Below are 57671 nucleotides of genomic sequence, written 5' to 3'. Positions count from 1 at the left end.
AGTTTCCACGTACTGGTTTCATTACCAGCAGAAAAGTGGATGGATGGTTGTCAGTATGCAGAAAAAGTGATTTCTCCACCCTGGTGTAGTTATGGTTTATCAGACTTTCCAGTTCGAATATTTCACCGTAGCCTTCGCCCAGTGTAATGAATTTTTGCATGTAATCAACTCCCATGCATCATTTTAAACCAACCCTTGATAGAAAGAAAGTGAATAGAACAGTGAGAGTCATTAGCGGAAAGTATAAATCGAAGATAATTGAAACACTGGATTCCAGGGATACCCGCCCCACGACTGATAAAGTCAGGGAGAATATTTTCAATATCCTCGGTGATATCGAAGGGGATGTGCTTGATCTCTTCGCGGGCAGTGGCGCCCTTGGACTTGAAGCGCTCAGCCGCGGAGCCAAAAAGGCGATGTTCATAGATGGGGCAGGAGATGCCATTCGTATTGTGAAAGAGAATATCAAGGGTATCGAAGAGCCTGTGGAAGTGTTTAGAAATGATTACAGGAGAGCGGTTAAGGCGATGTCCAAGCGAGGAAAATCTTTTGACCTGATTTTTTTAGATCCCCCTTATCATAAAAATATAGCCCCCCGGGCACTTGAGATGATTGATGAATACGGTATACTGAAAATGGACGGACTGATTGTAGTGGAAAGCCATAAGGATGAAAATTACAATACATCCCCGTTTAAGAGCGTGAAAGAAGCGGTTTATGGTACCATTAAGATAAATGTACTTGTAAAGGAAGGGTAAACATGGACAGAGTTGCAGTGTGTCCGGGAAGCTTTGATCCCATTACATATGGACATCTGGATATTATTGAAAGAACCAGCAAGGTATTTGACAAAGTTTACGTATCTGTACTGAAAAATTCATCGAAACCCGGGCTGTTCACACCTGATGAGAGAGTAGAGCTGATAGAAACGGTGACTCAGGAGTTTCCAAATGTTGAAATCAGACAGTTCGACGGCCTTCTTGTTGATTTTTGTAAGGACGTGGGTGCCGGTGCGATTGTCAGAGGATTGCGGGCCGTCAGTGATTTTGAATATGAAATGCAGCTGACTTCGATGAACCGGAAACTCGACAGTACTATTGATACAATCTATATGATGACCAACAACAATTATTCATTTATCTCATCCTCCATTGTCAAGGAAGTGGCAAAATACGATGGCAAAGTTGAGGATGTCGTGCCGCCGGAAATTGAAGTTGCCCTGAAAAAGAAGTTCAATCACGAATAATGACGGGTGTATTGAAATCATTCCGGTCTGACTGGCTGAACACATTGTAAATATCAGTGGCCGCAACTTCCCGGTGGATGAGGTTGCGGTTTTTGCTGTTTACGTTAGTAATTATTTCAAGATCTTCGGGCAGTGTTTTTAAATAGCTGCGGCCGGTCTTATTCATCGCAAGTACATGGACGGCTTCCGGCATTCTATATCTGGCCATTTCACCTTTGGTGATGTTTAGAAGTATGGATATCATGAGCCTGTTGAGCCTTGTACGCGTATACCGTTTCGTTTTGAGGTCATTGATGAACGACTCGTAGTTATTGTGCTTTCTGATTTTGGACTTGATACGGTGTTCAAGCCCCTCTGTCATCATATAGATGTTTTTCAGTTCGCTGATGCCGGCACGTGTGATGATGACTTTTAACGAATTGAAAATATCGGCATTTGATACTGCCCCTTCAGAAGAGATGGCATTCACAAGCGATTCCGGCATATAATGTGCTGCTTCGTCCTTTCTATTGTTCTCAAGCGCCTTTCTCAGTGAGGTTGCGCTTGAGAATCTGGATGAGGAGAGTGTTTCCTCACTATACTCATTGCCGACCCTCTGTATCGTCATCGGTGTGATGGTTGAAGACAGTTCATCAATTGCGCGTATATATGATAGTCCAAGTGTATTGTTAGAACCCTTGAAAACATCTCCGCCGATGGCTGCATTGACCGCTCTCGGGTAACTGTAGCCGTCTTTCATAAACGCTGTCATCTTTTCTTTGATATCAGATCGCTTCAAGTTTCCATAGACTTTCTTTAAGTCATCTATGTCACCGGATTCACTGCCAAAAACGACATGTGTGGAGTTAAGAAGAGCAGCAGTATGAATTGCCCCTTTGGCAAAATCATCAGCAAAACTCACGGCATTATAGAGTGGCAGTTCAACCACAAGGTCAACGTGTTTGATGGCTTCAGCGGCACGTGTATATTTATCCGTGACCGCTATTTCGCCCCGCTGCGTGAAATTTCCGCTCATAATGGCAATCATGACATCGGCGCCACTCACTTCTCTGGATGCTTCTATATGATGTATATGGCCGTTATGGAACGGGTTGTATTCGGTGATTAAAGATGTGATAATCATGTATAAGACCCCTTTCATTTATACTTAACATTGTAGCAAAAACGACGGGAAGAAAATATATGGGTGTTAAGAAATCAACTTGACAGAAGACCTTGTAAATTGTACAATGTTTTTTGTGCTCATAAGAGGTGAGACTATATGAAATGGTCATTGACACAGCTTAAAAAGTTCAAGGAAAAAGGCATGTCTGTGAATGAAAAAATCCAGTTCAAGGAAATCACAGACCGGACAGATGTTCTCAGTTTTAATGAGACGTCCGTTAAGGGTGACATGGATGTCGGTCACAGACGCATCGGCATAGAACTTACTATCGATACGGTAGTAAATATGCTCGACAGCCGGACCTCGGAAGATATCGAAGTGCCACTTCATATTGAATCCTATGAATCATTTGATGAAGATGTGGAGGAGACGGATGAATTGGATGAAAATGTACATCCGGTAATCCACACATTGGATTTGGAGCCGGTTGTGCGTGAACTGATCGTCGTCAACATCCCGAACTTCATTTCTGAGAGTGATGAAGTGCCTGCAGGCGGCAGGGATTGGACAGTCACAGATGAAGAGGCGCTGGCTCAGGAAAAAGCGCAGAAAGTGGATCCGAGACTATCAAAGCTACAGTCACTGCTACCGGAAAGTGACAATGGAAATAAGGAGGATTAAGATATGGCAGTACCAAAAAGAAGAACTTCAATTACACGCAAAAGAAAACGACGTACGCATAAGAAACTTTCAGTACCTGGCATGGTTGAATGCCCAAACTGTGGAGAGATGAAACTTTCTCATCGTGTATGCAAAGAGTGCGGCAGTTATAAAGGTGAAGATGTTGTCGCCAATTAACTGGCAGACTGAAAAGAGCAGTTGATGAATACTCATCAACTGCTCTTTTTTCCGGTTATTCTGTGCCGGCTTCTGTATCCAGTTCTTTCTGCTGTTTAAGTACATATCCCTGTGGATACCAGACAAGTGAGTCATCGGCCATATCACGCTCGATATCATATGGCAGTGTTTCAAAACCGTGTTTTTCAAAGAACGGTCGCGCATTCTGGCGGCTGATTGCTTTTACAGGGAAGTCAAACTGTTTGACATAGTCGATAAGCTGAGTGCCGAACCCCCTGTCCTGATATTTTTCCAGGACTTCAAGTTTCCAGATCACCAGATATTCATGTGGCGGGTCGAAAATAGGCTTCCTGTTCTTCTCATCGTCCTGCTTGAACAGGCACATACGTGCCGCAAGATTATCTCCTACATAGATGCCGTAAAATGGTGAATCGATATTTGCGTCAATCATGTTAGCTTCAAGTTCCTTTGTCATCTGAAGCTCCTGCGCACCATATTCCCTGAACTTTTTAAAGTCTTCAACTGTTTTATAATTGATTGCTAAGTTTTTTACCTCTGCCATTATCACTCTCTCCTTTATCATCATTATAGTATATCCATTTGAAACCATTCAATTGTTTTCTGTGTTTATAGTATTTATAATTATTATAACATCTTTAATTAAGGAGATAAGTCATGGAAATTGAATGTATAAACTTCCAGAAGGATAAATTTTTAGAACGATTCTCAAAGAAAGATGAAACGCTGTTGGGATTCTATCAAAATATGACCTATGATAAAGAAAGCATTGATTCTGTTTTAGACAGGCCGGTTCACGATCATACAGAAAAGCTTGCTGATATTATTGAAGAGGAGATGGCAGTCTTCGGTCTCAGTGAACCGCAGCGATTGAATATAGATAAGTTAAGAAGCGGTCACCGGGTGGTCATTGGTGGTCAGCAGGCCGGTCTTTTTATGAGCCCGGCATATATTATGCATAAAATCATCACTCTGCTTGTGCTGACGGATGAAATCAGGGAAAATTTCGATTATGAGGCTGTGCCGGTTTTCTGGGTGGCAGGTGAAGATCACGATTTTGAAGAAGTCAATCATACGCATATATACGACCGCGACCACAGAAGAAGACAGAAAATATCATATAAGCCCAACCTGACCGTCCCGATGAGTCTCGGATTCTATAAGTATGACAAGGCAGAAATGAAAAATGTCCTGGACAGGATTATTGAAGCATGCGGGGATTCCAGCTTTTTAAAGGAAAAGAAGCGGTTAGTGGCGGAAATGATTGAGACCAATGACTATTGGACGGAGTTATTCCATGCACTGGTACACGATGCCTTCAAGGAAGATGGTTTAATTATCTTCAACGCCCACTCCCGCAGCATCAGGGAACTTGAGATTCCGATGTTCGAACAGATGGTTCAGAATCATTCTGATATCGATCGTGCATTCAGGCACGGACAGAAGGTTTTCAACAGGTCGGCTGAACTCCGCCCGGTCATAGAAACTGATAGTAATGCCCACCTTTTTACCGGCTCGGATTATAAGCGGACACTGCTCGAATTTAAAGCAGGTGAATTTCACTCGGATGACGGCCCTGTGGATAAATCCGCCCTTTTACAAAGGCTCTATGACAGTCCTGAAACGTTCAGCAACAATGTGGTAACACGGCCGCTGATGCAGGAGATGCTGTTTAACACTCTGATTTTTGCGGGCGGCGGCGCTGAAGTGAAGTACTGGGGAGAGCTTCACGAAGTGTTTGACGCGATGGATCTTAAGATGCCGATCGTTTTAAAACGCATGGAGATAATTCATGCAGATCAGAGAACCGTCAAACTGATGACAGGATATAATCTGCGTCTTTCCCCGGATATGATGCATCAGGCCGAAGTGCAAAAAGAATCATTAGTCAGGGAGAATACAGATGAATCATTCAAAGATGAAGTAGATGAAATTGCCGGCAAATTACAGAAAGATTATAAAATTATGCTGAGTGCTGAAGGCAGAGACCAATATGAAGATCTGATAAAAGCCAATATGCATATACATGAAAGACAGCTTGATTATCTGAAGAAAAGGTATCAGCTGGAAGTCAAACGCAGTTTGAGACACCAGTTAAATGACCTGGACGAGGCCGTTGAAAAATTGATGCCGGACGGGGCATTGCAGGAAAGGGTTTATCATCCCTGGGTATTTCAAGTTCCCTCCACTATGCCTCCACTTCGTTACACCACAGATCTGACTATTATAAAAACCTTTTAAAACCGCCATTTAAAGACAGTTTTCCGAATTCGGAAAACTGTCTTTTTTATTGTCTGAAAATAAAATCCAGGGAATAGCCGATAAATTGTGGTATGAAGTGGGGAGATGTGGTAAATTACATATATAGGCGGAGGTGATGGCATGTTCATGGGTGAATACAAGCATCAGCTTGATTCTAAGGGACGCATGATTGTACCAAGCAAATTTCGTGAGGAACTGAGTGAAGCATTTGTCATCACCCGTGGTCTCGATAAGTGTCTGTTCGGCTACACATTCGATGAATGGGCACGAATTGAAGAAAAAATGAAATCTCTGCCTTTGACTAAAAAAGATGCAAGAAAATTTATGCGGTTATTCTTTTCAGGTGCTGCCCAGGTGGAAGTGGACAAACAGGGCAGAATCAATATCCCTTCAAATCTGAGAGAATATGCCGGTCTAAAAAAAGAATGTACGGTTATTGGTGTTTCCGGAAGAATAGAAATATGGGATACGGATGAATGGGAGAACTTCTACACTGAGTCCGAGGATAACTTCGAAGATATTGCAGAAGACCTGATTGATTTTAATCTATAGGATGTGAGGATATGTTCAGACACGATACTGTTCTGCTCAAAGAAACTGTGGATGGACTGGATGTACATCCGGAAGGTGTTTATATAGACGCGACCCTCGGGGGCGGCGGTCATGCCGAATACCTGCTGAGTCAGTTGAGTACTGGAAGACTCATTGCATTTGATCAGGATGAAGCCGCGATAAAAAATGCAGAAGAAAGATTCAGGGGGAACGACAACCTCACGCTCATCCATTCAAACTTTGAAAATCTACAGGACGAACTTGAAAACATAAACATTAACAAGATTGACGGGATAATGTATGACCTTGGGGTTTCAAGTCCGCAGCTGGACATGACGGAAAGGGGATTCAGCCATTCCAGAGAAGCCCGTCTTGATATGAGGATGGATCAGTCGGCAGCACTTGATGCTTATGAAATAGTCAATACATATTCATACGAGCAGCTGGTGAACATATTTTTCCGCTATGGTGAGGAAAAATTTTCAAAAAAAATTGCGAGAGAAATCGAAAGATTAAGAAAAGAAACCCCGATTGAAACAACAACTGAACTGACTGAAATCATCAAATCCCAAATCCCTCATAAATTCAGAAGAACCGGCGGGCATCCGGCAAAGCGTGTTTTTCAGGCATTGAGAATTGCTGTAAATGATGAACTTGGTGTGTTTGAACGGTCGCTCGACCAGGCGATTGAACTGTTGCGCAAAAATGGCAGAGTATCTGTCATCACTTTTCATTCTCTGGAAGACAGAATTTGCAAACAGATGTATATGGAATACGAAAAGGGACCGGACCTTCCAAGAAACATGCCGGTCATACCGGAAGGCTATCAGCCGATTTTAAAAAGAGTGAATAAAAAACCGATTACGGCCGATACTGAGTCACTTGAAACAAACCCGAGAGCAAAAAGTGCAAGGTTACGCATTGCCGTCAAACAGAAATAGGGAGTTGTTATAATGGCAGTAGAGAGATATAATAAGAACGTTCTGCCTGACACAGGGGCTGCACCGGAAAAGAAGGTGGAAACCGGTGCGGAAACAAAGACAAAATCTCATGTTGTAGGGTTGAAAAGATCTGAAACATTAGTATATTTATTTTTATTCATATTAATTGCGACAGTGTCAATCTACGTGCTATCTTTAAAAATGGAAGCATACGACCTTCAAACGCAAATCACACAAGTGGAAAGTGATATTGCAACTAAGGAAGGTGAAATCAGTGAACTGAACACTGAAGTCACCGACCTGGCGTCTTACGACAGAATTTATGAGAAGGCCAATGAACTCGGACTCGATCAGAACAACGGAAACATAAAGGTTGCTGAGAAATATGGCGAAAATTAGATTCAAATTTGGCAGTAAAACAAAACGGCTATCTGTAGGTGCGCTCCTTATTTATTTAGGTATAGGAGTGCTTTTTCTTTGCATATTTTGGCAATTCAGCTATTTAATGATCGGAAAATCTCTGGATGACGAAGATTTGATAGCCCATGGAGAGGAAAGGTTTTCCCGTTCTTCAGTCAATGAAGCAGAGCGTGGAGATATATTGGACAGAGAAGGCAACGTGATTGCCAGTGACATGGAATCCTATCGTGTAGCACTGATTACAGACAGCGATTATCCGAACCATGTCAGTGATCCTGAAGCTGCAGCAGAAGGTCTTTCTCAAGTGATTGATATGGAATCTTCAGAAATAGAATCCCGTATTAATGACGGCATTGAAAATGGTCAGTTCCAAGTGGAATTCGGGCGTGCTGGGCGAGACATATCATTCAATCAGAAAAATGAACTCGAGGCCTCTGATATTCCCGGACTCGTATTCGAATCTGAAACGAAACGCTTTTATCCCAACGGAAATTTCGCTTCCCATATTGTCGGTCATGCGGAACGATCTCAGGAATCAGGCGAACTGGAAGGACAGATGGGGCTTGAGCGGGCGTATAACGATATACTCAGCGGAACGGACGGATCGGTGGACTATACACAGGACTTGTGGGGGTATATGGTCCCGAACTCTGACAATGTCGAGCCGGCCCGGAATGGTGCCAATATGCAGCTCACTATAGACTCGAACATCCAGCTCTATCTTGAAGAATCGCTGGACACGATGGAGGAACATTTCAAACCGGAAGAACTGTTTGCCGTTGTGGCGGATGCAGAAACCGGCGAAATTCTGGCAGGCGGGCAGCGGCCGGCCTTTAATCCGAGAACCCGGGAAGGATTTGGCAACAGCTGGATGAATAAGCTGTACCAGGATTCATTCGAACCCGGATCCACATTTAAAGTGTTTGGTCTGGCTGCTGCAATTGCCGAAGGCGAATATAATCCGGATGAGACGTATGAATCCGGATCCTACGATGTGAACGGACATACCATTAACGATTGGGAACCTGAAGGCTGGGGAGAAATTACTTATAATGAAGGGATGCAGTATTCATCAAATGCACTGATGATGCTTCTCCAGGATAAGGTCGGCGAAGATAAAATGCTCGATTATTATCAGAAATTCGGTTTTGGCGAGCCGACTGGGTCGCCCTTCCAAAATGAACCTTCCGGTGTCATCGCCTGGGATAACGAGCTGCAGCGGAAAACGACATCTTTCGGTCAGACATCAACAGTCACACCAATTCAAATGGTCCAGGGAATGACAGCTATATTGAACGGCGGTCAGATGAAGCAGCCATATGTCGTTGATGAAGTGAAAGACCCGGAGACTGGCGAAACAGTCGAGGATAATGAAGAGACGGTTGTCAGACAGGTCATTCCGGAAGCAGCCGCTGATCGGACCCAGGAGGAGATCAACACTCTGGTCGGAGGCTCTCGTGACCATAACTCCCAGTATCTGCTGGATGAATATGAAGTGGCTGGAAAATCTGGAACTGCCCAGGTGCCGGACCCTGAAAATGGCGGTTATTTGGACGGCGCTTATGAATATATGACATCTTTCCTTGGCTATGCGCCGGAGGATGATCCGGAGGTCATCGTCTATTACGGCATAAAACGTGCCAGTGAAAATAAGGCGGAAACATGGGATAATGGTGTCGCACGCGGATTCAATCCTCTGATGGAACGGACGCTTAAATATCTTGAGGTTGAAGGGGGAGAGGACAATCAGGACGGAGAAGCTGTTGAAGTCGGCGATTATACAGGCTCTGAACTGAGTGAGGCTGACCCTATGACCCAGGATACCATTGATACGGTCGTCGTTGGTGACGGTGAAGAAATTACAGATCATTATCCGAAAAATGATACACTGCTGCCATATGACACATTCTTTGTAAAAACGGATGGAGACCAGCTGATGCCGGATCTTACCGGGTTGTCAAAGCGTGAGGCGCTGCTTTTTGGTGAATTCATGGACATTGAAGTATCAGTGAGTGGTGAAGGCTATATTCATGAACAGTCAGTCAGTCCGGGGACTGAAATCAGTGAAGATACTTCGGTGGAATTCACACTTCAATCCAACGACCCGAGTGATTAGAGGAGGACAAAATGTTTAATTTACTGCCAATGTTTATAATCGGCCTTGCCGCCTTTCTGCTTACTGCAGTATTGGTGCCGATGGCCATCCCCGTTTTAAAGCGTATGAAATTTGGACAATCGATTAGAAAAGAAGGCCCCCAGAGCCATCAGGTGAAAACGGGTACACCGACGATGGGCGGCCTGACTTACCTGATTCCCGTGATATTGTTTGCATTGGCTTCGCTGTTTTTTGTGGATGATTCATATAAGATGCTTGTTCTTGTAATCGTGACGGTCGGTTTTGGCTTAATCGGCTTTATCGATGACTATATTATCGTTGTAAAAAAAGATAATACAGGCCTGACCTCCAAGCAGAAATTTCTGGCACAGATTGCAGTATCGGTAATCGTATACTTCATCATGACCAATGCAATTCCTGATATTGTAACCGGCCTTATCGTCCCGGGAACGGATTTTGAAATCCCCCTTGGATTTCTATTCATCGTCTGGATTGTTTTCTGGCAGGTCGGCTTTTCAAATGCAGTCAATCTGACCGACGGGCTGGACGGTCTTGCTACAGGTTTAGCGATCATCGCCTTCGGCAGCTTCCTGGGTATCGCATTAATACGCGGCGAGCTGGAAACGGCTGTATTTCTTGTGATCATCATCGGCGCGCTTCTGGGCTTCCTTGTATACAATAAATATCCGGCTAAGCTTTTTATGGGGGATACAGGTTCACTCGCACTCGGCGGCACCCTCGCCACTGTATCCATCATGTTGAATGAGAGCCTGCTGCTGCTCATCATCGGCATCGTTTTTGTGATAGAAACGGCATCGGTGATGCTGCAGGTTGCATCATACAAACTGACAGGCAGAAGGATATTCAAAATGACACCGATTCATCACCATTTTGAACTTGTTGGTTGGGGTGAATGGAAAATTGTTGCCGTATTCTGGATGACAGGCGCTCTCTTCGGTGTCATCGGTGTTATGTTAGGAGCGATGTAGCATGAAACATTATGAAGGTTTCAAAAATAAAAGAGTGGTCGTTCTTGGTTATGGCAGAAGCGGCAGAAGTGCCGTTTCTGCACTCGTTGAACTCGATGCGGATGTTGTTTTGTCCACGAATGAGATCATTGCTGATGAGACGCTCAGACAGAAACTGAAAGGGCTGGGTGTTGAAATTGTTGACGGCCATCATCCGACGAGCCTGTTGAATGATGCAGAGCTCATTGTGAAAAACCCGGGAATCCCGTATACAATTGATTTTTTGCAGGAAGCATTAGAGAGACAGATTCCAATTATGACTGAAATAGAAATTGCCTTCCATATTTCAGAAGCGCCAATCATTGGTATCACGGGAACGAACGGTAAAACGACTGTCACTCACCTGATTGGTGAAATGCTGGAAGCCTCCGGATTGAAACCGATCCTCTGCGGCAACATCGGCTTTCCGGCGACAAGTGCTGTCAGAGAGGCTGGAGCGGATAACATCCTCGTAATGGAACTTTCTTCATTCCAGCTGATGTCAGTATATGATTTCAAGCCCGATACAGCAGTTATTACAAATATTTATGAGGCACATCTGGACTTTCATGGCACATGGGAGAATTATGTCCGGGCAAAGCTGAACCTGCTGACAAATATGGCAGCGGATGACAAGTTGATATTCAACGGAGGGCAGCGGGAAAAGCTCGGCAATTTGCAGCTGCCATATGATATTGAATATTTTTCTGCGGACACTGAGGCAGCAGCCCACATCCAGAACGGCATGATTACTTATCAAAATAGATCGATGATCCATTTGGATGAAGTGAAAATGGCAGGGATGCATAATCATGAAAATATGCTGGCCGCTCTGCTGGCCGCCAAACATCATGGAGCAACTGACGAGGGGGTCATACAAACGCTAAAAGCATTCGGCGGTATCCCGCATCGTATGGAATATCTGGGCGATTTCAAAGGTGCAGGTTTCTATAATGATTCAAAAGCGACCAATAACCTTGCCACATCTTTCGCTTTGAAAAGTTTCAACACACCAATTATCTGGATTGCGGGCGGACTGGACCGCGGACAGTCTGTGGATGAATTGATACCTGAGACAGAACCGGTCAGAACAATCATCACTTTTGGTGAGACCGCTGAAAAATTTTCCGCTCTGGCCGAAAGGACCCAAAAAACATATGATGTCGTTGAGAATCCTTATGATGCCATATTAAGAGCTGCGGAGATTTGTCAGTCAAAGGATATTGTATTGTTTTCACCGGCATGTGCAAGCTGGGATCAGTACAAGGATTATGAAGCGCGGGGAGATCATTTCAAAGAAGGATTTAGCAGTCTCGGGGAATAGTAAAATGGGGGTGAGCTGATGAAGGACCGTCCGGATATTGATGAGATGAAAAAGAAATTGAAAGGGAAGCGCAGAGAGTCAGAAGAAGACCCGATTGCGTCGCGTCTTGAAGGCGAGCCCGATGAAGAAAGTGAGGCATCAGAGGACGCAGGTGAGCCGGTACATACCCCGGAAAGTGATACAGAAGAGGCGGATGCGCCGGTGATTGAAAACCATGCGGATGAACCGGGTGACGAGGACATAGAGACATTCAGCCGGTGGGACAGCGAGATCAATATTTCTGAATCATCCGAAGAGGGCAAGGGACGGGAAAAGAGTCAGCCGGCAAAAAAAATGCAAAAGACTGACTTTAAGCGGTTTTTCAAAAAACCGAAGCGTTCGTTTGTTTATACGGGTCTGTTCATCCTGATCATCTTATTTTCCGGGATGCTCCTATGGTATGTATTTTCGGACGCCAGCAATGTAAAGCAAGTGGATATTTCAGGGAACTCACTGATCAGTGATGAAGAACTGGCAGAACGCCTCCAAATCAGTGCCGGAGATAAAATGTTCAGTGCCAATCTCGGCAGGGCTGAAGATAATATTGAACTCCTGCCGGCAATAGAAAATGTCACCGTAGAACGTAACTGGTGGCACGGTATTGAGGTCAATGTTCAGGAGTTCCGCCCGTTGGCATATGTTTCAAATGAAGGCAGTCATTATCCTGTACTGGAAAACAGACGGGTGTTAAGAGGCTATCCGCAGGAGCCTGAAAATGCGCCAATCATTCATTACTTTGAAGGTGAAGAGTTCGATACCCTGGTCAATAATCTCAATGATATCGAACCTGCAATCCTCGAAGGGATATCGGAAATTTATTACCGTCCGTCGGATGCTTCTTCCACCCGCATTCATATGTTTATGAATGACGGCCAGGAAGTGGTGGCAGATTACCGGACTGTCGCTGATAAGATGAACCATTATATCGGCATGCGCGATGAAATCGGTGATGAAGCGACAAGCGGCGTGATTGATCTTGAGATCGGCAGCAGTTTTCTCCCCTATGGTTCTGAAGAGGCCAGAGAGATTAAACAGGGGATTTATGAAGAGCCTGTTCAGGCCGGTTATATCGAGGATGTGAACGGATCACTCGTTGAGGTGAAAGATGCTCTCCAGAATTTCGGGGATCGTTCTGAAGCGTCTGAGGAGTGATTTTTCAGTCGTATTTTTGCTTTACTATTCCAAGTTAATAGTTCACAATATAGAAGGTATAATGTAAACTGTATTTAGAGAAAAAACTGAAAAGCTTGCTAGGAGGCAGACGAGTTGAAGGAACATTATTATGTTGCCCTTGATATCGGTTCTACCAGTGTCAAAGCGGTGGTCGGTGAGAAGTTCCATGATGGCGTGAACGTCATAGGCACGGGCCAGACCTTTACTGACGGGATATCCAAAGGGATGGTCAAAGATTTTGAACTGGCAAGAAATGCTATAAAAGATACGATTAAAAAGGCAAAGATTGCTTCGGGTGTAGATATTGATGAAGTTTTTCTGAAAATGCCGATAACAGATACCCAATTCATCACCGGTGAAGAGGAATTGCGCTTTGGGGGTGTTTCCACAGAGATTAATGGAACGCACATTGAAGATCTTTTGGAATCCCTGAGAGAAAAGGCCATGCACGGGGATAGAGAAGTGATTACCGTGTACCCCAACCACTTTAAAGTAGATGATCTTCATGAGGTGATGGATCCGAAGGAGATGATAGCGACACAGTCACTTTCTGTATCCGCCGGTGTCATCCTTATCAACCGCAGTCTGCTGATCAATGCGGTCAAATGTGTTGAGGACGCAGGTATGACCGTGATGGATGTATATTCGGACGCTGTCAACTATCAGCATCTGCTCTCCGAGTCGGAAGTGGAACTTGGAGGCACAGTGATCGATATCGGCGCCGAACTGACCCAGTTCGGATTTTATGAAAGAGGTACACTGAAAGGTGCCGGCAGCCTGCCGGTCGGAGGCAACCATATCACCAATGATCTGTCCGAAGCCTTCAATACATCATTTGAAGCTGCGGAAAAGATGAAACAGCAGTACGGCCATGCTTTTTACGATATGGCTTCCGCTGAAGACATCGTGATGGTCCCCCAGCGGGACGGGGGTGACGACATCGAAGTGACACCAAAAGATCTGTCGGACATCATCGAACTGAGGATGGAAGAACTCCTCATGGGCGTGTTTGAAAAGCTTCAGACCCAGGGCGTCACGAAAGTGAACGGCGGGTTTATCATTACAGGCGGGAGTGCCAATCTGCTCGGGGTGAAAGAATTGATGCAGGATCTTGTCACTGAGAAGGTCAGGGTTCATATCCCCAGACAGATGGGAGCCAGGAAACCTGAATTTTCAAGTGCAATTGCCACCATCTCCAGTGGAATTATGTTTGATGAACTTCTTGAATATGTTATAATTGATAATTATGAGACTGAGCATGAAGAGGCTGAAACGGGGACTGGGAATGAGGAATCCCAAAGCTTCTTCAAAGGGCTTTTCAACAAGCGCAGGGAAACGAACACACGCCAGCTCGAAGAAGCATCTGCTGATGAATCCCAGAGTGGTGAAAAGGTTCAGGAACCACATGCCGATGAAGAGTATTCCGACTACGCCTATGATACAGACCAGTCGGAAGAACCGGTGACAAGAAGCGAAGACAGTGGTGAACGGTCTGGTAAATCAAAAGACTATCGCGCCTATATGAAAAAGCTCTTTAAAAACTTGTTTGAGTAAGAAGAATGACTGGGAGGAAATATAAAAATGTTAGAATTTGAACAAGGTTTCAACCATAATGCATCATTAAAAGTCATTGGCGTCGGCGGCGGCGGTAACAATGCAGTCAACCGCATGATTGATGATGGTATGCAGAATGTCGAATTCATTGCTATCAATACCGATGGCCAGGCTTTGAATCTATCCAAAGCGGAATCCAAAATACAGGTCGGCGAAAAACTGACGCGCGGACTGGGGGCCGGGGCTAATCCGGACATCGGAAAGAAAGCCGCTGAGGAATCCCGGGAGCAGATCGAAGATGCGATACAGGGTGCCGATATGGTGTTCGTCACTGCGGGTATGGGTGGCGGAACAGGCACAGGTGCTGCACCGATCGTTGCTAAAATCGCAAAGGAAATGGGGGCACTCACGGTGGGTGTTGTAACCCGTCCGTTTTCTTTTGAAGGCAGGAAGCGCCAGACACAATCATCCGCAGGTGTAGATGCGATGAAAGCAGCCGTAGATACATTAATCGTCATTCCGAACGACCGTCTGCTTGATATCGTTGACAAGTCTACTCCAATGATGGAAGCGTTCAAAGAAGCGGATAATGTACTGCGCCAGGGGGTTCAGGGTATATCCGATCTGATTGCTGTCAGCGGGGAAGTAAACCTGGACTTTGCAGACGTTAAAACCATAATGACTAACCAGGGCTCTGCGTTGATGGGCATCGGTGTCTCCAGCGGTGAAAACAGAGCTGTTGAAGCAGCTAAAAAGTCAATTTCAAGCCCGTTGCTTGAGACATCAATCGTTGGTGCACAGGGCGTGCTCATGAACATTACGGGCGGGGAATCACTGTCGCTGTTTGAAGCACAGGAAGCGGCCGATATTGTCCAGGATGCAGCGGATGAGGATGTAAATATGATTTTCGGTACGGTGATCAATCCCGAACTGGAAGATGAAATTGTAATCACAGTTATTGCCACTGGTTTCAATGAAAAAACTATCAACCGTACACCGGAAAGAGAAGAAAGAAGAGAGTCGGTGTCCCCCACTTCTCCGTTAAGACATGAAGATCCGCCTTCACAAAGAGAAGCTGACACGGATACTTCAATCTCTTCCGATTCAGATGAAGATTACGAAGTGCCTACATTCTTGAGAAACCGTTCAAGGCGCAGACGATAAAATAGTTTTTAAGTCAGAAAGGCGCGCCTTTCTGACTTATTTTTTGAGGTGCAGTTATGGATTTGGAGAATCATCATCATTATGTCGGGATCAACCGTGATGGCCTCACGCTTGGGTATACAAAAAGGAATAACGGTTTGAGCCGGTACCCTGAAAACAGTTTTAATATGGCACTCTATATAGACGACCAAGCCGAAAATGTGCATCAGCATCAAAAATTGCTGGCCAATGAAATCGGTTTTGATCCAGAATCCTGGATACTTCCGATTCAGAAGCATGGCAGAGGCATCGCTGAAGTGTTCAAAGCGGATGCGGGTACCAATGTCCGTGAGCTGTCCGATTCCCTATACAATGTGGACGGTATTTTTACATACGATACCGGGCTTCTGCTCACAATGAATTTTGCGGACTGTGTCCCCGTTTATGTATGGAGCATGAAGGATGATTTTATCGGACTCGCCCATGCCGGATGGCGGGGGACTTCCCATAATATTACCGGCAGCATCATTAACACATACCACGGCGATCCAGCTGACCTTGCAGTCATGATCGGCGTCAGCATCAGCGGTTCCAGATATACTGTGGATCACACTGTGATCGATATCCTTAAAGAATCGGGGCTGCCAAAGGGAGCATTTCGGACACATGATTCAGGATATGATCTTGACTTAAAAACTGTGAATAAGCATCAGGCTCTATCCAGCGGAGTACTGCCCGGATTCGTTTATACATCAGCATATGGCACTGAAGATCTGGAGAAATTCTTTTCATTTCGTATTGAAAAAGGCCGGACAGGAAGAGCGCTTGCTTTCATAGGGAGGAATTAAAGGATTGATTAAGGAAAACTACGAATGCATCAAATCACAAATTACAGACAGGACTAAAATTATTGCAGTCACCAAATATCATACAGTGGAGGAAACACTTGAGGCGTATGAAGCAGGAATCCGGGATTTTGGTGAAAATCGCACGGAAGGATTTCTGGAAAAACGAAAAGCGCTGCCGGATGATGCAAACCTGCATTACATCGGGACGCTGCAATCCCGCAAAGTCAAGCATATCATTGATGACCTGTACTATCTGCACTCACTTGACCGGGAGAGCATTGCCAAAAAAATTGAACAATACAGCGATCATATTGTAAAATGCTTTATACAGGTCAATGTTTCCGGAGAAGAATCCAAACATGGTCTGACACCCGATCAGGTCCCGGATTTTCTGGAGCGTTTAAGCACATACAGCAAAGTTGAAATCATCGGGCTGATGACAATGGCTCCGGCCACTGATGACGCAACATTGATTGCTGAGGTGTTCGACCGGATGGCCCAACTGAGAGAGACACTTCAACAATCAAACAGTGATAATCTAAACATCAGTGAACTCAGTATGGGCATGAGCAACGATTATCAGATTGCTGCAGAAAAAGGTGCTACATACGTGCGTATTGGCAGTAAAATTATGGAAAGCAGGTGAATGCCATGGCCATCAAAAAATTCTTTAAAGACATGTTTGTTGTCGAATATGAGGAAGAACTGCCGGAACAGGGGAAAGAAGATACCGGCAAACAGCAGCCTGAACACAAGGAGAAACCCGCCGGAAACTCCAAAGTGACAAGCCTGGAACAATCTGGGAGACGCCGTCCCGAAAAGGGAGTCTCCAAGGCACAGACAGACACCGGCGGAGAGTCTGAAAATGGAGAGTCTGAAAATACGATGGCAAAAGGTATCCGGGGGCCAAAGAGGAGACAATCTGCTGCCACATCCAAAGAAAAGGAAAAGAAGCAAACAGCGATCAAGGGAGATAAGGAGACGACGCTAATGGCTGCAACACAGGCAAGTGATACAAAAGTATGTCTTTTTGAACCTCGGGTATTTTCTGAGACACAGGATATCGCGGATGAACTTAAATACGAACGTGCTGCATTGGTCAATCTGTCCAAAGTGGATCAGGGACCGAAGAAACGCATCGTCGATTTTTTGAGCGGGACAGCGTATGCACTCGACGGCGACATCCAGAAAGTCGGTGCGGATATTTTCCTTTGCACGCCCAACAGTGTTGCAGTTGAAGGGGAAATCAGTGAGGAGAAAGATCAGACAGATGAATTTTAAGGAGAGTTATTTTGGATAATCAAACAATTATAGATATCGTCATTTTTATACAAAGTTTCATTAGCACCGTTTTCCCAATCTTTTTCTGGGGGCTTATCATCTATATCTTAAGCTCCTGGCTGCCCGCCCTCAGGGAATCTGTTGTCGGACAGGTGCTGGGTAAGATATATGAACCGCTGCTTGAACCGGTAAGAAAACTGATTCCGCCGCTCGGCGGCGTCCTGGATTTATCTCCAATCATTTTACTTTTGGTCATAAGATTATTTATGAGCGGGCTCAATGCGATATTCGGGGCGATCATTACTGGGTTGGTATAGATTCATTAAGGACTGACAGATGTCTGTCTGTGTGCTTAAGACATGCGGGCAGACATCTGTCGTTTTTATATCTGATCATTTTTTAATGTGGTAATATATTTATGATAGAGGCAGGGGGCCAAGAGAAATATGAAGGAGATCTATCAGCATTTCAGAAAAGAAGAACATGATAAAATCACCATGTTCAACAGTAAATTCGAAATCGCAGTACGGGATTATTATCCTGTACTGCTGGATTTTCTTGATCCAAGAGAACGCCGGATTGTTGAGAGCATCGCCGGATCACACCCTGAAGTGCGTGTCGAATTTTACGGCGGCGGCGGGGAACGTGAAAGAATGCGTGCGATGATCGTGCCTGAAATGCTTGAAGTGACCAGGGATGATTTTGAAATCCTGGTATATGAGATTAAATATCCCTCCAGGTTTGTCACCTTAAACCATAGAAATATTCTCGGGGCAGTGATGAATATCGGTCTGGATCGCTCGCTTATCGGCGACGTTATCGCGGCAGAGAAAATACAGGTTGCGATTGCGAGTCCATATGCACCGTTTTTCAAGGAATCTTTAACAAAGATAAAAAACGCCCCGGTGACTCTGACGGAAATTCCGCATGCGGAGTTTTTAGCAGGGGCAGACGATGGCAAAAGGATCTCTGTCCTGTCCTCTTCCTTCAGACTGGACACAGTCATTTCGGAAGTGATCAATGAGGGCCGGGCCAAATCCAGATCGCGCATCGAAAAGGGTAAAGTAAAAGTAAATCATTCGATTGTTACCCTACCATCCCTTATAATGGATACCGGCGATATTGTATCGGTCAGACATTTTGGGCGATTCAAGATTGAATCCTTAGTTGCCAGGACCCGAAAAGGGAAATACAAGCTCGAGATTAAGGTATACAGAGACGGGTAAACAAGTACAGAGGTGAAGGTTATGGATAGAGACGAAGCGGTGAACAGAGAATTTTCAAAAGTATACCGCGGATTGGATGAAAAAGAAGTCAGGACACATTTACAAAAACTTCAGGAAGAGATTGAAAAGCAGGAGGAGGAAATCTCAAAACTTGAAGGGATGCTCAATGAACGTGAAGAAAACCTGAATAGTTTCAGAAGTGTTGAGACGAGTATAAATGAGGCGATTCTCACTGCCCAGAAGGCGGGGGATGAGACAAAGGCTGCAGCCCAGAACCGTGCAGATGAAATTGTGCGTTCCGCTGAGGCAGAGCGGGAACGCATTGTAAATGAAGGGCTTTCCAGTGCACGTCACATTGCCAACCAGACTGAAGATATGAAACGGCAGTCAAAAATATTCCGTGCAAGGTTTAAAATGCTTGTTGAAGCACAGCTCGACTTATTGAGCTCGGAAGACTGGGATTATCTGCTTGATTCTGATGTGGATCAGACAGAGCGGGCGGACGACTTGGATGAAGAAGCAGCTGAAGCAAAAAGACGGAGAGCCGAAAACAGGGAATCCGAAGAATGAAATATTGACGAACAGCCGGATATTTAGCATAATAATAGTATTGTTAGACATGCAGACGTCATTTGTGATAACAGCGACGGGGAATGGTGAAAGCCTCGAAATGGATGGCGTTACTGATATCACTAATGATGGAAATTAATATCTGGATGAAGTGGGCTCGGAACAGGAGTCAATCAGGGTGGTACCGCGGAAATTTCGCCCCTATTGACGGTTTGTCAGGGTCTTTTTTTATTAATATTTCAAGATAATCAAAAGGAGCTATGGAAATGGATTATAAAGATACGCTTTTAATGCCGAGAACCAAGTTCAAAATGCGCGGCGGTCTGATCAATAAGGAACCGAAAATGCAGGAAGAGTGGAGCGCCAATAAAATTTATGAAAAAAAATTAAAGCAGAATGAAGGAAACACGCCGTACATTCTTCATGACGGCCCGCCGTATGCCAACGGCTCCTTGCATATGGGGCATGCTTTGAACAAAATCATCAAGGATATCATCATCAGAAACAAACAGATGAGAGGTTTCTACGCCCCTTATGTCCCCGGCTGGGATACCCATGGGCTGCCGATTGAACAGGCGCTGACAAATAAAGGCGTCGATCGCAAAAGTATGTCAGTGGAAGAATTCAGGAACAAATGCATGGAGTTTGCCAATTCACAGATCGATGGTCAGCGTGAAGGCTTTAAACGCATGGGTATCGATGGTGATTGGGATGATCCGTATCTGACTTACAAACCTGAATTTGAAGCGGCCCAAGTACGTGTATTAAAAGATATGGCAGCCAAAGGATTGATATATAAAGGGAAGAAACCGATATACTGGTCCCCGGTCAGTGAATCTTCGCTCGCTGAAGCGGAGCTTGAATATAAGGACAAACGTTCTCCATCCATCTATGTCAGTTTCCCGGTCGATGACGGCAAAGGCATCCTCGATGAAGATGTGGAAATGGTCATTTGGACAACAACGCCGTGGACCATACCGGCGAACCTGGCCATTGCCGTTCATCCTGAACTGGACTATCTCCAATTCAATTATGAAGGCAGAGAATACCTTGTTGCCGAAGGTCTGCTGGATGATTTCCTTGAGGCGGCGGAATGGGATAAGGATAAAGTGACGCGGACAAAAGAACTCAAGGGTGATTCCCTTGAATATATCACCGCGAAACATCCGCTCTATGACCGAACGAGCCTCGTGGTTCTCGGCAGTCATGTGACGCTTGACGGCGGTACAGGGTGTGTGCACACGGCACCGGGCCACGGGGCGGACGACTACACCGTTGCCCAGCAGTATGAACTTGATGTGCTCAGTCCTGTGGATGACAAAGGTGTATTCACTGATGAGGCAGGTAAATACGAGGGTTTATTCTATGACAAGGCGAACAAAGTCATTACGGATGATCTGAAAGAGAATGATGCACTGATCAAACTGGAGTTTATCACACACTCCTATCCCCATGACTGGAGGAGTAAAACACCGGTGATTTTCCGAGCGACCCCGCAGTGGTTCGCTTCCATCAAAAACGTACGTGAAGATATCCTAAAAGCAGTGGAAGGCACCAAATTCCAGGTTGAATGGAATAAAAAACGAATGTACAACATGATTAAGAACCGCGGGGACTGGGTGATTTCCCGTCAGCGTGTATGGGGGGTGCCGCTGCCGTTTTTCTATGCCGAGAACGGCGATAGCATCGTGGACATTGATGTCATCGAACATGTGGCGTCATTGTTTGAGAAACACGGCTCGAACATCTGGTTTGAATGGGAAGCCAAAGAATTGCTTCCCCAAGGATACACACATGCGTCTTCACCGAATGGAGTGTTTACAAAAGAAATGGATATTATGGATGTCTGGTTCGACTCCGGATCCACTCACAGAGGCGTGCTTGAGACACGCGATGATCAAGTATATCCTGCCGACCTTTACTTTGAAGGTTCAGACCAATACCGCGGGTGGTTCAATTCCTCCATCATTACAAGTGTGGCAACGAAAGGCCACGCGCCATACAAAGAACTGCTGTCCCATGGTTTTGTCAATGACGGTGAAGGCAGGAAAATGTCAAAATCGGTGGGCAACGTCATACTTCCTGAAAAAGTGATGAAACAAAAAGGGGCAGATATCATCCGCTTGTGGGTAATGTCGTCCGACTTTGAAGATGATGTTCGGATTTCAGATGAAATTCTCAGCCAGGTGTCCGAAGTTTACCGTAAAATCAGAAACACATTCAGGTTCCTGCTGGGGAATCTTTCAGACTTCGATCCGAATGCACATACCGTACCATACGATGAACTGAAAGAAGTTGACCAGTTCATGAACCAGCGTTTCAATGAAATAGTCAACATGATGCTGGAGTGCTATGACCGATATGATTATGTATCCATGTACCAGTCCCTGCAGAACTATATCAACGTGGAGCTGTCCAACTTCTATCTGGATTACGGCAAAGACATTCTTTACATCGAAAAGGAAGATGCACATATCAGGCGCAGCATGCAGACAGTGCTTTATAAGATCGTTACTGAACTGAACCGTCTGCTGGCACCGGTGCTCGTGCATACCTCTGAAGAGATTCATCAGCATACCCCCCATGCTGGTAAAGAGAGCGTGCATCTGGAATATCACCCGCAGGAAGCTGAGGTGGATGATTCTCTTGTTGAAAAATGGCAGTACTTCATGTCCGTGCGTGATGATGTGTTCAAAGCACTTGAGAAAGCGAGAAATGACAAAGTGATCGGCAAATCACTGGAAGCAAAAGTTTATGTGACAAAACCCGATGGACTCGATTATGAAGATATCGACGGTGCACTCAAACAGCTGTTTATCGTTTCACAGGTGGAAGTCGTCGAGTCACTGCCTGAGGCTGACGCCTACGACTTTGTTTCGGTTAAGGTGGAACATGCTGAAGGCACACGGTGTGCCCGCTGCTGGAATTATTCTACGGCGGAATCCATCCATGGCGGCGACGATGACATCTGTCCGAGATGTCGTGAAGTTGTCGACGCACAGTAAGGTGCATCTATGAGCGCATACAGACTCATACCGATGTCCCTTGTCACTTTGCTTATCATCGGGCTTGACCAAATGACCAAGTTCATTGTGGTCAGAAGCATGGAGGAAGGGGAATCGATTCCTGTTCTGGGGGAATTTCTGAAAATCACTTCCCACAGGAACAGCGGTGCTGCCTGGGGGATGTTTCAGAATCAGATGCTTTTCTTCTATATTGTTACCATAATTGTGCTCGTTATTCTGGTTTATGTGTACATCAAGGAAGCAAAGAATAATCTGCTGCTGCAGGTTGCGATTGCCGCGCTGCTTGCAGGTTCACTCGGCAATTTCATCGACAGGATATTTTTCCGGGAAGTTGTGGATTTTGTTGACGTACTGATCATCAGTTATGATTTCCCGATATTTAACGTTGCGGACAGCGCTCTGACAATCGGTGTGATATTGATGATCGTTGAAGTCTTTATTTTAGGAAAAGGTGAAAATGATGCAGGAAATGAAAGTGACAAATGATCAGGATGGCAGCAGGCTGGACCGTTTTTTGGCAGAAAATGTCCCAGATACCTCACGCAGTGACATGCAGGGGCGAATAAGGGAAGGTCTCGTACTGGTCAATGATGAGGTTGTCAAACCGAATCATAAGGTCAGAAGTGACGATATCATCACTGTTGAAGAGCGGCCGGTGGCTGAAGCCGGTATTGCACCGGAAAATTTGAGTCTTAACATTATTCATGAAGACGATTATGTGGCCGTTGTTGAAAAGCCGAAAGGAATGGTTGTTCATCCTGCTGCCGGTCATCCCTCGGGCACATTGGTCAACGGGCTGATGTACCAGCTGGATAGCCTGTCAGGTGTCAACGGGGAATTCAGATCCGGCATTGTGCACCGGATAGACAAGGATACGAGCGGCCTGTTAGTGATTGCTAAAGATGATGTGAGCCACGAGTCCCTTGTCGAACAGCTGGTGGATAAAGCAGTGACCCGTAAATATACGGCACTGGTCCACGGCGTGATTCCGCACGACAAAGGCACGGTTGAAGCGCCGATCGGCAGAAATCCGAAAGAGCGCCAGTCCATGGCGGTCGTTGATGGAGGCAGAGCGTCAGTCACGCATTTTAATGTGCTGGAGAGGTTCAGGCATTTCACTCTGGTTGAATGTATTCTGGAAACCGGCCGGACACATCAGATCCGGGTGCACATGAAATATATCGGGTATCCGTTAGCCGGTGATCCTAAATACGGTCCAAGAAAAACACTGGAAACCGGCGGTCAGATGCTGCATGCTGGAACATTGGGATTCATTCACCCTCAAACGGGTGAATATAAGGAATTCAGCACGCCGCTGCCTGAAATTTTTGAAACAGTGATGGAGAATATTCAGAATTAAATTAGCGTTTAAGCTTGACTTTGATTTTTATTAAGTCTAAACTGTTGTAGAAAAGTAAATAGCATTTATGTCTTTAAGTCGAGTCCAGAGAGGCCCGGAAGACATGATATGGACGGATGCACACAGGCTGTTGCGACAATCTGAAGTGCATGTTTATAAGGATACGTGTATACTCATGTCTTTGGGCATGAGTATTTTTTTATGCAAAAATCTTTGAGAGGTGCCTGACGATGAAAAAAAGAACGATTTTGGATAATGCGCAGATTTCAAGGTCATTAACCCGCATGTCCCACGAAATTCTTGAACACAATAAAGGATCAGCCGGCATTGTGCTGCTCGGTGTAAAAACCCGGGGCGAGTTTCTGGCGGACAGGCTCCAGGGGAAGATTGAAGAGATCGATTCTATAAAAGTGCCGGCGGGGAACATTGATATCACAGGATTCCGTGATGACAAACTATCTGCCCAAAAACCGACGGAAGCAATTGACATGGATACTTCACTTGTCGGCAGTCATGTCATCATAGTCGATGATGTCCTCTACACCGGCCGCACCATCCGGGCGGCTATGGATGCCATACTGAACCAGGTGCGGCCAGCCAAAATTTCACTCGCAGTACTGATTGACAGAGGGCATCGGGAATTGCCGATCAGAGCGGATTTTGTCGGCAAGAACATTCCCACTGCGAAAGAAGAAAAGGTCAATGTATACGTCGAGGAATACGATGGTTTTACCGAAGTGGTTTTAAGTGAATGACAAGCGTTAAAAGGCGCGGTTTCTAAACATGGGAGGCTGAGGAGACCAATGGATAATCTATTATCGATGGAACATTTATCTGAAGCAGATATTATGCGCATCATCAAAAGGGCATTGGATTTTAAAGAAAATGGTGTACAGCCATTTGAAGAAAAAAAGTATATCGCCAATCTGTTCTTTGAGAATTCCACAAGGACGAAGACCAGTTTTGAAATGGCAGAGGCAAAACTCGGCATTTCATCCATACCTTTTGATGTGAACTTCAGTTCAGTATCAAAAGGGGAAACGCTGTATGATACATGCAAGACGATGGAAGCACTCGGCTGTGATGGGCTTGTCATCAGACATTCTGAAAACAAGTACTACGAACAGCTTGTCGGACTGGGCATTCCGGTGATCAATGGCGGGGACGGCAGCGGTTCCCATCCGACCCAGTCCCTGCTGGATCTGATGACGATATACGAACAGTTCGGCACGTTCAAAGGTCTTGACGTTGTTATTGCCGGCGACATTATCCATTCGAGAGTCGCCCACAGCAACCAGCAGGCACTTGAAAAACTGGGAGCGAACGTTGTCTTTTCCGCACCGCCTGAATGGCAGGAAGCGCACCAGGGCGATGCTTACAGAGTGCTTGATGAGGCTTTGGCAGAAGCGGATGTCATCATGCTGCTCAGGGTCCAGCATGAGCGCCATGATATCAGGGCACGTTTTACTAAAGACGACTACAACAGGCTGTACGGTATGAACATGAAGAGATATGACCGGATGAAAAAGAATGCAATCATTATGCATCCGGCTCCGGTAAATCGGGGAATGGAAATATCAGAGGAACTGGTTGAGGGTGAGCAGTCAGTAATATTCAGACAAATGAAGAACGGAGTATTCGTACGTATGAGTGTATTGACAGAAATACTGGGGAGTGCAGGATGATGAGAATACTTTTAAAAAATGGCAGGATGCTCAAAAACGACACACTGACATATACAGATATACTTATTAAAGACGGTTTGATTGAATGTATAGCGGAAAATATAAAGACGGATGCGGATAAAACAGTGGAATTGTCCGGCAGATTGATGGCACCAGGGTTTGTCGATGTCCATGTCCATCTGAGAGAACCCGGCGCTGAACATAAGGAAACGATCGAAACCGGCACAAAAGCAGCAGCGAGAGGGGGATTTACTGCAATATGTCCGATGCCAAACACCCGCCCGGTACCCGATCATGCAGATACAATGCTCAATATCATGCAGCGGATAAAGGATACGGCACATGTTAAAGTCCTGCCTTATGCATCCATTACGACACGTCAGCTGGGAAAATCGCTGGTGGACTTTGCAGCCTTGAAAACGGCCGGCGCATTTGCTTTCACCGATGACGGTGTGGGTGTCCAGAGTGCAGATATGATGCTTCAGGCGATGTATGGAGCCGCTCATGTGAATATGCCCATCGTTGCACATACCGAGGAAAATACATTGATACACGATGGGGCCATTCACGAAGGACAGACAAGTGAAAACCTGGGGATAGCGGGTATCCCATCGGTGACTGAATCGGTTCAGATTGCCCGTGATGTCCTGCTGGCTGAAGCGGCGGGCTGTCATTATCATGTATGCCATGTCAGCACCAGGGAAAGTGTCCGTGTCATCAGAGATGCCAAACGCGCCGGGATAAAGGTCACTGCGGAAGTGACCCCGCATCACCTGGTGCTGGATGAAAATGATATTAAAGAAAAAGATCCGAATTTCAAGATGAACCCGCCGCTCAGAGGGGCCAAAGACCGTGAAGCGTTAACAGAGGGACTGCTCGACGGCACGATTGATATCATAGCGACTGACCATGCGCCCCACGCAGAAGCAGAGAAGAATGTGGATATGGAAACTGCGCCCTTCGGCATTACAGGCAGTGAGAACGCCTTCCAGCTCCTCTATACAAAAATGGTTAAGACGGGGATATTTACGCTCAGTCAGCTGGTGGACTGGCTCACGGTGAAGCCGTCAGAGGTTTTCGGCCTTGATATGGGGGTGCTCAAAGAAGGGGTGCCGGCTGATATAACGGTAATCGATCTGGAAAAAAGGTATACCCTGGATAAGAACGACTTTTATTCCAAAGCTAGAAATACGCCTTTCCACAATCAGCAGCTGGAATGTGACATTCACATGACTATTGTTGACGGCAGAATTGCTTATAAGGAGGAAGAATAATGCTTACAGAGAAAAGGTACCTTGTGCTCGAAGACGGGACGGTTTATGAAGGTTACAGATTCGGCAGTGACAGGACTGGAGAGGGCGAACTGGTATTTAACACTTCCATGACCGGTTATCAAGAAGTGATCACCGATCCTTCATATACTGATCAGATCATTACTTTTAGTTACCCGTTAGTCGGCAATGCCGGTATCAACACTGAGGATAATGAAACTTTGCTGCCCACAGTGCGGGGGATCGTACTTAGGGAAGCAGAGAACGAGCCATCGAACTTCAGGTCGACAGAAACGCTTGATTCTTTTCTGAACAGGCATGGTATCCCGGGTATCAGCGGTGTGGATACGAGGAGCATTACGCGCAGAATCAGAGATAAGGGGGTGATGAAAGCGTCTCTCGCCGACGCGGAGAATCATGATGAAATCATCGAACTGCTTCAGAATTCCCCCTTCAGAACAGATCAGGTAAAACGGGTGTCGACCAAATCGCCCTATATTTCAACCGGGCCCGGGCATCGTGTGGTGCTGATCGATTACGGTAAGAAGGAAAATATCGTCAGATCCCTCAACAACAAAGGCTGCGACGTGACTGTAGTGCCTTTCGATACTTCTGCAGCGGATATTTTAAGGATGCAGCCGGCGGGTGTCATGCTTTCCAACGGTCCGGGAGACCCTGAAGACGTTGAGGGCGCCGTTGAAACCATCAGGGCATTGATTGGCAGAGTGCCTGTGTTCGGGGTGTGCATGGGACACCAGCTGATCGGACTGGCATATGGCGCATCATCATACAAGATGAAGTTCGGGCACAGAGGCAGCAATGTACCCGTCAAAAACCTGGCGACCGGCCGGATTGAAATCACTTCACAGAATCATGGATATTCAATCGATCCGGTTTCTCTTGAGGGCACAGGATTTGAAGTGACACATACCGCCCTGAACGACGGTACGGTGGAAGGCATGCGTCATAAGGAACACCCTGTGTTCTCTGTGCAGTATCATCCCGAAGCCTCAGCAGGACCGCATGATTCAGAGTATCTATTCAGTCAGTTCATCCAGATGATGGATCTGGTTAAGGAGGATAAAAATGCCTAAACGCAAAGATATAGAAACAATACTGGTCATTGGAAGCGGGCCGATCATCATCGGACAGGCGGCAGAATTTGATTATGCAGGAACGCAGGCGTGCCTTGCCCTGAGAGAGGAAGGATACCGGGTTATTCTGGTGAATTCCAATCCTGCGACAATCATGACAGATAAGGAAATTGCCGATGTGGTCTACATAGAACCGCTCACACCGGATTTTATCGGCAGAATCATCCGTAAGGAACAGCCGGATGCGCTCCTCCCCACACTTGGCGGGCAGGTTGGGTTGAACATGGCAGTTGAACTTGACCGTCTGGGCGTCCTCGAGGAAAATAATGTGGAGCTTCTCGGTACCAAGCTGGAGTCAATCACACAGGCGGAAGACCGCGATCTTTTCAGACAGCTGATGAATCAGATGGGCGTACCTGTACCGGAGTCTGAAATCATCAATACGGTGGAACAGGCTTATGACTTCAGGCGCAAAGTGGGTTATCCGTTTATCGTCAGACCGGCATTTACGATGGGCGGCACCGGCGGCGGCATATGCTATAATGATGGTGATCTGGATGAGATCGTTGCCAATGGGCTGAAATATTCACCGATGAGCCAGTGCCTGGTGGAAAAGTCTATTGCCGGATTTAAAGAGATCGAATACGAAGTGATGAGAGATAAAAATGATAATGCGATTGTCGTCTGTAATATGGAAAATATCGATCCGGTCGGCATCCATACAGGAGATTCCACCGTTGTCGCACCCACCCAGACACTTGCGGATAAAGAAAATCAGATGCTCCGCGACGTCTCACTTTCCGTTATCAGGGAACTTGGTATCGAGGGCGGATGTAATGTTCAGCTGGCACTTGATCCTGAATCCTTTGATTACTATATCATCGAAGTGAATCCAAGGGTGTCCCGTTCATCCGCACTTGCATCAAAAGCAACCGGTTATCCGATTGCCAAACTGGCTGCCAAAATTGCCGTGGGTCTGACCCTGGATGAAATGGCAAACCCTGTCACCGGCACAAGTTATGCGGCATTTGAACCGGCCCTGGACTACGTTGTTTCAAAAATTCCAAGGTTTCCATTTGATAAGTTTGCCAAAGGGGAACGCAAGCTCGGCACACAGATGAAGGCCACGGGTGAAGTGATGGCGATCGGGCGTACGTATGAAGAATCGCTGCTCAAAGCGATACGTTCCCTGGAGTATGGCGTTCATCATCTCGGTCTGCCGAACGGCGATGCATTTGAACTCGACTACATCATTGAAATGATCAAAAAACAGAGTGATGAAAGACTGTTCTATATCGGCGAAGCGCTTCGGAAGGATGTACCGATGTCGGATATACACGAATGGACAAAGATCGACATGTTCTTTTTGAGGAAGTTCCAGCATATTATCACCATAGAATCCGAATTGAAAGCGAATATTGGTTCAGTGGATCATCTGAAATGGGCAAAAACCTATGGTTTCAGCGACAGGATTATTGCCCACCGCTGGAACATGGATAAGTCTGAAGTGAGAGCATTGCGCGGTGAAAAGGGCATCACACCTGTGTACAAGATGGTCGATACATGTGCTGCCGAATTTGAATCTACCACTCCGTATTTCTATGGCACTTACGAAAGTGAAAATGAATCGGCAGCCAGCGACAGGAAAAAGATCATTGTGCTCGGCAGCGGCCCCATAAGGATCGGCCAGGGTGTTGAGTTTGACTATGCAACAGTCCATGCGGTGTGGGCCATCCAGGAAGCAGGTTATGAAGCGATCATAGTCAACAACAATCCTGAGACGGTTTCCACCGATTTCTCCATCTCAGACAAACTTTATTTTGAACCCTTGACCCATGAAGATGTCATGAATATTATCGAACATGAACAACCGGATGGCGTCGTTGTCCAATTCGGCGGACAGACAGCCATCAATCTGGCAGATCAGCTCCAAGCGGATGGTGTCAGAATCATCGGCACAACGCTCGATGATCTCGACAGGGCAGAGGACAGGAAACGTTTCGAACAGCTGCTGAGAGATATTGATGTGCCCCAGCCCTTAGGAAAGACAGCGACGAATGAAGCGGAAGCACTCGCCAATGCTGAGTATATCGGTTATCCGGTGCTTGTCAGACCGAGTTATGTGCTCGGCGGACGTGCGATGGAAATCGTCTACAATGAAGCTGAACTCAAAAACTATATGAGAGACGCAGTCAAAGCATCTCCGGAACACCCTGTGCTAATTGACCGTTACCTGACAGGCAAAGAGATTGAAGTTGATGCAATCAGTGACGGCGAAAATGTCATCATCCCAGGCATCATGGAGCATATAGAAAGAGCCGGGGTGCATTCGGGGGATTCGATTGCCGTCTATCCGCCGGTGACATTGGAGGATACAGAAATTGATATGTTAACGGACTATACTCAGCGTCTGGCGCTGGGGCTGAATACCGTCGGTCTTATCAATATCCAGTTTGTCATTTCAAACGGTGAGGTCTACGTGCTGGAAGTAAACCCGAGAGCGAGCCGTACTGTTCCATTCATGAGTAAAATTACTGAGATACCAATGGCAAATCTGGCAATGAAAGCCATATTGGGGATTAAACTGGCTGATATGGCGTATCGCCCGGGGCTTGCACTATTCAAAGCGGGCTATCATGTGAAAGCGCCTGTATTCAGCTTCAGCAAGTTAAAAAATGTAGATATCACTCTTGGTCCGGAAATGAAATCCACAGGGGAAGTCATGGGCAAAGATATGAGCCTGAACAAAGCGCTGTTCAAAGGCCTCGTCGCGAGCGGATTGGAAGTCAAAGACCACGGCACGGCCCTTATCACAGTCGCTGATAAAGATAAGGAAGAGGCTGTGGCACTGGCATCAAGACTGTCACAATGCGGCTACAGACTGATGGCCACAAAGGGGACGGGAGAAGTCCTCAGAGAGAATAATATTCCAATCATCACCGTAGATAAGGTGGGCGAAGGCCCCAACAGTCTGATTAAAGAGATTCAAAGCGGTAATGTTCAGATTGTCATTAATACGATGACGAAGGGCAAACAAGTTGAAAGGGACGGCTTTCGTATTCGAAGAGAAACCGTGGAAAACGGAGTTCCATGCCTGACATCACTTGATACAGCACGTACACTTGTTGAAGTCATTGAAAGCATGACGTTTAATATGGAAAAGATGTAGGTGAAAATATGAAAAATCTGATGAAGGTTGCCTCCCAGGAAGAGATCGCGGATCACATTTATGAAATGGTGCTCGAAGGAGAGCTCCCAGAGCGCATGGATACCCCCGGGCAATTTGTGCATGTCAGAGTGGATGACAGCACCGAACATGTATTGAGGCGGCCGATATCCATTGCTGATATCGATAAAGCTTCATCCCAATTTACGATTGTCTACCGTGTGGAAGGCGAGGGTACAAGAAAGATCGCGAAACTTAAGACCGGGGATACACTTGATATCTTGTCACCGCTCGGCAACGGATATCCCCTTGAACAGAATGATGAGGTGCTGATTGTCGGCGGCGGCATTGGTGTGCCGCCGCTTTATGAACTCTCCAAGAGACTGAACCAGATGGGCGTGACAACGACTCATGTGCTTGGTTTCAATTCCAAAAAAGATGTGTTTTACGAAGAGCGGTTCAAATCCCTGGGCAGGACATATATCGCCACGTCTGACGGTTCCTACGGTACGGAAGGATTTGTCACTGATATCATCAGAAAGCTGAATGATCCATTCGATTGTTTTTATGCCTGCGGACCGAAAGTGATGTTAAAAGTCCTCAGTGAGACGATGGAGGAAGGCGGTTATATTTCATTGGAGGAAAGATTTGGCTGTGGATTCGGGGTCTGCTATGCGTGCGTATGTGAAAAAACTGACGGGAATTACGTCAAACTTTGTACAGAAGGACCCGTCTTCAAAAAAGGGGAGATTTTACTGTGAACAGTGAAAAGCTGAATGTCAATCTGCCGGGACTTCAATTGAAAAATCCGGTCATGCCTGCTTCCGGATGTTTCAGTTTTGGCCAGGAATTCTCAAAATTTTATGATCTGTCAAAGCTGGGGGCGGTCATGATCAAAGCTGCGACTCATGAGGAAAGGACCGGCAATCCAACGCCCCGGGTGGCGGAGACAGCGAGTGGTATGCTCAATGCCATCGGACTTCAGAATCCGGGAGTGGATCATATTATTGAACATGAGCTCAAGTATCTCGAAAGTTATGATGTGCCGGTAATCGCAAATGTTGCCGGCACAACCATAGACGACTATGTCATTGTGGCAGATAAAATTTCACAGGCGCCGAATGTCCATGCACTTGAGTTGAACATCTCATGTCCGAATGTAAAAGCGGGCGGTATACAGTTCGGCACAAACCCGCAAACAGCCAGGCAGCTGACTGCAGCTGTCAAAGCGGTGTCAGACGTGCCGGTGTATGTAAAATTGTCACCAAACGTCACCGATATCGTCGCAATGGCCAAAAGTATCGCAGAGGTTGCAGACGGTATCACGATGATCAATACATTGGTCGGCATGAAATTGGATACAAACGGCAAGCCGATCATCGCTAATCATACCGGCGGATTGAGCGGTCCTGCGATCAAGCCGGTCAGTCTGAATATGATCTATCAGGTCAGACAGCACCTGTCGGATATCCCGATCATCGGTATGGGTGGAATTTCAAAAGCGGCAGATATCATAGATTATATATCTGCCGGTGCGGATGCGGTTGCAGTCGGGACGATGAATTTCACAGATCCGTATATATGCCCGTCCCTGATTGAGGCGCTAGATAATGAAGTATCGGAGATGGACCATATACATGACATAAAAGGCAGAGCATATAAATCACTTCAAGGAGAGTGGGTTTAATGACAACACCGATCATCGCACTTGATTACAGCAGTATGACAGAGACAGATCGTTTTTTAAGACAGTTTGATGAAGCATTATTCGTCAAAATTGGGATGGAGCTTTATTTACAGAATGGTCCCGAAATCATTAAAGAAATACGTGCCATGGGTCATGATATTTTCTTGGACTTGAAACTGCATGACATACCAAACACTGTGGGCAAGGCCATGGAGGGAATTGGCAGAATGGATGTCAAAATGACGAATGTCCATGCACAGGGGGGCAGTCATATGATGAGGCGGGCGATGGAATCATTCAAAGACGGGAATCCTGAAGGGATTTTAGTCGCTGTGACACAGTTGACATCGACGGACAGAGGAATGGTTACAAAGGAACAGAGATCAGTGTTAACGCTTGATGAGAGTGTTGTTCATTATGCGGAACTGGCCAAAAGTTCCGGACTGGATGGTGTGGTTTCGTCGCCTCTGGAAGCGGAACCCATCCATGAAAATTGCGGGAATGGTTTCTTAACCGTCACACCGGGAATAAGACTCGAAGAAGACTCCAACGACGATCAGGCCAGAGTTGTCACGCCGGATACTGCACAAAAGCTCGGTTCAGATCTTATTGTAGTCGGGCGTTCTATCACTGAAGCAGCAGATGCCCCAGAGAAATATAAAGCGATCAAAACGATGTGGGAAAGCGGGGATAAAATATCATGAAACAAAGAACAGCAGAAATCTTACTGGACATTAATGCAGTGGAACTTCGTCCTGACGACCCTTTTACATGGTCGAGCGGTATCATTTCTCCGATTTATTGCGATAACCGGAAAATGCTCGGTGATATTTCAGCCCGGGAAGAAATCGCAGAACAATTTGTCGAATTGATTGAAACACACGCACCAGGTGCCCAAGTCATCGCGGGCACCTCAACCGCGGGTATTCCGCACGCAGCCTTCGTCAGTGAACGCCTTGGACTGCCGATGTGTTATGTCAGAGGCGGCAGGAAAAACCACGGCAAAGGCAATCAGATCGAAGGTGCTGAGGTCCGTGGTAAAAAAGTAGCAGTCATTGAAGATCTGATCTCTACCGGAGCGTCAAGTCTGGACACAGCACAGGCATTAAAAGAAAAGGGTGGAAAAGTGCTGGGTATCTTCGCTATATTCACTTATGGCCTGGGGAAATCCATTGATGCGTTTGAGGAAGCGGGGATTGACTGGCACACATTAAGCGATCTGGATACGCTGATCGACGTCAGCATGGGACAAGGGTCAATCACAGAAGAGCAGAAACAGGTTGTACTCGATTTCAGAGAGAGACTATAGATATTTCAGACAAACCTCGGCGATCTTAAGAGGTTTGTTTTTATATAGGGAGATGCTTGTCTTTCATCGCCGGCATCTCCTGACACTTAAAAACCTGCTCTTTCGAGCAGGTTCGATCCCACTATACGCTAAAAATCATGTCGTTGATGAGCTTGGCTTCCTGTTCGATCTGATCGCTGTCAAGGGAGACATATAATTTGATTTTCGGTTCAGTTCCGGAAGGTCGCAAAGCAATCCAGCCGTCCCTGAAATGAACTTTGATCACATCTGCCTCCGGCAGTTGTATAGTCTCTGTGCGCCCGTCCCTGAATGTTCTTGTCTGTGTCTTAAAATCTTCCGTGCAGATGACTTCCCGCTTCTCTATTTCCAAAGGCGTGTTATTCCTGAACTGCGACATGATTTCTTTGATACGTTCCCCTCCGGAAGTACCTTCGAATGTATGGCTGTACAGTTTTTCCATTCGCCGGCCGTATCTGCTGTATATTTCCTCAAGTGCATCAACCAGTGTCCTGCCTTCATTTTTCAGCTGTGAAGCCATTGATGTGACATAAGGTACGATCTGGAGAGCGTCCTTGTCCCTGACGAACGGTTCGAGCAGATATCCGTAGCTTTCCTCATAGCCGAGGATAAATCTTCTGTCCGTATCGGCTTCCAGCAATTCTATCTGTTCACCGATGTATTTGAATCCTGTCAGCACTTCGATGAGTTCCCCGCCGTAATCCTCCGCAATTTTCCTGCCAAGGTCGCTGGTGACAATTGATTTGATGATTACGGGCGTCTTATCCTGGGGGGTGTTTTTAAGTCTTTCTTTTAATAAAAGTATGCCAATTTGATTGCCGTTTAAATGAACATATTCCCCGTTATGTCTGACAGCAATGCCGACCCTGTCCGCATCCGGATCCGTGGCGATGAGCAGATCTGCACCGATATTTTCGCCGAGCGCTTTTGAAAGGTCAAATGCTTCCGGGTTTTCCGGGTTGGGGGAGATGGTTGTCGGGAAATCCCCATCCGGGGTCGACTGGTCTTCAACCAGTGTGTATCTGCCGAATCCAAGCGCATCGAATAATTCCGGTACAACTGGCACACTTGTGCCGTGGAGACTTGAAAATACGACAGACAAATCCGACCGTGGAATGTCTCCGATGAATTTAGTAATGCAATCTTTATATCTCTGCTCCACCTCTTTTGAAACAAAACCGATACTTTCATCTGCCACAGCGGCATCAAAGGGTCTGCTTTCAATCAAAAAAATATCTTCGATGGCATTGATATTTTCACTGAGAAGGGCGGCAGGCTCATCTGTGAGCTGCGCACCGTCCGGTCCATAAACCTTGATGCCGTTGTATTCAGGCGGATTATGGCTGGCTGTGATCATGATCCCCAGCGACGCATCGTATTCTCTGACGAAAAAAGACAGTTCCGGCGTAGAGGTATACTGCTTTGTCAGCTTTACCGAAACACCGTGCTGTGACATGACTGATGCCATCGCCTTTGAAAATTCTGGTGAAAGATGTCTGGTATCATAGCCGATAACAACGGACGGTTCAGACAAAACGGCAAGCGTATTCACGATTCCCAGTGCTGTTTTCTCCACGGTAAAACGATTCAGTCTGTTTGGGCCGAGTCCTACTCTGCCTCTGATACCGGCTGTGCCAAATGACAGGATATCTGCAAAACCGTCGGATTTTTCCGATTCACTGAGTGCGTAATATGATTGCGGATCTACAAAACTGTTCTCGATATTAGATTCCCACAATGCTCTGTTCATGAAATGACCCCCTCCTTATCTGTCGATTTGTATAAAACGGCAGCTTCATAGCCTTTGATATAAAACCTGTTCGTGTACAATACTTTATCGGTAGTTCTTTGATTTGAAATATGCAGCCGGCGGGTGTCTGTCTCAGATCCATTGTTCATGCTTTCATCTTCTCGGCCTTTGTCCTCTCAGGGGTGACGAAGACAGTATGCTGGTCCGTGTATGTCACAAAACCTGGCTTCGCACCGCTGACTTTATGAACATGCTTGATTTCAGTGTAGTCTACAGGCACGGATTCCGAATCCTGCGCTTTGGAAAAGTATGCTGCAAGCATAGCCGCTTCCAGGATATCACTTTCTCCTATCTGGCTCCTGGGATGACTGATGACCACATGTGAGCCCGGGATCTCTTTAGTGTGGAACCACAAATGATTGTTCTGAGATTTTCTGGATGTCAGATAATCATTCTGTTTGTTGTTTTTACCGACCAGTACATCAAGGCCGTTCGATGTTTTGAATGCATGCAGCTGGATTTTATGCTTTTTCTTTTTCTTATGCTGCCTTTTTTTGGTTTTTATGATACCTTCCTCATGCAGCTCTTCCCTGATTTCTTCAACCTCCTCTTCTGTAGTGATCTGTTCCATCTGGTGGAGCAGGCTGGAAAAATATTCAAGATCTGTTTTTGCCTGTTTGAGCTGTTCCTCTGCAGCACTTTCACGCTTTTTAAGCTTGTTGTAACGGCTGTAATATTTCTGGGCATTGTCACTGGGTGAGAGTTCAGGATCCAATGGTATGCTGACTTCTTTACTGGTATAATAATCAAAGACGACCGCTTCTTTGTCATACTGCCTCACCTGATGCATATATGCGGTAAGCAGCTCTCCGTATTTCTGGTATTCATCCTTTTCATGCGCTTCCTGGAGGTCTTCATGGAGTTTTTCTATCTTACGTCCGGTTTTTTCATATTCCCTTTCGATGACGTTCAGATAATCATTTGCCTTTTGTTTAATCAGAGCATTTCTGTATCTGTCATGATAGAAACTGTCCACCAATCCGGACAGCGTTTCATACACCGCCTGCGGTTCACCGAGGTGTTTCAGTTCTGTAAAATAAAACGCCTCTTTGCCGTTATGCCTGTAGAAGACCGGTTTAGTCTCTTCGGCCGCTTCCAGTGTCCTTTTCACTGCAGGCAGGATATTCTTAATGTTGAAATGGCCGGCATTATATTCGATTTCTTTGACAAAAAGCGGGCTGAAGCCTTCGAGCACACCTAATATCTGCCGGTCTATTTTGCCGCTGTTGAAATCTATTTTGGCGGGAAGTTTCTCAAGATCCTCAGTTCTTGGGTTGATTTTTTCCTTTGTCGGGGGCGCCTCGTACATGAAGCCGGGCATGATCGTCCTTTTGTTATTGTTCGGTGTCAGGTGTTTGATACCGTCAAGAATATTGTAAGCTTCATCAGTTATGATGATGTTGGAGTGTCTGCCCATGATTTCCAGAATGAGGATGCGTTCGGTGTCATCGCCGATCTCATTTCTCGACTGTATAAAAAATTCCACCCGCCTGTCATTGCCAATTTGTCTGATATTTTTGATGATACCGCCTTCGATATGCTTTCTTAACATGCGTAAAAACATTGGCGGCTCAAATGGGAATTCGTATTTATGTCCGGTCAGATGAAAACGTGCATACATGGGATGCGCGCTGATGAGCAGGGATTGGCTGGTGCCTTGGGCGCGTATCTTAAAAATCAGCGAAGTGTTATCCATCTGCTGGATTTTATTAATTTTACCCCGCTCTAAACATGAAAGTTCGTCTAGCAGGGCGCGGATAAAGTTGCCGTCAAATGCCATGGTGGGTTCCTCCTGTAATATGGTAATGCACATTTTAACATGAAACGGCTGTTTAGAAATGAGAGAATGGTTTATGATGAAATTTTTATCCAGATATGATACATTAAGAAATAATCACAAATAGAAAGGTAACGGATTATGACTTCAGAAAAGGGACTGCTGATTGTACTTTCCGGACCATCCGGGGTCGGTAAGGGGACGGTCCGGAAAGCAATCTTCGAGCATCCGGATACGGATTTTAAATACTCGATATCGATGACAACAAGACCAAAGCGTGAAGGGGAAGCGGATGGTATCGATTACTTTTTCAAGACAAAGGAAGAGTTCGAAGCATTAATTGAACAGGATAAATTCATCGAGTATGCTGAATACGTTGGTAACTATTACGGCACGCCTGTTGATTATGTAGAGCAAACGATGGCGGATGGGCATGACGTGTTCCTGGAAATAGAAGTCGAAGGTGCCAAACAGGTCAGGGAAAAATTCCCGGAAGCACTTTTTATTTTCCTGACACCGCCGAATCTTACTCAGCTTGAAGAGCGGCTTGTCAATCGCGGTACTGATTCACCGGACATCATCAAACACCGCGTCGAAGAATCTAAACGTGAACTCAAGCTGATGAACCTGTATGATTATGTCGTTGTAAACGATGATGTGGACTATGCACGCCAGCGTATACAGTGTATTGTGGAAGCATCGCACATGCGTCGCGCACGCGTCGAGTCAAAATTGAGAATGTTACTGGAGGTTAATAACTGATGCTTTACCCGCCAATCCATGAAATAAGAAAGAATGTCGATTCTCAATACCTTATTGTGACAATGGCCGCTAAACGGGCCCGTCATCTGCAGGATGAACCTGATGATCTGGTATTGGATGACTATAAGACGACGAAGACAGTAAGCAGAGCTTTGGAAGAAATCGCCGACAATAAATTGAAAGAAAAACGCTAGCTGACAATCAATTGTCAGCTTTTTTTGCAGGGACAGAAAGTATAAATTTCTTTTCCCTGCATAAGCATAATTAAGGCTTCGTGAAAAGCTAAGTTTCTAAAGAGGTGAAGATATGGCAAATATTGTAATTGGTGTTACAGGAGGCATCGCTGCCTATAAAGCTGTTGATCTGACGAGCAAATTAATACAGGCAGGGCATAATGTGCGGGTCGTATTGACTGACAATGCTTTGGAATTCGTTACGCCGCTTGCCTTTCAGGCAATTGGCCGCAATCATGTATATACAAACACCTTTAAGGAAGAGGATCCATCCGTCATTTCACATATCAAAATTGGTGAGTGGGCAGATGTCATTGTTGTTGCACCGGTGACTGCCAATACAATTGGGAAACTGGCAAATGGTATATACGATAATATGCTGCTCAATGTGCTCGCAGCCAATACCAAGCCGGTGCTGATGGCACCGGCGATGAATGTGCATATGTATAATCAGCCTGCTGTACAGCGCAATATTCAGCAGCTGATGACGGAGGGCTGCCGTTTCATTGATTCCGAATCCGGTTTTCTGGCCTGCGGATATAATGCCAAGGGCAGGATGGCGGATGTTCCGGAGATTAAAACCTATGTAGAAGAGATGCTCGCTATAGAACAGAAACTTAAAGGGAAAAAAATATTGATTACCGCCGGACCGACGCGGGAAGCAATTGATCCCATACGTTACCTGACAAACCACTCCAGCGGCAAAATGGGATATGCCATTGCGGAAGCGGCTGCAGCGAGAGGCGCCAATGTTGTTTTGGTCAGCGGTCCGGTCAACCTGCCGGTCCCGCCGGGTGTAGAAAGAACCGATGTGGAATCAACACAGGAAATGTTTGAGGCGGTGAAGGAGCATATGGATGCAGATATCGGCATTTTCACAGCGGCAGTCAGCGATTTTACACCAAAAGCAGTCAGCGGCAGCAAGCTGAAGAAAACAGACGGTCAAGAGGATTACGCAATATCCCTTAAAGAGACCCAGGACATTCTTAAATATGTCGGAGCGCACAAGGGGGACATGTACCTCGTTGGATTTGCGGCGGAAACACACGATGTCAGAAAGTACGCGGAAGAAAAGCTTGAAACAAAAAATGCCGATTGTATCGTCATGAATGATGTCTCCGATAAGTCCATCGGCATGGACAGTGCGGATAATAAGATTATGATGCTGTTTAATGACGGCTCTGAACAGGATTTCCCCAAACAGGATAAGCAGACGCTCGGCCATTATATTGTGGACACGATCGTTAAAAGGCGGGACCGTTGATGTTTGTTTCAGTTATAGTGGATATACCCAGCAAAAGTGTCAATCAGGTATTTGATTATAGAATCCCGGACGGCATGGATGAAATCATCCGCGTGGGTCACAGAGTACTTGTACCGTTTGGCAGAAGAACGATCCAAGGGTACGTCATGAATGTTAAGGACGCTGCTGATTTTGACCCGTCCAGGATAAAACCGATTGCAGGCACGCTTGACATTGAACCGGTTTTAACCGAAGAGATGATTGTCATTGCCAAGTATCTTGCGGAATATTATATCGATCAATACATCAGTGTGATTGAAACGATTCTCCCTGCGGCCCTGAAGGCAAATTATAAAAAGCTGGTCCGGCTGTCGGAATCAGCCGGAGCGGATGCGCGCGGGGCTTTTACCGGCCTGGGGCTCAGCGATGGCAGTGAGATCAAAAGCCTGAATTCAGAAGCATTGTCAGTCCTGCGGCCGTATTTGAAATCCGGGGAAGTGGTTGAAGAAACGAAAATCTCTCAGCACACAAAGAAAAAGACGGCGCTGGCTGTTTATTCATTAAAAATTACTGAAGGGCATCTCGGCAGGGCAAAGAAACAGGTGGAACTGCTTGACAGAATCGAGTCGTCGAGCGAACCGATCCTGATGAGCGATTTGAAGGCGGAAGGTTATTCCAATCATCTGGTCAATTCTCTGTATAAAAAAGGATATATAGACAAGATGAATATGGAAGTGGAAAGAGACCCTTATTCTGGCAGAATTTTCGAATATGATGCCCCAAAAGTTTTAAATCATGAACAAAGAACGGCTTATGATGAAGTTTCAGCATCTATGGACGCTCAGTCAGCGGGCACGTATCTGTTGCATGGTATTACCGGGAGCGGTAAAACCGAAGTCTATCTGCAGGTGATACAAAAGGCGCTTGATGACGGCCGGGCAGCGATCATGCTGGTGCCGGAGATCGCACTGACTCCGCAGATGGTCAACCGGTTTAAAAGACGCTTCGGAGATGATGTCGCTGTACTTCATTCCGGCTTATCCGCCGGTGAAAAATATGATGAATGGAGCAAGATTAAAGAGGGCCGGGCCCGAGTTTCTGTCGGGGCGCGCAGCAGCGTGTTCGCCCCCTTTGAAAATGTCGGTGCCATCATCATTGACGAAGAACATGAAGCCACCTATAAACAGAGCGACCGCCCGATGTACCACGCGGCGGAAGTTGCCAAGTTCAGAAGCAGATACCACGGATGTCCGTTAATCCTGGGGTCTGCAACACCTTCTTTGGAATCATATGCAAGAAGTGAGAAAGGTGTCTATAAGCGGCTGGAACTGACCAAACGGGCGGGGACTGAAATGCTCCCGGACATAAATATCGTGGATATGTCAGCGGAACACAGGGAAGGCAATACATCCATCATATCGAAGCCATTGTATGAGGACATTAAAGACAGGATAGACAAAGGCGAGCAGACTGTGCTGCTGCTGAACAGGAGGGGATATTCCAACTTCCAGATCTGCCAGAGCTGCGGACATGTTCCCATGTGCCCGAACTGTGATATTTCACTGACCTATCATAAATCAAACAGCTCACTCCTATGCCACTATTGCGGCTATGAAACAGGTGTTCACAAAGAATGTGACAGCTGTCAGAGTGAAGATGTGACTTTCAGGGGTACCGGTACCGAAAAAGTTGAAGAAATACTGCGGGATATGTTTGCAACTGATGTAGTCAGAATGGATAATGATACGACAAGGAGAAAAGGCACGCATGAAAAACTCCTGGATCATTTTGAAAATGATGAGATCCCAATTCTTCTGGGGACGCAGATGATTGCCAAAGGGCTGGATTATCCGATGGTCACGCTGGTCGGGGTGTTAAATGCGGATACGATGCTGAATCTTCCGGATTTCAGAGCAAATGAAAAAACGTTTCAACTGTTGACCCAGGTTTCCGGACGTGCCGGCAGACATGAGCTTGCAGGGGAAGTGATTTTCCAGACCTATAATCCGGAACACTATGCAATCGAGCTTGCCACCAATAATGACTACCGTCGTTTTTATGAAAAAGAGATGGCTTTCAGAAAGCTTGCCAGATACTCGCCGTTCTATTTTCACGTGCTGTTCACTGTGTCCAGTGAAGATGTCCGCAGCTGTTTAGAGTCGACAACGCATATTCACGCAGCACTTGCCGAGAACATGAGTGAACAGTCCATTATTGTCGGGCCCTCGCCGAGCCCCATAGAACGTATAAACAGACAGCACCGTTTTCAAATACTGCTCAAATATAAACGGGAACCTGCACTGCTCGGTGTGTTAAGCGAACTGGACCGGGAGTACCATGAAAAGTATAAAAAAGAAGACATCTCTTTAAAGATAGATGTCAATCCGCTTGTAATTATGTAAGGAGGCAGCAACAGTGAATGAAACCATTATTTTTATGGGGACGCCTGATTTTTCAGTGCCCGTATTAGAAGCGCTGCATGAAAAATATGATATCGCCCTGGTCATCAGCCAGCCGGATAAGCCGGCCGGGCGGAAGCGCGTCCTGACACCGCCGCCGGTTGCAGCAGCGGCTGAAGCGCTTGATGTTCCCCTGTTTCAGCCGGACAAGATAAAGGATATGGACGCATTGGAGAAAATCAGAGCATTGGCGCCCGATTTGATTATCACTGCAGCTTACGGACAGATTTTGCCGAAAGAGCTGCTTGATATCCCCCGGCTTTGTGCCATCAATGTTCATGCGTCCCTGCTGCCAAGGCATCGGGGCGGTGCGCCTATCCACCGTGCAATCCTCGAAGGTGACGAAGAGTCCGGCATATCCATCATGTATATGGAAGCGGGGCTGGACACGGGAGATATTATCAGCCAGCAGTCTGTAGCGATTGCTGATTCAGATGATGCAGGAAGCCTGCATGATAAACTGAGTGATATTGGGGCTGATCTGCTCATGGAAACTCTGCCATCCATTTTTGACGGAACAAACAGCAGGATAGAACAGGAAAGAAGCAGCGCCACTTTCAGTCCGAATATTTCAAAAGAAGACGAGAAGCTCGACTTCACCGATGAAGCGAGCGTGGTCTTCAATCATATTCGCGGTTTATCTCCGCAGCCGGGGGCCTATACTGCTTTGGATGGGAAACGGTTGAAGATATACGGGGCGAATGCGCCGCATGGAATATCACAGCGGCCGCCCGGCACCATTGAACGCGTGACGGACTCAGGTTTTACAGTCGTCTGCGGAGATGGACGGCTGATTGAAATCACTGAGGTCCAGCTGGCGGGCAAAAGCAGAACGGATGCACAAAAATTCACTGCAGGCCGACAGGACCTGGCGGGCACAGTCCTTGGGCAGGTGGATTAGATGAATATCAGAGCGCTGGCGCTTGAAGCCTACAGCAGGATTGTGAACGATGGCGGCTACAGCAATATTGTGCTGGATGATGTGATTAAAAATAATGATCTCCGGGCTGAAGACAGAGGATTATTGACCGAAATTGTCTATGGTACCCTCTCAAATCAATTGACCATAGAATTCTATATTAAGCCGTATATTAAAACGAAGCTCAAAGGACGGCAGAGGAATTTATTGGACATTTCGGTCTATCAGCTCGTCTGGCTTGAGCGGGTGCCGGATTATGCAGTGATAAACGAAGCTGTAGAAATTGCCAAAAAGACAGACGGACCGGAAGGAGCAAAAGTGATCAATGCTGTGCTGAGGAACTTCAGCAGGCATTCATTAAGGGACATTGACAGTGTTCAGGATGATCTGTCGAGGCTGGCCATCCGGACAAGTATCCCAAAGTGGATTCTCAATCATTGGCGGACGCATCACGGTATGGACGGTGCTGCGGCGATCGCAGAAGCACTGAATGAACACCCCCGCCTGTATATCCGGGCCAATACTGCATTGATCTCAAGGCAGGCACTCCTTGAAAAATTACAAAAGATTGGGCATGATGTAAGTGTGAATGAATTGCATCCAGATGCAATCAATGTACATGGCGGAGAGATATTGCGCTCAGAATTGCATAAGGATGGATATTACAGTGTGCAGGATATCAGCTCTATGCTTGTGAATACTGCACTCGATCCACAGCCCGGTGATGTTATCCTGGATGCATGCAGTGCACCGGGAGGCAAAGGGCTGCATGCACTTGAAAAAGTGGAAAGCGGACATGTCGATCTTGCAGATGTCTATCCGCATAAGGTACCTTTGATAGAAAAAGCGGCCCGTCGCCTCAATCTTAAAAATTGTACAGTTTTTGAAGGGGACGCCACAGCACATGACTATCAGAAGATGTATGACCGCATCATTGTGGATGCCCCCTGTTCCGGTTTAGGGGTCATCAGGAGAAAGCCTGAAATCAGATATGAACGCAATGAAAAGGATATTGGAAAACTTGTGGAACTGCAGCTTGCAATACTGAATCACGTAAAAAAATACTTAAAGCCTGGCGGGGTATTAATTTATTCCACGTGTACGATCCATCAAATGGAAAATGAAAATGTTGCTTATACTTTCAAGAAGGCCAATGAAGACATGGCATTTGACGATTTTAAAATCGATGCACTGGATTTTACAGGCCCGTATAAACAAATCTTGCCTCAGGAAGCGGGTACAGATGGATTCTTCATCGCCAGATTCAGGAAGCAGGACAAAAATAATGATTAAAAAGCCGCCTGCAGCCAGCTGAGCGCAAATGAATCAAAACGTGAGACGGGGGAATAATCTTTGGACGTAGTTGAGAAAAGTATTCGTGGAAACTTCAGAGAGACGAATGAAGATGCGACCGGTATTTTTCATAACGGCACCGGCCAACTTCTGTTACTTGTCACGGACGGTATGGGCGGACATTCGCATGGCGATGTTGCCAGCCGGTTTGTGTGCGATAAGATGGGGGAAGCCTGGACCTCTGAGAATCTGCTTGACGTCAGTACATGTGAACAATACCTGCGCAATCTGGTCATAAGGATCAACCGGGAACTGTACGATTACCAGGACAGCCATCCTGAATACGAAGGGATGGGGACCACACTTGTCCTTGCCGCGTTTATAGATGAGACGATCATCATTTTGAATGTCGGCGATTCCAGAGCGTATGTGATGAACACGAGATCCATCGAGCAGGTGACCAAGGATCATTCGTTTGTGAACATGCTGGTGGACGCTGGCGAGATTACATCTGATGAAGCGGGGAGGCACCCGCAAAAAAATATCATTACTAAAGCGATGGGGACAGAACGGTTGATACAGGCCGATGTATTCCGGTTAAGGAACAGGCAGTATGATTACCTGCTCCTCGCTTCTGATGGCCAGACTGATGAAGTCAGGACAGACGAGATGCATACCATTATCCATAAAGAGGGCACAGACCTTTCAGATACAGCTGACCGGCTGATAAAACGTGCTGAGTCCAATGGTTCTACGGATAACATCAGCCTTGTTTTGGCGGATCTGAAAGGTTGTGGAGATGATTGATAGGACGAGTGGTATCAGAACGCTATAAAATTGAAAAATATTTAGGCGGTGGCATGAGCTCCGTCTATTTAGCTCGTGATATCATTCTCGATCGTGAAGTGGTAGTAAAACTGATAAAGGTTGATCAGAATAATCGTGATAAATCAAAAGCACGGTTCCAAAGAGAAGTGGAAAGCACCATTCAGCTGTCACATCCAAACATTGTTAATGTGTTGGATGTAGATGAATCAGAAGAATACCATCTATTGGTTACAGAAATGGTACACGGACTGACTTTAAAAGAATATATCCAGCAAAATCACCCAGTTCCGCTCGATGAGGCAGTACGCCTCGCGGGAATGATACTGAGGGGGATAAATCATGCGCATCGCGCCGGTATCATACACAGGGACATAAAACCGCAGAATATTTTGCTGGATAATAAAAGAAACGTAAAAATCACTGATTTTGGCATTGCTAAGGCACTCAGTGAAACGCGCTTGACAGAAACCAATCAGGTGATGGGCTCAGTGCAGTACATTTCGCCTGAACAGGGCAAGGGACATCAGACAGATGAGCGCACGGACATCTATTCATTCGGCATCGTACTGTTTGAACTGCTGACCGGTCAGCTGCCTTTTGAAGGGGAAACACCGGTGTCAGTCGCCCTGAAACATATTTCAGAACCCTTGCCGGACGTAAAGGGATATCGGGAGCTGCCGCAGGGCCTCATCAACATCATATTGAAATGTACAGAAAAGGATATGTATAACAGGTACCGGCACACCGACGATATATTACGTGACCTTGGGGGTTACAAGGCTCATCACGAACCCTACACCCGGGCGGCAGCAGATAGTACTGAGACGATGGTCTCCGCCGGCCAGCCGTATACGGCACCGGCAGAGGCAAAAGAGAGTGAAACTGCAGAAGGTATCCAGGCGCCCGCGGTTGAAAAAGTAACAAGGAAACGCAGATTTCTGCTTTGGCTGATTCCGCTTTTTCTGCTGCTTGGGGCAGGCGGAGTGCTGGCACAGTCCGGTCTTTTTGATGAGTCCTCAGTCACGCTGCCCGAGTTTGACGAAATGACGATGATGGAGGCGGAAGATGTGCTGGCTGAACACGAACTCACACAGGGTGAAGTGACCGAAGAATATAATGAAGATCTGGAAGAAGGACAGGTCATTGAGACTTCCCCTGATTCAGGTGCCGAAGTGGAGGAAGGTGCGGAGATTGATTTCACTGTCAGTCTGGGGGAAGAGCCTTATACAATGGAAAATTTTACAGGCAACAGCTATGAGAGTGTACGGTCAGCGATTGAAAACATCGGATTTAATGCAGTTAACATCGAAGAGCAGTATGATGATAACAGTGATGAAGGAGAAATCCTCTCCCAGTCCATAGACCCTGCTTCAGAAATCCATCCCGAAGAGGAGACACTGGATCTTGTCGTCTCTCAAGGGACAAAACCGATTGAAATGACGGATTATACCGGCGAGTCCTATGATACTGCGAAGAGTGAACTTGAAAGCCAGGGCTTTCAAGTTGAAGTGACAAATGAATTATACTCCGGGGAAGTCCCTGAGGGTGATATTATCAGCCAGAGTCCGAACTATGGGGATTTCCTGCCGGGATCGACGATACAGATGGTTGTTTCACTCGGACAGGGAGAAGGGGAGACGCAGTATGTACAGGATATAACAATCCCTTATTTGAATGAAGGCAGTGACAGCGGATCTTCTGAAGAAAGTACCGGAGCAGAGGGATCATCGGAAGAACAATCGGAGGAAGAACCGGAGCCGCAGAGTGTTGAAATATTTGTAGAAGATGGGGATAATGATATCAGTGAAGTGTATGACACGTTTGAAATGACTGAAGAGCGTGAGTATACTATCAATATGACTATCCCCGAGGGCGAAACAGCCGCCTACCGTGTGGACATCAATGGTGACACGGAGATGGAGGAAGAGATAGGCAGTCAGTAATTGTTGGCATTCAGGCAGTTGATTATATATAATGATTAAGGAAGACTGAAATTGGAGGAGAACGTATGAGCACTATTAAAAGGGACACAGGTCTCGACAATACCTTGAAAGTGATGAAGCAGGGCTATCTCTATACGGAAAATCAGAGACAGCGACTGGGTTCTGACAACATTTTTGAAACAAGGGTGCTGGGTGGAAAACGCGCCTTGGTAATCAGTGGTAAAAGAGCGGCGGAACTATTCTACGACAATGACAAGATTGAACGTGCAGGCACTTTGCCGAAACGTCTTGTAAATACGCTGTTTGGCAAAGGTGCCATCCATACGACTACCGGCAAACAGCACATCGACAGAAAAGCACTTTTCATGTCGCTCATGACAGAAGGGAATTTGAAACACCTCAGAGAGCTTACACGCAACCACTGGTATATGAACACACACAGAATGGAACAGATGGATCAGATCAACATCTACAGAGAGTCCATTATCCTGCTGACCAAAGTAGGAACCAAATGGGCAGGCGTGCAGGCGCCGGAAGAGAAAGTTGAAGAAATAGCCACGGATATGGATATCATGATTGATTCTTTCCGTGGACTCGGTACCGCATTTAAGGGATATAAGAAATCAAAGGATGCACGCCGCCGGGTAGAGGACTGGCTGGAAGACCAGATTATCCAGACACGCAAAGGGAAAATCTTTCCGCCGGAAGGTACCGCGCTTTATGAGTTTGCCCACTGGGAAGACTATAAAGGCAACCCGATGGACTCAAGGCTTTGCGCCATCGATCTGATGAACACTTTCCGGCCGCTTATCGCAATCAACCGTTTCGTGTCATTTGGCCTGCTGGCCATGCATGAGCATCCAATTTCTAAAGAAAAGATCAAATCTGATGACGATTATGCATATATGTTCTCTCAGGAAGTGAGAAGATATTATCCGTTCGTTCCATTTCTTCCGGGTAAAGCTAAAACGGATATCGAATTTGACGGTCACGCCATCGAAAAGGATACGATGATGGTCATCGACATTTATGGTACGATGCATCGTGATGATGTATTTGAAAATGCCAATGAATTCTATCCGGAACGTTTTAAAGAGTGGGACGGCAGTCCTTTCGATCTGATTCCGCAAGGCGGCGGGGACTATTATACCAACCACCGCTGTGCAGGCGAGTGGATGACGATCATCATCATGGAAGAAACGATGAAGTACTTTGCTGACAGGATTTCGTATGATGTTCCACAACAGGATCTGACTGTAGATCTGAACAGCATCCCGGGATATATAAAGAGCGGGTTTGTGATCGAAAATGTAAGTGAAAATGTAGATCGTAACTAATATAAAAACCATCAGCATTTGCTGATGGTTTTTATATTCCTGCAATTAATCCATTGTCATCAGAGGTGGTTGACGGGGCCTTCATAAGCCTCCATACCGCCTAAAACGTTCACTGCGTCGAAGCCATCTTCGAGCAGATGGTGTTGTACTTTTTCACTGCGTCTGCCCGATCTGCATATCACATAGTATGTCTTATCCTTGTCCAGGCTCGGAATTGTACTTTCGAAGCTGGACATCGGATAGTGGAGAGCTCCCGGTATGAAGCCGGTTTCCTGTAATTCGGGGGTTTCCCTCACATCGATGAGGACATTACCATCCGCTCTCAAAACATCGTTCACTGAACCTGCATCAATTGTTTCCGCCATTTAGTCATTCCTCCTAGTCTGGTTTCTGGACCCATTTTATCATAATCATGGAAACTGTTATAATAAAGGGAAACTGATAACGGGGTGAGGTATGCTAAAAGGCAGGATTGTTAAAGCATTAAGCGGATTTTATTACGTTGAGCACGAAGGGTTTGTCTATGAAACACGCGCACGCGGCAAATTCAGAAAAACGGCGGAATCACCGCTTGTGGGAGATATTGTCTATTTTCAGGTGGAAAATGAAACCGGTGGCTTTATCACTGAAATTGACGTGAGAAAAAATTCCCTGAAAAGGCCACAGGTGGCCAACATCGATCAAATATTAATTACGATGAGCATGCGGTCACCGGAGTTCAGTTATTACTTGCTGGACCGATTTTTGGCCTACAGTGAAGCGCATGATATGAATCCCGTGGTGGTCATAACAAAGTCCGATCTCTCTGAAATCGCCATCCAAAAAGAAATACAGTCAGTGTATGAAAATATCTATCCGATCCATTTTACGGATCGGGATGATATCAACACAGATCTGGCGGGAATATTTCAAGGTAGGATCAGCGTGCTCGCCGGCCAGTCGGGCGTAGGCAAATCCACCCTGCTCAATACGCTTGTACCGGGGCTGAAACTGGATACAGGTGAGATATCCAATGCTCTCAATCGGGGGAAACACACGACGAGACATGTTGAACTGGTGAAGGTGGGCGGCGGCATGATTGCTGATACGCCAGGTTTCAGCACGATCGATTTCAGAGCGATTGATCAGTATAATATTAAATTCTGCTTCCCGGATTTCAATAAGTTTAGTGAACATTGCAAGTTCAGGGAGTGCCTCCATAAAAATGAACCGAAGTGCAGGGTCAAATCTGCTGTAGAGCATGGTGAGCTCCCCCGGAGCCGGTATGACAGCTACCTTGCAATCTATCAGGAAATAGAAAACAGGAAAGAGAGGTACTGAAATATGGTTAAGATTCTGCCATCACTTTTGGCAAGTGATTTTACGAGATTGGGCCAAGAGATAGAAGACATGGAAACGGCAGGGGCTGATATTTTCCACCTGGATATCATGGATGGACAATTCGTGCCGAATATTTCATTCGGCCTGCCTGTAGTCAAAGCGATCTCGGAACATGCATCAATTCCGGTTGATGTTCATCTGATGACGAATCAGCCGGAGCAGTTCATCCCCGAATTTAAGGAAATGGAGGTGGATATGGTGTCGTTCCATATTGAAGCGACCCAGCATCCGCACCGTGTGATGCAGTTGATTCAGAAAAACGGGATGAGAGCCGGTATTGCCCTTAACCCTCATACACCGGTCCAAAGTATTAAACATCTGTTGCCCGAGATTGATTTTGTCCTGATCATGACAGTTAACCCCGGTTTTGGCGGTCAGTCGTTCATCGGCTCGTGCGCGGACAAGATCGGCGAGTTGAATGATATGCGCAGCAGCGGCCGTTTTGACTTTGATATTGAAGTGGACGGCGGCATTGACCATGAAACTGCAGCGATTTGCAGGCGCAGGGGCGCGGATTTGTTTGTCAGCGGTTCCTATCTGTTCCAGTCAGTGAATCCCCGGCAGGCCATTCTGGAAATGAAAGGGTGAAGATCATGCATATCAATGTCCTGGTCAGGGAGATGCCTGAGAAACTTGAGCCGGTATTCAGGGAAACTGAAAACGAACGGTGGGCAGGTGTCGATCATGGTGTTTTTTTGCTTTTAAAAGCAGGGATTACCCCTGCGTATACATTCGGAGATTTTGATTCGATTACCGAATTTGAAAGAAGGTATATTAAGGAGCAGCTGGACATCAATCCAGTACCTAAGGAAAAGGATGATACGGATCTCGCCCTCTGTCTCACCGACCTGGTTGCCAAAGGATATGATTCGATCCATGTGTATGGCGCGACCGGCGGCAGGATGGATCATACCCTTGCCAATGTTCATCTGTTGATGCATGAAGCGTTGAAAAAGGTGAAGATTAAAATACTGGATCATCAGAATGTTATTAGACTGCTGCCTTCGGGTAACCATACAGTATCCAGGCAGTCCGGTATGAAATATGTATCGTTCGTGCCGCTCAATGACCAGACTGAACTTTCCTTGGCCGGCTTTTTATATGATTTGGCCGATGAGCCCCTTGAGTTTGGTACTACCCTGACAATCAGCAACGAATTTATAGAAGATTCCGGTGAAGTTGCCACCAGCCATGATATTCTTATGATACAATCAAAAGACTAGCATACCAGAGGAGGTGGCCGGATGTTTTTATCGGGTGCAATAGCCAACGGCCTGGCCATAGTTGTCGGCGGGGCACTGGGCTTGATATTTACATTCATACCTGAACATATCAAGGATTCAATTATGAAAATCCAGGCACTGGTGATTATGACGCTGGGCATCCAGATGGTCGTGAGTGCAGACAATATCATCGTCACCCTGCTCAGTCTCATTATCGGTGTGGTCATTGGTGAAGTGATCAAGCTGGAAGAAATGCTCAACCGCCTCGGCCACTGGATGGAGTATAAGCTTGGCGATAGACATTCAGGCAATCTGTCCCAGGGGTTTGTTTCAGGCACCCTCGTGTTTATCGTCAGTGCAATGGCCATTGTCGGGGGATTGGATGCCGGACTGCAGGGTTCAAACGAAGTTCTATATACGAAAGCGACTATGGACTTTTTCATCGCGATTGTCATGACGACCACATACGGCCTCGGGGTGATCATCTCCGGCGTGCCGACATTCCTATATGAATCCGGCATCATTTTATCCGCACAGCAGATTGCATCGTTCATCCCTGAACGCGTACTTGACCAGATGATACATCAGGTCTCAGCGACCGGCGGTGTCATTCTGCTCGCAATTGCGATGAATATGCTGAACATCACCAGAATGAGAGTAGGGAATATGATACCGGCCATTTTCACAGGCATGTTCATCATTTATATAATGAATTTCTTCTAAAATCCGAAAGTATAAAAAATCCATTCGGCTTCAGCCGAATGGATTTTATAATGTGTTATACACGCTGTACTTTACCGGATTTAAGTGCACGGGCAGAAACCCAGACTTTTTTTGGTTTGCCGTCAACCATGATTTTTACCTTTTGAAGGTTGGCGCCGAACTTTCTTTTGTTGGCGTTCATCGCATGTGAACGGTTATTGCCGGATGCAGCTTTACGGCCGGTTACATAGCATATTTTTGACATATTTTCATCTCCTTTTATAAAGTTCCATAATGCTTAATAGTTTTTCTTAGCATACTCTAATATAATACACGATTTATTTTTATCTGTCTACCGGATTATATTGAGCGGACACTGAGCATGCCCGGAGTCTGGTCAATCGCCCGTATTTTCCCTGTAGAAAGTGCTGTTGAAGAATACTTCTGAAAAGTTGAAAGGATGGTCGATGCCATATTCCTCCCTGGAAAATTCTTTAGCTGCGCCCTTCTTGGCAAAAATGGTCCGTTCTATGAGCGTATCCGGATTGCGGTCGATCTCTGATGAAAACCGTTCCCAGATTGACTCTGCATCAAACGCTTCCGGGTCATACGGTATACCTCTGATATTATTCTTTTCTACATAGTAGACGGTAATCTCATCTGAATTCTTATCGAGCATGATGACTTTTGTAATATCGATGAACCCTGCGCCGAAGGATGTGAGGCTGACGCTGGTTTGGCCTGTTTCGAAAATGTTCAGATAATGCGTCTCTGTATCGAGAATTTCATGCTCTTCATATTCCTGTACATTGATGCCTTGCATTTAAGATCATCTCCTTTCGCCCTGGGCGGAATTGAGACGTGCCGTATAGACGGTCGCTCTTTTCTTATATTTTATCATATTGTCTCTCTTATTCATGAATTGTGCTTGATGCCACCCAGTCAGCCGGATGTTATTATTTCTTTACCACCGATCCTCCTGTTTTAAAATTGTTTTCAATAATCGTTCAGATAAACTATAATGATATGAGTATTATAAAAGCTGACAAATGATTTTTATTAATAAATATTATACATAACGTGAATATTTAACTTGTATTTATAGAGTATATCTGATTATAATGAAATGATATGTCAGGGAGGGGAAGTTATGACATTGGAAATAAAAAATGAATTCGGCAGCATTGATATCGCGATCGATGTGATTGCAAACATTGCAGGAAATGCTGTAGTGGAAAGTTACGGCGTTGTAGGTATGGCATCTAAACATCAGGTGCGTGACGGCTTTGCCGAACTGCTTGGCAAAGAGAACTATGCCCGTGGTGTCATTGTTGAAAATGACGATGGAAATTTGGATGTGGATCTGTACATTATCGTGGGCTACGGCATAAAAATTTCAGAAGTAGCCCAAAATGTCCAGACAACTGTTAAATATAAACTTGAAAGCACACTTGGACTAAATATTAATGCGGTTAATATTTATGTCCAAGGTGTGAGAATCATCAATTCAGCGGATTGAGCAGGGAGGATTTGCATTAGTAATGAATAAGATAGATGGCGAAATGTTTAAAAATATGATTCTGTGCGGTGCCGAAAATCTCCGGCAGCATGCCGAATATGTGGATTCATTAAATGTATTCCCTGTCCCTGATGGTGATACAGGTACCAATATGAACTTATCCATGACGTCGGGTGCCAGCGAAGTGGAAGATAAGAGCGATGACCATATCGGTACGGTTGGCAGACATTTTTCTAAAGGCCTCCTGATGGGCGCGCGGGGGAATTCAGGTGTCATATTGTCACAGCTGTTCAGAGGCTTTTCAAAAGCTGTCGAGGAGCGCGCGGAAATAGATGCTGCGGAATTTGCAGAAGCGATGAAAGCCGGTGTAAATACAGCATATAAAGCGGTTATGAAACCAGTGGAAGGCACCATTCTGACTGTCGCAAAAGATGCTTCAGCTAAAGCAGAGGAAGCCGCAGATACCGACGCTTCCCTTATTGGACTGATGGAAAGTGTGATCGAAGAAGCCAAAGCCTCGCTGTCGCGCACACCCGATCTGCTGCCAGTGCTCAAGGAAGTTGGTGTGGTCGACTCCGGCGGTCAGGGGCTGATTTATGTCTATGAAGGGTTTATCACAGCGCTTAAAGGTGAAACGCTTAAAACAGCAGAATCCGTCGATACTGAAAAATTTGTCAGCGATGAACACCACTTCGATGAATTTATGACAGTAGAAGATATTCAGTACGGTTTCTGTACCGAATTCATGGTCAGGTTTGAAGAAGGCAAAAAGGACTTTGATGAAGAGGTATTCAGGGAAGATATGAGCGGTTTTGGTGATTCACTGCTGGTCATTTCAGACGAAGAAATGGCCAAGGTGCATGTGCACACAGAGACGCCGGGCGAAGCAATGACCTACGGTGCAACATACGGTGAGCTCATCAGGATGAAGATAGAAAACATGCGTGAGCAGTTCAGGGAGATACAGGATAAGAATGATACCGGCCAAAAGCCAATGGAAAAGAAAACATATGATATGGCAGTGATCACGGTTTCTTCGGGTGCCGGTATCGATAAACTGTTTCAAAGCATTGGTGCGACACATGTCATCAACGGCGGTCAGACGATGAATCCTTCAACAGAAGATATACTTAGCATTATTGAAGGGGAGGATGTTAAAAATGTCATCATCCTCCCTAACAATAAAAATATTATAATGGCAGCAGAGCAGGCTGAAAAGATGCTTGATATCCCTGCGGCCGTCGTGCCGACACAGTCGATACCAGAAGGCCTCTCCGCACTGCTGGCTTTTTCTCCGGATGCAGCACTGGGAGAGAATCAGGAGTCAATGTCCGAAGCGCTCGAATATGTAAAAACCGGTCAGGTGACTTATGCCATCAGAGATACGACGATTGACGGCATGGAGATCAAAAAAGACCAGTATATGGGAATTGACGGCGGTAACATTACAGCGGCAGACGACTCCCGTGAAACAGTTCTAGGCGCCCTGCTCGAATCTATGCTTGATGAAGATTCCGAAATCGTGACTGTGCTTATCGGTGATGAGGGCAGCCATGAGGAAGTGGAGCGTATTGTTGGCGCTGTAGAAAAAGAGTATGATGAAGTAGAATTTGAAATACACGATGGTGGGCAGCCTGTGTATAGTTATCTGCTATCTGTAGAGTAGGCATATATAACCACATCGATATCCATCGGTGTGGTTTTATTATCATCAGTCGAGGAGGGTAATTTTATGAAATATAAAAGTGTATTTGATATCATCGGACCGGTGATGGTGGGGCCTTCGTCTTCCCACACTGCCGGCGCAGCGAGAATTGGTCTTTTAGCCCGCAGTCTGTTCGGCGGTCAGCCTGCACATGCGGATATTTATCTGTATGGTTCTTTTAAAGACACCTATAGGGGACATGGCACAGACATCGCGTTAATCGCCGGTCTGCTTGGTTACGATACGGATGATGACCGCATAATGACAGCTGAAGACGAGGCAAAGAAAGCTGGTTTGCAGTTCCAGTTCATTGAGATGGAAGCGGAACGGTCCCACCCCAATACGGCACTTCTCCACTTGGTAAAAGGGGAGGAGCAGCTGACGATTGAAGGTATATCCATCGGCGGCGGCAAAATTGAACTGGTCAGTGTGAATGATTACCAGATCAATATCTCCGGGAATTATCCCGCATTGCTGGTTTTTCATAGAGATACGTTCGGAACTATCGCCCGCGTCACCACTATTCTGGGAGACAATGAAATCAACGTCAGCCAGATGAATGTGTCCCGCAAGGAAAAAGGGGATGTCGCCCTGATGACCATCGAACTGGACGAAACCATTGATCGGCGTACAGTACAGGAAGTGCGCGAAGCGGATGGTGTAAACAGAGTTATAGAAATGAAAGAAAGCTAGGAGGAGATCGAATGTTCAACAGTATTTCCCAATTAATAGAAAAAGCGGAGCAGGAACAGAAGTCCATTGCGGACGTGATGATCACCCAGGAAATGGAAGTAACCGGCAGATCTTACGATGAAGTTTACAGAGATATGGAAAAAAACCTGGCAACCATGGAATCTGCTGTGGATGAAGGCATAGCCGGTGTAACCAGCACGACAGGCCTGACCGGCATGGATGCTGTAAAAATGCAAAAGTATATCGACAGCGGCAAAGGATTAAGCGGTGACCTGACGCTTTATGCAATTGCACATGCCGTCAGTACGAATGAAGTGAATGCTGCCATGGGCAAAATCTGTGCGACACCTACCGCCGGTTCAGCAGGGGTGGTGCCGGGAGTCCTATTTGCGATGAAACGAAAACATGACGTCAAAAGAGAAGATATGGTCAGGTTTCTATTCACCTCAGGCGCTTTCGGTTTTGTCGTGGCAAATAATGCCAGTATCTCGGGTGCAGCAGGCGGCTGCCAGGCTGAAATCGGCAGTGCGAGTGCCATGGCAGCAGCAGCGCTGGTTGAAATGGCCGGTGGCACGCCGCGTGAAAGCGGCCACGGTTTTGCTATTGCACTGAAAAACATGCTTGGATTGGTCTGTGACCCGGTGGCCGGACTGGTTGAAGTCCCGTGTGTGAAAAGAAATGCTGCGGGGGCGAGCAATTCATTGACAGCAACTGACATGGCGCTGGCCGGCATTGAATCCAGAATACCGGCGGATGAAGTGTTGGAAGCCATGTACAAGATTGGTTTGACAATGCCATCCGCCCTACGTGAAACAGGGCGCGGCGGACTTGCCGCGACACCTACAGGCGAACGCCTGAAACAAGAGCTGTTCGGTGAACAATAATGGCTGTGATGTATGAAGCGATCATCCCGGCCAAGCCGATTGAGACGCTGAAAGGCGTCGGTCCGAAAGTGGCGGAGAAGCTGAAGTCCATCGGCATTGACAATGTCAATGATATCATTTTCCATCTGCCGGACAGCTATGAGAACCTGAGTGTCATGAATCTGGCTGAGGCAGAAAATAATGATAAAGTGACTGTGTCTGGTACTGTCAGGACAGCGCCGGCACTTGCCTATTTCAGAGGCGGGAAAAATCGGCTCACCGTTTTTATGGAAATAGATGGTATGCATGTCAAAGTCATCTTCTTTAATCAGCCCTATCTGAAGGACAAGCTGCCAGTGGGTTCAACAGTCAGGCTTTCCGGTAAGTTTCACAGACATAAACTGGAGATAAACGGACAGCGTCTGATTTATGAGTCTGCCGGCGGTTTTCGTCTGAAATATGCAATGGGCAGGGTGATGCATTCGAAAACATTCAACAAAATTGTCGCTGAAGTATTCAACACCTATTCATTCAACTATGATCTGCCGGAGGCAGTCCGGCATAAATATAAGCTGCTTTCCCTGAGGGAAGCAGTGCGTCTGATCCATTTCCCCGCCAGTCAGCATGACATAAATGAAGCGAGAAGGACGATAAAGTTCTATGAGCTTTACACTTTCCAGCTG

59 protein-coding genes (2 of these 59 only partly in view) are annotated in these 57671 nt (G+C 46.2%); 50 read left to right on the top strand and 9 right to left on the bottom strand.

Annotated elements, in window-relative coordinates:
* Positions 1 to 160: the beginning of a DUF7147 family protein gene (locus G343_RS0113750; protein WP_020008743.1), read on the bottom strand. It extends 209 nt beyond the left edge of the window; the window shows 160 of its 369 coding nt (coding positions 1-160); the start codon lies at positions 158 to 160; the stop codon falls past the left edge of the window.
* 49 nt (positions 161 to 209) lie between these two features.
* Between G343_RS0113750 and rsmD the strand changes: the two genes are divergently transcribed.
* Complete coding sequence (gene rsmD / locus G343_RS0113745) at positions 210 to 758, top strand: 16S rRNA (guanine(966)-N(2))-methyltransferase RsmD (RefSeq protein WP_342662128.1); 549 nt, start codon at positions 210 to 212, stop codon at positions 756 to 758.
* Between the two features lie 2 nt (positions 759 to 760).
* A complete protein-coding gene (coaD, locus tag G343_RS0113740) occupies positions 761 to 1246 on the top strand; it encodes a pantetheine-phosphate adenylyltransferase (RefSeq protein WP_020008741.1) in 486 nt (161 codons plus the stop codon).
* Here the strand turns inward: coaD and G343_RS0113735 are convergent.
* Positions 1233 to 2369, bottom strand: a complete 1137-nt coding sequence (locus tag G343_RS0113735; RefSeq protein WP_020008740.1) for a nucleotidyltransferase — start codon at positions 2367 to 2369, stop codon at positions 1233 to 1235. The genes coaD and G343_RS0113735 overlap by 14 nt on opposite strands.
* 138 nt (positions 2370 to 2507) lie before the next feature.
* On the opposite strand from G343_RS0113735, the gene G343_RS0113730 reads away from it, so the two are divergent.
* The gene (locus tag G343_RS0113730; RefSeq protein WP_020008739.1) at positions 2508 to 3032 is read left to right on the top strand and encodes a YceD family protein; all 525 of its coding nucleotides are present in this window, start codon (positions 2508 to 2510) and stop codon (positions 3030 to 3032) included.
* Positions 3033 to 3035: 3 nt separating this feature from the next.
* On the top strand, positions 3036 to 3209 hold the full coding sequence (gene rpmF, locus G343_RS0113725) for a 50S ribosomal protein L32 (protein WP_020008738.1): 174 nt from the start codon (positions 3036 to 3038) through the stop codon (positions 3207 to 3209).
* Positions 3210 to 3264: 55 nt separating this feature from the next.
* On the opposite strand, the gene G343_RS0113720 is transcribed toward rpmF, so the two are convergent.
* Positions 3265 to 3771, bottom strand: a complete 507-nt coding sequence (locus G343_RS0113720; protein ID WP_020008737.1) for an N-acetyltransferase — start codon at positions 3769 to 3771, stop codon at positions 3265 to 3267.
* A 113-nt stretch (positions 3772 to 3884) separates the two neighbouring features.
* Between G343_RS0113720 and bshC the strand changes: the two genes are divergently transcribed.
* The 28 genes from bshC (at position 3885) to pyrE (ending at position 34281) form a co-directional block, all read left to right on the top strand.
* The gene (gene bshC, locus G343_RS0113715) at positions 3885 to 5468 is read left to right on the top strand and encodes a bacillithiol biosynthesis cysteine-adding enzyme BshC (RefSeq protein WP_020008736.1); all 1584 of its coding nucleotides are present in this window, start codon (positions 3885 to 3887) and stop codon (positions 5466 to 5468) included.
* A gap of 141 nt (positions 5469 to 5609) precedes the next feature.
* Positions 5610 to 6041, top strand: a complete 432-nt coding sequence (gene mraZ, locus G343_RS0113710) for a division/cell wall cluster transcriptional repressor MraZ (protein ID WP_020008735.1) — start codon at positions 5610 to 5612, stop codon at positions 6039 to 6041.
* An 11-nt stretch (positions 6042 to 6052) separates the two neighbouring features.
* The gene (rsmH, locus tag G343_RS0113705; RefSeq protein WP_020008734.1) at positions 6053 to 6982 is read left to right on the top strand and encodes a 16S rRNA (cytosine(1402)-N(4))-methyltransferase RsmH; all 930 of its coding nucleotides are present in this window, start codon (positions 6053 to 6055) and stop codon (positions 6980 to 6982) included.
* 12 nt (positions 6983 to 6994) lie between these two features.
* Entirely contained in the window at positions 6995 to 7381 is a 387-nt protein-coding gene (ftsL, locus tag G343_RS0113700; RefSeq protein WP_020008733.1) for a cell division protein FtsL, read from the top strand.
* A 106-nt stretch (positions 7382 to 7487) separates the two neighbouring features.
* Entirely contained in the window at positions 7488 to 9518 is a 2031-nt protein-coding gene (locus G343_RS0113695) for a penicillin-binding transpeptidase domain-containing protein (RefSeq protein ID WP_156823642.1), read from the top strand.
* Between the two features lie 29 nt (positions 9519 to 9547).
* A complete protein-coding gene (gene mraY / locus G343_RS0113690) occupies positions 9548 to 10507 on the top strand; it encodes a phospho-N-acetylmuramoyl-pentapeptide-transferase (RefSeq protein ID WP_033426643.1) in 960 nt (319 codons plus the stop codon).
* Between the two features lies 1 nt (position 10508).
* On the top strand, positions 10509 to 11849 hold the full coding sequence (gene murD, locus G343_RS0113685; RefSeq protein ID WP_020008730.1) for a UDP-N-acetylmuramoyl-L-alanine--D-glutamate ligase: 1341 nt from the start codon (positions 10509 to 10511) through the stop codon (positions 11847 to 11849).
* Positions 11850 to 11867: 18 nt separating this feature from the next.
* The gene (locus tag G343_RS0113680; protein ID WP_020008729.1) at positions 11868 to 13040 is read left to right on the top strand and encodes a cell division protein FtsQ/DivIB; all 1173 of its coding nucleotides are present in this window, start codon (positions 11868 to 11870) and stop codon (positions 13038 to 13040) included.
* A 114-nt stretch (positions 13041 to 13154) separates the two neighbouring features.
* Entirely contained in the window at positions 13155 to 14615 is a 1461-nt protein-coding gene (gene ftsA / locus G343_RS0113675) for a cell division protein FtsA (protein ID WP_020008728.1), read from the top strand.
* Positions 14616 to 14642: 27 nt separating this feature from the next.
* The gene (gene ftsZ, locus G343_RS0113670) at positions 14643 to 15779 is read left to right on the top strand and encodes a cell division protein FtsZ (protein ID WP_020008727.1); all 1137 of its coding nucleotides are present in this window, start codon (positions 14643 to 14645) and stop codon (positions 15777 to 15779) included.
* 56 nt (positions 15780 to 15835) lie between these two features.
* Positions 15836 to 16606 (top strand): purine nucleoside phosphorylase YfiH/LACC1 family protein, encoded by a 771-nt coding sequence (locus tag G343_RS0113665; protein WP_020008726.1) that lies wholly within the window; start codon positions 15836 to 15838, stop codon positions 16604 to 16606.
* A 7-nt stretch (positions 16607 to 16613) separates the two neighbouring features.
* On the top strand, positions 16614 to 17252 hold the full coding sequence (locus G343_RS0113660) for a YggS family pyridoxal phosphate-dependent enzyme (RefSeq protein ID WP_026366413.1): 639 nt from the start codon (positions 16614 to 16616) through the stop codon (positions 17250 to 17252).
* A gap of 5 nt (positions 17253 to 17257) precedes the next feature.
* Entirely contained in the window at positions 17258 to 17887 is a 630-nt protein-coding gene (locus G343_RS15870) for a cell division protein SepF (RefSeq protein WP_020008724.1), read from the top strand.
* Between the two features lie 11 nt (positions 17888 to 17898).
* The gene (locus tag G343_RS0113650) at positions 17899 to 18204 is read left to right on the top strand and encodes a YggT family protein (protein WP_020008723.1); all 306 of its coding nucleotides are present in this window, start codon (positions 17899 to 17901) and stop codon (positions 18202 to 18204) included.
* Positions 18205 to 18333: 129 nt separating this feature from the next.
* Entirely contained in the window at positions 18334 to 19113 is a 780-nt protein-coding gene (locus tag G343_RS0113645; protein ID WP_020008722.1) for a YlmH family RNA-binding protein, read from the top strand.
* Positions 19114 to 19134: 21 nt separating this feature from the next.
* Complete coding sequence (locus G343_RS0113640) at positions 19135 to 19683, top strand: DivIVA domain-containing protein (protein ID WP_020008721.1); 549 nt, start codon at positions 19135 to 19137, stop codon at positions 19681 to 19683.
* Between the two features lie 266 nt (positions 19684 to 19949).
* Positions 19950 to 22688 (top strand): isoleucine--tRNA ligase, encoded by a 2739-nt coding sequence (gene ileS, locus G343_RS0113635; RefSeq protein WP_020008720.1) that lies wholly within the window; start codon positions 19950 to 19952, stop codon positions 22686 to 22688.
* 9 nt (positions 22689 to 22697) lie between these two features.
* Entirely contained in the window at positions 22698 to 23195 is a 498-nt protein-coding gene (gene lspA / locus G343_RS0113630; RefSeq protein WP_020008719.1) for a signal peptidase II, read from the top strand.
* Positions 23167 to 24069: an RluA family pseudouridine synthase gene (locus G343_RS0113625; RefSeq protein ID WP_020008718.1), complete on the top strand. Its 903-nt coding sequence runs from the start codon at positions 23167 to 23169 to the stop codon at positions 24067 to 24069. The genes lspA and G343_RS0113625 overlap by 29 nt, the downstream gene beginning before the upstream one ends.
* 230 nt (positions 24070 to 24299) lie before the next feature.
* Positions 24300 to 24824 carry a bifunctional pyr operon transcriptional regulator/uracil phosphoribosyltransferase PyrR gene (pyrR, locus tag G343_RS0113620; RefSeq protein ID WP_020008717.1) on the top strand — a complete coding sequence of 175 codons (525 nt, stop codon included), beginning with the start codon at positions 24300 to 24302 and terminating at the stop codon, positions 24822 to 24824.
* A gap of 48 nt (positions 24825 to 24872) precedes the next feature.
* Positions 24873 to 25754, top strand: a complete 882-nt coding sequence (locus tag G343_RS0113615) for an aspartate carbamoyltransferase catalytic subunit (protein WP_020008716.1) — start codon at positions 24873 to 24875, stop codon at positions 25752 to 25754.
* Positions 25754 to 27028 carry a dihydroorotase gene (locus tag G343_RS0113610; protein WP_020008715.1) on the top strand — a complete coding sequence of 425 codons (1275 nt, stop codon included), beginning with the start codon at positions 25754 to 25756 and terminating at the stop codon, positions 27026 to 27028. The genes G343_RS0113615 and G343_RS0113610 overlap by 1 nt, the downstream gene beginning before the upstream one ends.
* Complete coding sequence (gene carA, locus G343_RS0113605; protein ID WP_020008714.1) at positions 27028 to 28119, top strand: glutamine-hydrolyzing carbamoyl-phosphate synthase small subunit; 1092 nt, start codon at positions 27028 to 27030, stop codon at positions 28117 to 28119. The genes G343_RS0113610 and carA overlap by 1 nt, the downstream gene beginning before the upstream one ends.
* Positions 28112 to 31288 carry a carbamoyl-phosphate synthase large subunit gene (gene carB, locus G343_RS0113600; protein ID WP_020008713.1) on the top strand — a complete coding sequence of 1059 codons (3177 nt, stop codon included), beginning with the start codon at positions 28112 to 28114 and terminating at the stop codon, positions 31286 to 31288. Before carA ends, carB begins: the two co-directional genes overlap by 8 nt.
* A gap of 8 nt (positions 31289 to 31296) precedes the next feature.
* Positions 31297 to 32046: a dihydroorotate dehydrogenase electron transfer subunit gene (locus tag G343_RS0113595; protein WP_020008712.1), complete on the top strand. Its 750-nt coding sequence runs from the start codon at positions 31297 to 31299 to the stop codon at positions 32044 to 32046.
* A 53-nt stretch (positions 32047 to 32099) separates the two neighbouring features.
* Positions 32100 to 32972, top strand: coding sequence for a dihydroorotate dehydrogenase (locus tag G343_RS0113590; protein WP_051087906.1), 873 nt, complete (start codon positions 32100 to 32102; stop codon positions 32970 to 32972).
* Positions 32972 to 33676 (top strand): orotidine-5'-phosphate decarboxylase, encoded by a 705-nt coding sequence (gene pyrF / locus G343_RS0113585; protein WP_020008710.1) that lies wholly within the window; start codon positions 32972 to 32974, stop codon positions 33674 to 33676. Before G343_RS0113590 ends, pyrF begins: the two co-directional genes overlap by 1 nt.
* Positions 33673 to 34281, top strand: a complete 609-nt coding sequence (pyrE, locus tag G343_RS0113580) for an orotate phosphoribosyltransferase (protein ID WP_020008709.1) — start codon at positions 33673 to 33675, stop codon at positions 34279 to 34281. The genes pyrF and pyrE overlap by 4 nt, the downstream gene beginning before the upstream one ends.
* Positions 34282 to 34402: 121 nt before the next feature.
* On the opposite strand, the gene G343_RS0113575 is transcribed toward pyrE, so the two are convergent.
* Genes G343_RS0113575 through G343_RS0113565 form a run of 3 tightly spaced genes read right to left on the bottom strand, consistent with a single transcriptional unit; the run spans position 34403 to position 37889 of the window.
* Positions 34403 to 36049 (bottom strand): phospho-sugar mutase, encoded by a 1647-nt coding sequence (locus G343_RS0113575; RefSeq protein WP_020008708.1) that lies wholly within the window; start codon positions 36047 to 36049, stop codon positions 34403 to 34405.
* A complete protein-coding gene (locus G343_RS15495; protein ID WP_020008707.1) occupies positions 36046 to 36198 on the bottom strand; it encodes a hypothetical protein in 153 nt (50 codons plus the stop codon). The genes G343_RS0113575 and G343_RS15495 overlap by 4 nt, the downstream gene beginning before the upstream one ends.
* Positions 36195 to 37889: an Rqc2 family fibronectin-binding protein gene (locus G343_RS0113565; RefSeq protein WP_020008706.1), complete on the bottom strand. Its 1695-nt coding sequence runs from the start codon at positions 37887 to 37889 to the stop codon at positions 36195 to 36197. The genes G343_RS15495 and G343_RS0113565 overlap by 4 nt, the downstream gene beginning before the upstream one ends.
* A gap of 138 nt (positions 37890 to 38027) precedes the next feature.
* Here G343_RS0113565 and gmk point away from each other — a divergent pair, with 138 nt between their 5' ends.
* The 9 genes from gmk (at position 38028) to G343_RS0113520 (ending at position 48903) form a co-directional block, all read left to right on the top strand.
* Entirely contained in the window at positions 38028 to 38648 is a 621-nt protein-coding gene (gene gmk, locus G343_RS0113560; protein WP_020008705.1) for a guanylate kinase, read from the top strand.
* On the top strand, positions 38648 to 38842 hold the full coding sequence (gene rpoZ / locus G343_RS0113555; protein WP_020008704.1) for a DNA-directed RNA polymerase subunit omega: 195 nt from the start codon (positions 38648 to 38650) through the stop codon (positions 38840 to 38842). Before gmk ends, rpoZ begins: the two co-directional genes overlap by 1 nt.
* A gap of 112 nt (positions 38843 to 38954) precedes the next feature.
* Positions 38955 to 40145: a bifunctional phosphopantothenoylcysteine decarboxylase/phosphopantothenate--cysteine ligase CoaBC gene (gene coaBC, locus G343_RS0113550; protein WP_020008703.1), complete on the top strand. Its 1191-nt coding sequence runs from the start codon at positions 38955 to 38957 to the stop codon at positions 40143 to 40145.
* A complete protein-coding gene (gene priA, locus G343_RS0113545; protein ID WP_020008702.1) occupies positions 40145 to 42526 on the top strand; it encodes a primosomal protein N' in 2382 nt (793 codons plus the stop codon). The genes coaBC and priA overlap by 1 nt, the downstream gene beginning before the upstream one ends.
* A gap of 13 nt (positions 42527 to 42539) precedes the next feature.
* Positions 42540 to 43484, top strand: a complete 945-nt coding sequence (gene fmt / locus G343_RS0113540; protein WP_020008701.1) for a methionyl-tRNA formyltransferase — start codon at positions 42540 to 42542, stop codon at positions 43482 to 43484.
* Positions 43485 to 44795 (top strand): 16S rRNA (cytosine(967)-C(5))-methyltransferase RsmB, encoded by a 1311-nt coding sequence (gene rsmB, locus G343_RS0113535; protein ID WP_020008700.1) that lies wholly within the window; start codon positions 43485 to 43487, stop codon positions 44793 to 44795.
* Between the two features lie 60 nt (positions 44796 to 44855).
* Complete coding sequence (locus G343_RS0113530) at positions 44856 to 45602, top strand: Stp1/IreP family PP2C-type Ser/Thr phosphatase (RefSeq protein ID WP_020008699.1); 747 nt, start codon at positions 44856 to 44858, stop codon at positions 45600 to 45602.
* Positions 45599 to 47566: a Stk1 family PASTA domain-containing Ser/Thr kinase gene (gene pknB, locus G343_RS0113525; protein ID WP_033426630.1), complete on the top strand. Its 1968-nt coding sequence runs from the start codon at positions 45599 to 45601 to the stop codon at positions 47564 to 47566. The genes G343_RS0113530 and pknB overlap by 4 nt, the downstream gene beginning before the upstream one ends.
* Before the next feature lie 65 nt (positions 47567 to 47631).
* Positions 47632 to 48903, top strand: a complete 1272-nt coding sequence (locus G343_RS0113520) for a cytochrome P450 (RefSeq protein ID WP_020008697.1) — start codon at positions 47632 to 47634, stop codon at positions 48901 to 48903.
* Positions 48904 to 48962: 59 nt separating this feature from the next.
* Here G343_RS0113520 and G343_RS0113515 read toward each other — a convergent pair whose 3' ends face one another.
* On the bottom strand, positions 48963 to 49268 hold the full coding sequence (locus G343_RS0113515; RefSeq protein ID WP_020008696.1) for a rhodanese-like domain-containing protein: 306 nt from the start codon (positions 49266 to 49268) through the stop codon (positions 48963 to 48965).
* Between the two features lie 91 nt (positions 49269 to 49359).
* Here G343_RS0113515 and rsgA point away from each other — a divergent pair, with 91 nt between their 5' ends.
* The 4 genes from rsgA to G343_RS0113495 are packed head-to-tail and all read left to right on the top strand — an operon-like array spanning position 49360 to position 52229.
* On the top strand, positions 49360 to 50223 hold the full coding sequence (gene rsgA, locus G343_RS0113510) for a ribosome small subunit-dependent GTPase A (protein ID WP_020008695.1): 864 nt from the start codon (positions 49360 to 49362) through the stop codon (positions 50221 to 50223).
* Between the two features lie 3 nt (positions 50224 to 50226).
* Positions 50227 to 50871 carry a ribulose-phosphate 3-epimerase gene (rpe, locus tag G343_RS0113505; RefSeq protein WP_020008694.1) on the top strand — a complete coding sequence of 215 codons (645 nt, stop codon included), beginning with the start codon at positions 50227 to 50229 and terminating at the stop codon, positions 50869 to 50871.
* A gap of 5 nt (positions 50872 to 50876) precedes the next feature.
* On the top strand, positions 50877 to 51506 hold the full coding sequence (locus G343_RS0113500) for a thiamine diphosphokinase (protein ID WP_020008693.1): 630 nt from the start codon (positions 50877 to 50879) through the stop codon (positions 51504 to 51506).
* A 21-nt stretch (positions 51507 to 51527) separates the two neighbouring features.
* Positions 51528 to 52229, top strand: coding sequence for a DUF554 domain-containing protein (locus tag G343_RS0113495; protein ID WP_020008692.1), 702 nt, complete (start codon positions 51528 to 51530; stop codon positions 52227 to 52229).
* Between the two features lie 55 nt (positions 52230 to 52284).
* Here G343_RS0113495 and rpmB read toward each other — a convergent pair whose 3' ends face one another.
* Positions 52285 to 52473 (bottom strand): 50S ribosomal protein L28, encoded by a 189-nt coding sequence (gene rpmB / locus G343_RS0113490; protein WP_020008691.1) that lies wholly within the window; start codon positions 52471 to 52473, stop codon positions 52285 to 52287.
* A 132-nt stretch (positions 52474 to 52605) separates the two neighbouring features.
* A complete protein-coding gene (locus G343_RS0113485) occupies positions 52606 to 53031 on the bottom strand; it encodes a hypothetical protein (protein ID WP_020008690.1) in 426 nt (141 codons plus the stop codon).
* A 327-nt stretch (positions 53032 to 53358) separates the two neighbouring features.
* Here G343_RS0113485 and G343_RS0113480 point away from each other — a divergent pair, with 327 nt between their 5' ends.
* The 5 genes from G343_RS0113480 to recG form a co-directional block, all read left to right on the top strand.
* Positions 53359 to 53727: an Asp23/Gls24 family envelope stress response protein gene (locus G343_RS0113480; protein ID WP_020008689.1), complete on the top strand. Its 369-nt coding sequence runs from the start codon at positions 53359 to 53361 to the stop codon at positions 53725 to 53727.
* Between the two features lie 22 nt (positions 53728 to 53749).
* Positions 53750 to 55393, top strand: coding sequence for a DAK2 domain-containing protein (locus G343_RS0113475; protein ID WP_020008688.1), 1644 nt, complete (start codon positions 53750 to 53752; stop codon positions 55391 to 55393).
* Positions 55394 to 55459: 66 nt separating this feature from the next.
* The gene (gene sdaAB, locus G343_RS0113470; RefSeq protein WP_020008687.1) at positions 55460 to 56125 is read left to right on the top strand and encodes an L-serine ammonia-lyase, iron-sulfur-dependent subunit beta; all 666 of its coding nucleotides are present in this window, start codon (positions 55460 to 55462) and stop codon (positions 56123 to 56125) included.
* Positions 56126 to 56136: 11 nt separating this feature from the next.
* The gene (gene sdaAA / locus G343_RS0113465; RefSeq protein ID WP_020008686.1) at positions 56137 to 57009 is read left to right on the top strand and encodes an L-serine ammonia-lyase, iron-sulfur-dependent, subunit alpha; all 873 of its coding nucleotides are present in this window, start codon (positions 56137 to 56139) and stop codon (positions 57007 to 57009) included.
* Positions 57009 to 57671: the 5' portion of an ATP-dependent DNA helicase RecG gene (recG, locus tag G343_RS14725; protein WP_020008685.1), read on the top strand. The gene runs 1293 nt beyond the window's last position; 663 of the gene's 1956 nt are visible here — the first part of the coding sequence; its start codon is at positions 57009 to 57011; its stop codon lies off the right edge, out of view. Before sdaAA ends, recG begins: the two co-directional genes overlap by 1 nt.

It is taken from the genome of Salinicoccus albus DSM 19776, assembly GCF_000385175.1.
GTDB classification, from domain to species: Bacteria; Bacillota; Bacilli; order Staphylococcales; family Salinicoccaceae; genus Salinicoccus; species Salinicoccus albus.
Note: the sequence above shows the minus strand (reverse complement) of the source record. Positions and strands in the feature narration are given on the sequence as shown.

Excerpts from the sequence above, each read along its gene's own strand:
- coaD (WP_020008741.1), top strand. The coding sequence starts at position 761 with ATGGACAGAGTTGCAGTGTGTCCGGGAAGCTTTGATCCCATTACATAT.
- G343_RS0113735 (WP_020008740.1), bottom strand. The coding sequence starts at position 2,369 with ATGATTATCACATCTTTAATCACCGAATACAACCCGTTCCATAACGGC.
- G343_RS0113730 (WP_020008739.1), top strand. The coding sequence starts at position 2,508 with ATGAAATGGTCATTGACACAGCTTAAAAAGTTCAAGGAAAAAGGCATG.
- rpmF (WP_020008738.1), top strand. The coding sequence starts at position 3,036 with ATGGCAGTACCAAAAAGAAGAACTTCAATTACACGCAAAAGAAAACGA.
- G343_RS0113720 (WP_020008737.1), bottom strand. The coding sequence starts at position 3,771 with ATGGCAGAGGTAAAAAACTTAGCAATCAATTATAAAACAGTTGAAGAC.
- bshC (WP_020008736.1), top strand. The coding sequence starts at position 3,885 with ATGGAAATTGAATGTATAAACTTCCAGAAGGATAAATTTTTAGAACGA.
- mraZ (WP_020008735.1), top strand. The coding sequence starts at position 5,610 with ATGTTCATGGGTGAATACAAGCATCAGCTTGATTCTAAGGGACGCATG.
- rsmH (WP_020008734.1), top strand. The coding sequence starts at position 6,053 with ATGTTCAGACACGATACTGTTCTGCTCAAAGAAACTGTGGATGGACTG.
- ftsL (WP_020008733.1), top strand. The coding sequence starts at position 6,995 with ATGGCAGTAGAGAGATATAATAAGAACGTTCTGCCTGACACAGGGGCT.
- G343_RS0113695 (WP_156823642.1), top strand. The coding sequence starts at position 7,488 with ATGATCGGAAAATCTCTGGATGACGAAGATTTGATAGCCCATGGAGAG.
- mraY (WP_033426643.1), top strand. The coding sequence starts at position 9,548 with ATGTTTATAATCGGCCTTGCCGCCTTTCTGCTTACTGCAGTATTGGTG.
- murD (WP_020008730.1), top strand. The coding sequence starts at position 10,509 with ATGAAACATTATGAAGGTTTCAAAAATAAAAGAGTGGTCGTTCTTGGT.
- G343_RS0113680 (WP_020008729.1), top strand. The coding sequence starts at position 11,868 with ATGAAGGACCGTCCGGATATTGATGAGATGAAAAAGAAATTGAAAGGG.
- ftsZ (WP_020008727.1), top strand. The coding sequence starts at position 14,643 with ATGTTAGAATTTGAACAAGGTTTCAACCATAATGCATCATTAAAAGTC.
- G343_RS0113665 (WP_020008726.1), top strand. The coding sequence starts at position 15,836 with ATGGATTTGGAGAATCATCATCATTATGTCGGGATCAACCGTGATGGC.
- G343_RS15870 (WP_020008724.1), top strand. The coding sequence starts at position 17,258 with ATGGCCATCAAAAAATTCTTTAAAGACATGTTTGTTGTCGAATATGAG.
- G343_RS0113645 (WP_020008722.1), top strand. The coding sequence starts at position 18,334 with ATGAAGGAGATCTATCAGCATTTCAGAAAAGAAGAACATGATAAAATC.
- G343_RS0113640 (WP_020008721.1), top strand. The coding sequence starts at position 19,135 with ATGGATAGAGACGAAGCGGTGAACAGAGAATTTTCAAAAGTATACCGC.
- ileS (WP_020008720.1), top strand. The coding sequence starts at position 19,950 with ATGGATTATAAAGATACGCTTTTAATGCCGAGAACCAAGTTCAAAATG.
- lspA (WP_020008719.1), top strand. The coding sequence starts at position 22,698 with ATGAGCGCATACAGACTCATACCGATGTCCCTTGTCACTTTGCTTATC.
- G343_RS0113625 (WP_020008718.1), top strand. The coding sequence starts at position 23,167 with ATGATGCAGGAAATGAAAGTGACAAATGATCAGGATGGCAGCAGGCTG.
- pyrR (WP_020008717.1), top strand. The coding sequence starts at position 24,300 with ATGAAAAAAAGAACGATTTTGGATAATGCGCAGATTTCAAGGTCATTA.
- G343_RS0113615 (WP_020008716.1), top strand. The coding sequence starts at position 24,873 with ATGGATAATCTATTATCGATGGAACATTTATCTGAAGCAGATATTATG.
- G343_RS0113610 (WP_020008715.1), top strand. The coding sequence starts at position 25,754 with ATGAGAATACTTTTAAAAAATGGCAGGATGCTCAAAAACGACACACTG.
- carA (WP_020008714.1), top strand. The coding sequence starts at position 27,028 with ATGCTTACAGAGAAAAGGTACCTTGTGCTCGAAGACGGGACGGTTTAT.
- carB (WP_020008713.1), top strand. The coding sequence starts at position 28,112 with ATGCCTAAACGCAAAGATATAGAAACAATACTGGTCATTGGAAGCGGG.
- G343_RS0113595 (WP_020008712.1), top strand. The coding sequence starts at position 31,297 with ATGAAAAATCTGATGAAGGTTGCCTCCCAGGAAGAGATCGCGGATCAC.
- G343_RS0113590 (WP_051087906.1), top strand. The coding sequence starts at position 32,100 with ATGCCTGCTTCCGGATGTTTCAGTTTTGGCCAGGAATTCTCAAAATTT.
- pyrF (WP_020008710.1), top strand. The coding sequence starts at position 32,972 with ATGACAACACCGATCATCGCACTTGATTACAGCAGTATGACAGAGACA.
- pyrE (WP_020008709.1), top strand. The coding sequence starts at position 33,673 with ATGAAACAAAGAACAGCAGAAATCTTACTGGACATTAATGCAGTGGAA.
- G343_RS0113575 (WP_020008708.1), bottom strand. The coding sequence starts at position 36,049 with ATGAACAGAGCATTGTGGGAATCTAATATCGAGAACAGTTTTGTAGAT.
- G343_RS15495 (WP_020008707.1), bottom strand. The coding sequence starts at position 36,198 with ATGAACAATGGATCTGAGACAGACACCCGCCGGCTGCATATTTCAAAT.
- G343_RS0113565 (WP_020008706.1), bottom strand. The coding sequence starts at position 37,889 with ATGGCATTTGACGGCAACTTTATCCGCGCCCTGCTAGACGAACTTTCA.
- gmk (WP_020008705.1), top strand. The coding sequence starts at position 38,028 with ATGACTTCAGAAAAGGGACTGCTGATTGTACTTTCCGGACCATCCGGG.
- rpoZ (WP_020008704.1), top strand. The coding sequence starts at position 38,648 with ATGCTTTACCCGCCAATCCATGAAATAAGAAAGAATGTCGATTCTCAA.
- coaBC (WP_020008703.1), top strand. The coding sequence starts at position 38,955 with ATGGCAAATATTGTAATTGGTGTTACAGGAGGCATCGCTGCCTATAAA.
- priA (WP_020008702.1), top strand. The coding sequence starts at position 40,145 with ATGTTTGTTTCAGTTATAGTGGATATACCCAGCAAAAGTGTCAATCAG.
- rsmB (WP_020008700.1), top strand. The coding sequence starts at position 43,485 with ATGAATATCAGAGCGCTGGCGCTTGAAGCCTACAGCAGGATTGTGAAC.
- G343_RS0113520 (WP_020008697.1), top strand. The coding sequence starts at position 47,632 with ATGAGCACTATTAAAAGGGACACAGGTCTCGACAATACCTTGAAAGTG.
- G343_RS0113515 (WP_020008696.1), bottom strand. The coding sequence starts at position 49,268 with ATGGCGGAAACAATTGATGCAGGTTCAGTGAACGATGTTTTGAGAGCG.
- rsgA (WP_020008695.1), top strand. The coding sequence starts at position 49,360 with ATGCTAAAAGGCAGGATTGTTAAAGCATTAAGCGGATTTTATTACGTT.
- rpe (WP_020008694.1), top strand. The coding sequence starts at position 50,227 with ATGGTTAAGATTCTGCCATCACTTTTGGCAAGTGATTTTACGAGATTG.
- G343_RS0113500 (WP_020008693.1), top strand. The coding sequence starts at position 50,877 with ATGCATATCAATGTCCTGGTCAGGGAGATGCCTGAGAAACTTGAGCCG.
- G343_RS0113495 (WP_020008692.1), top strand. The coding sequence starts at position 51,528 with ATGTTTTTATCGGGTGCAATAGCCAACGGCCTGGCCATAGTTGTCGGC.
- rpmB (WP_020008691.1), bottom strand. The coding sequence starts at position 52,473 with ATGTCAAAAATATGCTATGTAACCGGCCGTAAAGCTGCATCCGGCAAT.
- G343_RS0113485 (WP_020008690.1), bottom strand. The coding sequence starts at position 53,031 with ATGCAAGGCATCAATGTACAGGAATATGAAGAGCATGAAATTCTCGAT.
- G343_RS0113480 (WP_020008689.1), top strand. The coding sequence starts at position 53,359 with ATGACATTGGAAATAAAAAATGAATTCGGCAGCATTGATATCGCGATC.
- G343_RS0113475 (WP_020008688.1), top strand. The coding sequence starts at position 53,750 with ATGAATAAGATAGATGGCGAAATGTTTAAAAATATGATTCTGTGCGGT.
- sdaAB (WP_020008687.1), top strand. The coding sequence starts at position 55,460 with ATGAAATATAAAAGTGTATTTGATATCATCGGACCGGTGATGGTGGGG.
- sdaAA (WP_020008686.1), top strand. The coding sequence starts at position 56,137 with ATGTTCAACAGTATTTCCCAATTAATAGAAAAAGCGGAGCAGGAACAG.